Consider the following 57,671-nt stretch of genomic DNA (forward strand, 5'->3'; position numbering starts at 1 on the left):
TCACCGGGCACGCGGGCCGGGTGTACACCCTGGACTTCCACCCCGGCGGCCGGTTCCTGGTCAGCGGTGACACCGAGGGGGAGGTGCGGCTGTGGGACCTGGAGCGGGGCGGCTCGGCCGGGCTGCTCGGCGGCTGCCGCGGCGCCGTGTACCAGGTGCTGTTCGACCCCGACGGGTCGCTGCTCGCCGCCGGGGACAGCTCCGGGGTGGTCCGGCTGTGGCGGTTGGGCCCGGAGGCCGGACCGGCCCCCGACGGCCGGCCCGCCGCCGTCCCGCTGACCCGGCAGCCCACCGAGCACCGCGGCTCGGTGTGGGTGTGCAAGTTCCGCCCGCACGGCGACACGCCCGCCCCGGAGACCGGCTCCCTGCTGGTGACCGGCGGCAACGACGGCGTCGTACGGCTGTGGGACCCCGCAGCCGGCCAGGGCCGGCGCATCCTGCGGGGCCACGGGCGCCGCATCAACAGCCTCTCCTTCAGCGCCGACGGCTCGATGCTGGCGGCCGGCGGCAACGACGGCGTCGTCCGGTTGTGGCACTCCGTCTCCGGGCGGCGGCTGCGCGAGCTGACCGGGCAGAGCGACCGCCTGGTCTCGGCGGTGTTCAGCCCCGGCGGGCCCCTGCTGGCCACCGCGAGCAGCGACGGCAACATGTACGTGTGGAACGCCGTCACCGGCGAGTACCAGCGGGAGATGGACGTCGAGACCGAGCACGTCTGGGCGGAGGCGTTCAGCGCCGACGGCGAGGTGCTGGCCACCGCCAACGACGACGACACGGTCAGGCTGTGGTACCGGGCCACCGGCGCGCACGTCGCCACCCTCGCCGAGCACTACGGCCGGGTCCGCTCGATCGCCTTCCGCTCCGACGGCGCCGTCCTGGCCACCGGCTGCGACGACCGCAGGGTACGCATCTGGGACATGGCCGACGGCCGGCTCACCGAGGTCCTGGACGGGCACACCGACCGGGTCTACGCCGTGGCGTTCGCGCCCGACGGGTCCTGGCTGGCCAGCGCCTCCTGGGACGGGCGGGCGGTGATCTGGCGGGACGGCGCCGCCGCGCACCGGCTGACCGGCCACACCGGCCGGCTGTGGACGGCCGCGGCGCACCCGCGGCTGCCCCTGCTCGCGACCGCCGGCGACGACCGGACGGTCCGCCTGTGGGACCCGCGCACCGGCGAGGAGAAGGCCGTCCTGACCGGTCACACCGGCCGGGTGCTGGCGGTCGCCTTCAGCCCCGACGGCTCCCTGCTGGCCAGCGGCGGCGAGGACGGCACGGTCCGGTTGTGGAACGTGCCCGCCGACGCCCCGGCCGGCCTGCGCGCCACCCTGGTCGGCATGCCGGAGGGCTGGGCCGCGCTGGCACCGTCCGGCGGATACAAGTACGAGGGCGACGTCACCGGCGAGTTCTGGCACGCGATCGGCATGTGCCGCTTCGAGCCGGGTGAACTCGACGGCCACCTGCCGGGCGTGCGGAACGTGCCGCCGGACGATCCGCTGGAGTGAGGCGGAACCGGAGCGCCCCGGCCCGACACGGCGGCCGCTCCGGGGCGTCGGCCACCCCGTCCCGCCGGAGGGCCCGCACGGGCGGGACGGGGCGGCCGCGCTCAGACGCCGGCCGGGGCGAGCACGATGTCGAAGCGGACCTTCGTCCAGGTGCCGTCGACGACGCGCCCGTCAGGGGTCGGCGTACCGGCCGGCCGGCGCTCGAAGTCCTTGATCAGCGACTCCTTCACGCCGAAGACCGTGTCGGAGTCCAGGAGTTCGTCGCCCCGGACGAAGATGTGGGTCACGAGGGTCCTGCACCCCGGCGCCTCGACCATGAAGTGCAGGTGCGAGGCCCGCATCGGCGAACGGCCGGTCGCCTCCAGCATCCTGCCCACGGGCCCGTCGTGCGGGATCGGGTACGGCGTCGGCGTGATGCCCCAGAAGCGGTAGCTCCCGTCGGCCTCGGTGAACAGGTGCGCCCGGGCCGCGACCCGGCCGTCTCCGTACTGCACGTCGTAGAAGCCGTCCTCGTCCGCTTCCCAGACCTCGATCCTCGCCCCGGGGACCGGGTTGCCGTCGACGTCGGTGACGGACCCCTCGACCCAGCACGGTTCGCCGGCGGCGCCGAAGGACATGTCCCCGCCCGGCTCGATCTTCGGGGACCCTTCGACGAAGAAGGGGCCGAAGACGGTGGCCTCGGTGGCGTCGCCGTAGGCCTCGTTGTTGATCGTGATGGTCTGCATCGACGCTCCGAGGGTGTCGGAGAGCAGGATGAACTCCTGGCGCTTGTCGTCCGTGATGTGCCCGGCGGCGGTGAGGAACTCGATGGCCTTGCTCCACTCCTCCTCGGTGAGGCGGACCTCGCGCAGGAAGGCGTGGAGGTGCTTGACGAGCGCCTGCATCAGCTCCTTCAGGCGGGGGTCCCGGCAGGAGTCGAACGAGGCCTGTACGCGCGCGAGCAGGTCTTCCTCGCGTGCGGCCTGCTCCGGCGAGATGGCGTGGACGGGCGTGGGGGTCACGCGGGCTCACTTCCTTCCCAGGCCGCGCGCAGCAGCGCGGTGAGGTTCTCCTCGGTCACGGGAGCGGGGTTGCCGCCGGGAACGGCGGCGAGGATGGGCGCCACCGCGCGGGTGATGCCCTCCTCCGGCATGCCGTGGTCGCGCAGCGCGCGCGGGGCGTCGAGCGTCTTGCGCAGCGCCGCGAGGCCCTCACCCGCGGTCGGGCTCCCGAAGGCCCGGGCGATGCGCCGTTCGGCCTCGGGCGCGGAGGGGGCGTTGTGGGCCAGTACGTGCGGCAGCACCACCGCGTGGGTCTGGGCGTGCGGCAGGCCGAACATCCCGCCGAGCACGTGGCAGATCTTGTGGTGCATCCCCGAGCCGGCCGACGCGAAGGCGACGGCGGCCAGATGGGCGCCGTACAGCGTCCGCTCGCGTCCCTCCAGCCCGGTCGGGTCGGCGGCCACGGCGGGCAGTCCGCGGGCCAGTGCGCGGATGCCCTCGCCGGCCAGGGCCCGGTCGATCGGGTCGGCCCGCGGCCCCCACATGGAGTCGACGCAGTGCGCCAGCGCGTTCAGGCCGCTGGCCACGGACGTCTCCACCGGCAGGCCCAGCGTCAGGGAGGCGTCGTAGACGACCGAGCGCGGCAGGACCCGGGCGTCGACGCCGGTGGTCTTCACCTCCCCCTCGGTGAGGCCCCAGACGTTCGTGGCCTCCGAACCGGCGTAGGTGGTGGGGACCGCCACGATCGGCAGACCGGTGGTCAGCGCCACCGCCTTGGCCAGGCCGGTCGTCGAGCCGCCGCCGACACACACCAGCGCGTCCACGCGGCCCGCGGTCGCGGCCCGGCGGGCACGCTCGGCCACCTCGACCGGAACGTGCATGACGACCTCGTCGTGGCGCACCGCGACCGGCAGGTCCGCGCCGATGCGGTCGGCGAGGGACGCCCGCGCCGGCGCGGCGATGAGCATGACCCGCGTCGCGCCCAGGCCGGCCACCTCGGCCGCCACGGCGGCGGGTGCCCCGCCGGGGGCGAAGACGACGCGCTGCCCCAGCGTTTCGTGAGTGAACCGCACGGGTCAGTCCCTTCCGAGGATCGTGGTGAGGGCGCCGCGAAGTGCCGCCTCGGGGTCCTCGGCGAGACTCATCGAGCGCCACGCGACGTGCTTGTCGGGGCGGACCAGGATCGCGCCCGACTCCTCGACCTCACGCAGCCTGGCCCAGTCGTAGTAGAGGTCGGTGACGTCGCGGCCCGGGCCGATCACCACCGTCTCGAGCGGGACGCCGAGGTCCCGCGAGACCTTCTCGGCCGCTCCCGCCCACTCCTCGCCCGCGATGCCGGTGAGCAGGGTCCAGCGCGTGTACGGCGCCAGGTCCATCAGGGCCAGCTTGGTGACGTGGTCACCGACCCACGCGTGCGGGAGGTGGGCACCCGGTGACGTCGACATGACGTAGAAGAGGTCCTCGTCCCCGCCGGGCGCGGGCCGCGTGCCGTCGGAGACGATCGCGGTGGACTCGTAGAACTGCCCGAGCTCCACGCCATGGGCGTTGAACTCGTAGTTCTTGGTCTCCATCGCGGTGACGAGCGCGGCCCGCTTGGCCGCGCCCTCGGGTGTGTCGGCCTTGCGCTCCTCGATCGCGGCCCACATCCCCGCCTCGTCCCTCGCGTCGAGGACGCCGAGGGCCCGGAAGATGCCGGCGAACTCGCGGCTGGACCTGTTGGCCCGCTTGACGATCCGCTCGGCCACGGGAGCGCGCTCGGCCGAGTACGTCTCCAGCAGCGACGGGCCGGCCTGCCCGCGCAGCACGGCGGCGAGCTTCCACGCCAGGTTGTAGGAGTCCTGGACGCTGGTGTTCGAGCCCAGGCCGTTGCTCGGCGGGTGGCGGTGGACGGCGTCACCCGCGCAGAAGACACGGCCCTTCTGCAGGTGGGTCGCGTACATCTCGTTGTTGCCCCAGAGGCTGGTGCCGGTGATCTCCACTTCGAGGTCCGGCATGCCCAGCAACTGCCGCACGATGCGGACGGCCTCGGCCTCGTCGACCACCGGCGGCTCGCCGTCGATGTCGTAGCCCCACACGATGAGCCACTCGTTCCAGGGCCGCACCATCCGGACCAGGCCGGCGCCGATGCCGCCGACGTCGGCACCCGGCTGGATCACCCAGTACAGGACGGACGGCCGGTGCCCGACGTAGCTCTCGATGTCGGCCTTGAACGTGATGTTCATCGAGCCGGCGATGTCCATCGCGCCCTCGTAGGGCAGGCCGATGTCCGCGGCGACCTTCGACCGGGCGCCGTCGGCGCCGATGAGGTACTTCGCCCGGATGTCGTACTCCTGGCCGGTGAGCCGGTCGCGGACCCGCACCGTGACGCCCGTGTCGTCCTGCGTGTGCGACAGGTACTCGGTGGAGAAGCGGGTCCGGGTCCCGCGCGCGGTGGCGTTCTTGACGAGGATCGGCTCGAGGTAGTTCTGCGGGATGTCGACGGTGAGGCAGGGGGAGGCCAGCCGGTAGTCGGCCTCCCGGTCGGGCCCGGTGCCCCAGGTGCGGATGCGGCCGATCTCCTCCCCCGCTATGGAGGTGCAGAAGACGGTGTCGCCGATGAGGTGGTGGGGAGTGGCGTCGGCCAGCACCTGGTCCTCGATCCCCAGGTCGCGGAAGATCTCCATCGCCCTCTGGTTGGTGATGTGCGCGCGGGGCGTGTTCGCGGTCCAGCGGTACTTGGTGATCATGATGTTGTCGATCCCCAGGGTGGACAGGGACAGCGCCGCCGCGGCACCGGCCGGACCGGAGCCGACGATCAGGACGTCGGTCTCCACCTGCGATGACGTCGAAAGCGCGGTCCCACCGGGACCGTCGTCGAACTGGGGCACGTCGGATGCCTCACCTTCTGCTCACGGTGCTCTGCGAGCAGCGTGGCACCGGCGCCGTCCCACCCCGGCCGGATCGGTGGGGGGACGGCCGAAATCCGTACGGACCGATGGGCTCAGCGGTGTTTCGCGGCCGCACGGCGCAGTTCACCGGCGGCGATGCCGAAGCGCTCCCGGAAGGTCTGCGAGAAGTGCGCGGCCGACCGGAAGCCGCACATGGCCGCCACCGCGGCCGTGGACAAGGTGGGAGCGTGCGGGCCGGACAGCAGGGTGTGGGCGAGGTCGAGCCGCCGTCCGAGCACGTGGCGGGGGAAGGTCCTTCCCGTCTCGGCGAAGACGCGGGTGAGTTGGCGGACGCTGACGCCCACCGCCCGCGCGACCTCGGTGGCCGAGAGCCGGGGATCGCGGAGCCTGTCCTCGATGTGGGCGCAGGCCAGCGCCCGGTGCAGGACATGGGGCCGGACGGCGCCGCCGCTCACGAGGGCGGACAGGAGGTCCACGAGGGTCTGTTCGTCGGGCGGCGCAGGGTCCCGGCCGTCGAGGGCGCGGCCGACGAGACGGGTGATCGCGCGGCCGTACGGGTTGGCCTCGTTCCCGCGGACGATGAGCGGTTTCCCGGGGGCGGGGAGGCGGACCTCCTCCGGAAGGGCACGGCGGTCCGCGCGCAGGACCAGTTCGTCCAGGCCGTCGCCGAATCCGCGCGCGAAGTGCCCGTCCGCGTCGCAGACGAGGAGGTCGCCGGGGCGCAGGACCTGCCGTCGCCCCGCTTGCTCGAACAGCGCGTTCCCGCGGAGGGAGACGAAGACCGCCACGGCTGCTGTCGGCTGCCGTCCGACGAGGTCGGGGGAGCGCTCCACCGCGTGCGCCGTGGTCCGGACCCGGGCCAGACGGACCCGGTCGAGCTGGAGGTTGTCCTCCCGGGCCCGGAACTCCTCGTTTTCCCGCGTCCGGCACGTCAGCGCGATCAGGGCGTCCGCGTTGTGCTTCTCCCAGGCCGGCAGCCGCCGTTGCGGTGGGACCTGTGCCGTGGAGAACGCCCGCACCGGGCGGATCACCGTGGGGGGCGCGTGAGTTGCGTGCATGGGGACGAGCCGGGGTTCCGGGGGAAGCGGTCAGTCCTGTGCCGGTCGACGGCCATGTCCTCCCGGACGGTCATGGCCTGTCGGTCCCGGACCTCGCGCGGTGAAGGTCCGTTCGTGCGCTCACCGTAGGGTCGGGTTGTTTATGTGTCAACCACCGTGGGGGTACCGGCAGATGGGCGCGCTCCGCTTCGACGGACGCCGGGATCAGGGGCTCCGACCCGGAGGGACGAGGCCCGTCACGGGGAGCGCGGGGAGGGGGAAGCCGCGTCCGCGCCGGAGCGCTAACCGCGCTCGCGCAGCGCGCACAGGGTGTCGATGCGGTTCGTCGTGATCGAGTCGACGCCGGCGGCCAGGAGCCGGCGCATCGAGCGGCGGGTGTCGGGCGTCCACACCGACAGCAGGTGGCCGTCGCGGTGGACGCGCTCGGCCAGGGCGCGGTCCACCAGCGAGAAGCGGTAGTTGAGCCAGCGCGGCCGGACCGCCTCCAGCAGGGCCGGCCGCGGCGGCGCCAGCGTCGTCCACGTCAGGGCGATCTCAGCGGCCGGGTCGGCGGCGCGGACGGCGAGCATGACGCGGGCGCCGGCGCAGTAGTACACGCGGTCCTGCGCGCCGCACTCCCGTACGACGTCCACGATCCGGCGCACCGCCCGCGGACCCGGGGCGCCGGGCAGGTCCAGCATCACCCGGCTGCCGTCCGTCGCGGCCAGGGCCTGCGCCAGCGTCGGCACCCGGCCACCGGTCAGGTCGCGCACCTCGGCCGCCGTCAGGGAGAGCAGCGGACGGTCCTGCTCCCACAACCGCTTCAGCGTCTCGTCGTGCAGCAGCACGGGGACGCCGTCGCGGGTGAGCCGTACGTCGATCTCCACCGCGTCCGCGCCCAGGCGGAGCGCGGAGCGCAGCGAGTCGAGGGTGTTCTCACGGAAGCGGTAGGGGTCGCCGCGGTGGGCCACGGCCGTCACGGTGTGCATGCGGGCCATTGTGGCGGGACGCGGCGGGCCCCCCGCCCGGCGGGGTTCAGGAATCGAGCCACCGGGCGGTGTACGCGTCGATCTCCTCCTTGAGCGCGGCCTTGCCCGCCGCGTCGAGGAAGGACGCCTCGACGGCGTTCTTCGCCAGCTCGGCCAGGCCCCGCTCGTCGAGGTCCAGCAGCCGGGCGGCGACCGCGTACTCGTTGTTCAGGTCGGTGCCGAACATCGGCGGGTCGTCGGAGTTGACCGTCACCAGGACCCCGGCGCGCGTGAACTCCCTGATGGGGTGCTCCTCGAGGGTGCGGACCGCGCGGGTGGCGATGTTGGAGGTGGGGCACACCTCCAGCGGGATGCGGTGCTCGGCGAGGTGCGCCAGCAGCCGCGGGTCCCGCGCGGAACTGGTCCCGTGGCCGATGCGTTCGGCCCGCAGGTGGGTGAGGGCGTCCCACACCGTCTGGGGACCGGTGGTCTCGCCGGCGTGCGGCACCGAGTGCAGACCGGCGGCGATCGCCCGGTCGAAGTACGGCTCGAACCGCGGGCGCGGCACGCCGATCTCGGGGCCGCCGAGCCCGAAGGAGACCAGGCCCTCCGGGCGCAGCCGGTCGTCGGTGGCCAGCCGCGTCGTCACCTCGGCGGACTCCAGGCCGGCCTCGCCGGGGATGTCGAAGCACCAGCGCAGGACGGTCCCGAAGTCGGCCTCGGCCGCCTTGCGGGCGTCCTCGATGGCGTCCATGAAGGCGCGCTCGTCGATGCCGCGCCGGACGGAGGAGTACGGGGTGACGGTCAGCTCGGCGTAGCGGATCCGCTGCCGGGCCATGTCCCGGGCCACCTCGTACGTCAGCAGGCGGACGTCCTCCGGGGTGCGGATGAGGTCGACGACGGACAGGTACACCTGGATGAAGTGGGCGAAGTCCGTGAAGGTGAAGTAGTCGGCCAGCGCCTCGGGATCGGCGGGGACCCGGCTGTCGCGGTGGCGGGCGGCCAGCTCCGCGACGATCCGGGGGGAGGCGGATCCGACGTGGTGCACGTGCAGTTCGGCCTTGGGCAGCTGGGTGATGAAGGCGTGCAGGTCACGAGGGACGCGCGCGTCGACGAGACGGTCGGTCAAGGTTCCTCCCCGGAAGCGGCGTCCTCGGCCGGGCGGGCGGACCGCGGGACGCGGGTGATCGGCTGATCGGTGGGTCGGGGATCATCGTAGGCCGGTCCCGTGCCGCAGGGGGCGGGCCGTAGCATGGCGGGACGATCGACCCAGGGGGACGCGACATGACGGACGCAATGCAGCCGGGCGGGGATTCCGCGGGCGGTCACGACCCGTGGGCGCCCCCCGAGGGCAGGACGCCGCCGGCCAAGGGAGCCGGGCCCGCCGGCGCGGCGCCCGGGCAGCAGCCGCCGTCCGTGCACGACCAGGCCACGACGGCCTCGGTGCCGGCCCCCGGGTACGGCCCCCCCGGCCCCATCCCGCCCGTCGGGCCCCCCGCCCCCGGGGAGGCGGCCGCCTACGGCGGCGGAGCCTTCGCCGTGCCGCCTCCGCCCGTCGCGCCCACCGGCCCGGGCGTCCCCGGCGGTTACGGCTACCCGGCGCCGCCCCAGGGCTACGGCTGGCCCGGCGCGCCGATGCCCCCGCAGAACGGCATGGGCACCGCGGCGATGGTGCTGGGCATCCTCTCCTGCTGCCTGTTCTGCCTGTACGGCGTGGTCTCCGTGGTGCTCGGCATCCTCGCCGTGGTCTTCGGCGTCAAGGGACGACGCAGGGCCGAACGCGGCGAGGCCGCCAACCACGGCCAGGCGGTGGCCGGTCTGATCACGGGCGCCATCGGCATCGTCCTCGGCCTCGCCGTGATCGTCCTGATCGTCATCGGGATCACCTTCGCCATCAACGAGGAGCGGGAGTCCGACCCTTACTACGGCGCCGCCCGCCCGGGACCGGTCGCCGCGGCGACGGACCGCTGATCCCTTCCCGCCGTCTCTCCCCCCCGCCCCGTCCCGGCGGGGCCTCGCCGAGGGGAGGGCGACCGCGCCGCCCGGACGCCGGCGAGGGGAGGGCACCTCATGCCCGCGCCCGGCCCGGACCCGGTGGGTTCGGGCCGCCGCCGTCCCGTCCCCTCAGCCCGCCCGCAGCCGCGCCCGCGCCTCCATCAGCGCGAACCCGAGCAGGTTCAGCCCCCGCCACCTGCGCGGATCCGTCGCCGCCTCGTCGTGTGCCGCCAGCCCGATGCCCCACACCCGGTCCACCGGGCTCGCCTCCACCAGCACCCGCTCGCCGGTGTTCAGCAGGAACTCCCGCAGGCCGGCATGGGCGGCGAACTTGTGGACGCCGCCCTCGACGACGATCCCGAACCGCTCCCGCTCCCAGACGGACTCGTCGAAACCGCGCACCAGCCGCCCCTCCCTCTTGGCCTGGGCGGGATGCTCCGCCGCCAGCACCCGTGCCTCGGCCTCCGCGTCCGCGAAGAGCCGCGCCTTGCACGCCATCATCCAGTGCTCCGCGGTCGCGTACTCCACCCCGTCCACGGTGAACGGCGACGGCCACCACTGGCTCAGGCAGCCCGGACCGATCCGGCCGTCCGGCCGCGGCCGGTGTCCCCAGAAGCAGAGGTACTTGGTCCGCGCCCCCACGCGTATCCGGTCGATGAGGGCTTCCCGCGAGCGGACCGCTCCCGTGATCTCTTCCATGGGCGGGAGTCTGGCAGGTGCCGTCGGCACCCCGTCCGCCCCGGTGATCTGCGAATCACCACTTGATCGACAGATTCCGTCGCGTAACCAAAAGGAAACAACGGAATCACTTGTTGGAGTCCAAGTGCTCTGCCAGGATCGGCACTCACGCCGAGCCTGAGCCACACCGGCACCTCGCGGAGGCGTCCCCTCGGGACCGGTCCCGTCGGCATCCGGGCCCTCGGGGACGGCCCCACGGTGACGCGGCGGTGGTCCGCGAGGACCGGCACCGCACAATCTTCGGGGACCGACAGCCAGCTCACGGGCCGCCGACCGCGGCCGACCCACCCGAAAGGGCATCACGCGCATGGAGCAGTACGAGCCCGAGCGCCTCTCCGCGGCCCAGGTGGCCGCCGTACGGCGCGGCTTCCGCGCCGGCCGGGCCTCCCTGACCCGCCGTTCACTGCTGCGCGCCGGTGCCGGCGGCGTGCTCGCGGCGGGCGGCCTCGGGACGCTCAGCGCCTGCGGCATCCCCCCGGCGGGCAGGACGCGGGACGGCGCGCCGGCCGAGGACCACTCGGCGCGGGAGAAGGAGGTCGTCTTCTCCAACTGGACCGAGTACATGGACGTCGACGACGGCGGCACGCGGCACCCGACGCTGGAGGAGTTCACCAGGCGCACCGGCATCGAGGTCAGGTACACCGAGGACATCAACGACAACAACGAGTTCTTCGGCAAGATCAAGCCGCAGCTCGCCGCGGGCCAGGACACCGGCCGCGACCTCATCGTCCTCACCGACTGGCTGGCCGCCCGCCTGATCCGCCTGGGCTGGGTGCAGAAGCTGGACCCGGCCAACCTGCCGCACGCCTTCGCCAACCTCTCGCCCCAGTTCCGCGAGCCCGACTGGGACCCGGGCCGCGCCTACTCCTATCCCTGGCAGGGCATATCGACCGTCATCGCCTACAACGAGAAGGCGCTGGACGGCATCGAGGTGACCTCGGTCTCCGACCTGCTCGACAACGCCCGGCTCAAAGGGCGCGTGGGCCTGCTGGCGGAGATGCGCGACACCGTCGGCATGACCCTGCTCGACATGGGCAAGGACCCGGGCCGCTTCACCGACGACGACTACGACGCGGCCGTCGCCCGCCTGCAGCGCGCCGTCGACAAGGGGCAGATCCGCCGCTTCACCGGCAACGACTACACCGCCGACCTCAGCAAGGGCGACTTCGCCGCCTGCCTGGCCTGGGCCGGCGACGTGGTCCAGCTCCAGGCGGACAACCCGGACATCGGCTTCGTCGTCCCCGACAGCGGCCACATCACCTCCAGCGACAACCTGCTGGTCCCCGCCAAGGCCCGGCACAAGGCCAACGCCGAACGGCTCATCGACTACTACTACGAGCCCCGGGCGGCCGCCGAACTCGCCGCCCACATCAACTACGTCTGCCCGGTCGACGGTGTGAGGGAGGAGCTCGCGAGGATCGACGCGGACGCGGCGGACAACCCGCTGATCCTTCCCGACAAGGCCATGCAGGCCGGGGCCCGTGCCTTCCGCTCGCTCAGCTCGACGGAGGAGACGGCCTACGAGGCGAAGTTCGCGAAGCTCACCGGGGCGTGACGAGATGAAGACGACGGACACGGCCGGCGCCGTGCGGACCGGCGGCGACGTCCGCCTGACCGGCATCAGCAAGACCTACGGCTCCTTCACCGCCGTGCACCCGCTCGACCTGACCGTGCCGCGGGGTTCCTTCTTCGCCCTGCTCGGCGCCTCCGGCTGCGGCAAGACCACCACCCTGCGCATGATCGCCGGCCTGGAGGAGCCCACCACCGGCACCGTGTCGCTGGGCGACCGGGACATCACCCACCTGCCGCCCTACAAGCGGCCGGTGAACACCGTCTTCCAGTCCTACGCCCTCTTCCCGCACCTGGACGTCTTCGAGAACGTCGCCTTCGGTCTGCGCCGCCGCGGCGTCAAGGGCGTGCGGAAGCGGGTCGAGGAGATGCTCGACCTGGTGCAGCTGGGGGAGCAGGCCCGCAAGAAGCCCCACCGGCTCTCCGGCGGCCAGCAGCAGCGCGTCGCGGTCGCCCGCGCCCTGATCAACCACCCCGAGGTGCTGCTGCTCGACGAGCCGCTCGGCGCCCTCGACCTGAAGCTGCGCCGCCGGATGCAACTGGAGCTCAAACGCATCCAGACCGAGGTCGGCATCACCTTCGTGCACGTCACGCACGACCAGGAGGAGGCCATGACGATGGCCGACACGGTCGCCGTGATGAACGCGGGACGGGTGGAGCAGCTCGGCGCACCCGCCGACCTGTACGAGAACCCGCGCACCACGTTCGTCGCCAACTTCCTCGGCACCTCCAACTTCATCGAGGCCGAGGTCGACTCCCGCAGCGGCGACGACGTCGTCCTGAAGGCGTGCGGCGGCAGGCTGGTCCTGCCTGCGGCCCGGTGCGCCGCGCCCGTGACGGCCGGCGGCAAGGTGCTGGCCGGCGTCCGCCCGGAGAAGATATCGCTGACGCACGCCGACGACGCCGGCTCCCTGCCCGCGGGCCGCAACCGCCTCGCCGGGAAGATCGCCGAGGCGGGTTTCACCGGCGTCTCCACGCAGTACGTCGTCGACGGCCCCGCCTGCCCGCGCTTCTCCGTCTACGTCCAGAACGTCGACCGCGACGCCCGTCTGGTGCCCGGCGCCGACGTCGTCGTGCACTGGAGCCCGGCGCACACCTTCGGTCTGGACGCCGCCCAGGACGCCGGGGCCGGCGTGGAGGAGGCCGTCCGATGACCGTCACGCCCACCCAGGCGCCACCGCCGCCCGGCCCGGCCGCGCCGGAGCGGAGGCCCCCGCGCAGGCGGGGCCGCCGGACGCCGTACTGGCTGCTGCTGCCCGGCGTCCTGTGGCTGGTCGTCTTCTTCGCGCTGCCGATGGTCTACCAGGCGTCCACGTCCGTGCAGACGGGCTCGCTGGAGCAGGGCTACGAGGTCACCTGGCACTTCGCCGCCTACGGGGACGCCCTGTCCGCGTACTGGCCGCAGTTCCTGCGCTCGGTGACCTACGCCGCCACCGCGACCGCGCTGTGCCTGCTGCTCGGCTACCCGCTCGCCTACCTGATCGCGTTCCGCGCGGGCCGCTGGCGCAACCTGATCATGATCGCGGTGATCGCGCCGTTCTTCACCAGCTTCCTGATCCGCACCCTGGCCTGGAAGACGATCCTCGCCGACGGCGGCCCGGTCGTCGGCGCCCTGGACGCGCTGCACGTCCTGGACGTCACCGGCCGGCTCGGCTGGACGGCCGGCGACCGCGTGCTGGCCACACCGCTGGCGGTGGTGTGCGGTCTGACGTACAACTTCCTGCCGTTCATGGTCCTGCCGCTGTACACCTCCCTGGAGCGGATCGACCCCCGCCTGCACGAGGCCGCCGGCGACCTGTACGCCCGGCCCCTCACCACCTTCCGCAAGGTCACCCTCCCGCTGTCGATGCCCGGCGTCGTCTCCGGCACGCTGCTGACCTTCATCCCGGCCGCCGGCGACTACGTCAACGCCGACCTGCTCGGCTCCACCGACACCCGCATGATCGGCAACGTCATCCAGACCCAGTTCCTGCGGGTCCTCGACTATCCGACGGCCGCGGCGCTCTCCTTCATCCTGATGGCCGCGATCCTCGTCATGGTCACCGTCCACATCCGCAGGTCCGGCACGGAGGATCTGGTCTGAATGGCCTTCGTCAACTGGCTCAAGCGCAATCTGGTCGTCCTCGCCGGACTGCTGACGCTCGTCTACCTGCTGCTGCCGAACATCGTCGTCACGGTGTTCTCCTTCAACCGGCCGAAGGGCCGTTTCAACTACGAATGGCGGCAGTTCTCCACGGACGCCTGGAAGGACCCGTGCGGGGTCGCCGGCCTGTGCGGCTCGCTCTCCCTCAGCCTCCGGATCGCCTTCTGGGCGACGCTGGGCGCCACCGTGCTGGGCACGATGATCGCCTTCGCGCTGGTCCGCTACCGGTTCCGCGCGCGGGGCGCGGTCAGTTCGCTGCTCTTCCTGCCGATGGCGATGCCGGAGGTGGTGATGGCGGCCTCGCTGCTCACCCTCTTCCTCAACATGGGCGCCCGGCTCGGCTTCTGGACCGTCCTCGTCGCCCACATCATGTTCTGCCTGAGCTTCGTCGTCACGGCCGTCAAGGCGCGCGTGATGTCGATGGACCCGCGGCTGGAGCAGGCGGCGCAGGACCTGTACGCCGGCCCGTTCCAGACGTTCCTCCGGGTCACCCTGCCGATCGCCGCGCCCGGCATCGCGGCGGGCGCGCTGCTCGCCTTCGCGCTCTCCTTCGACGATTTCATCATCACCAATTTCAACGCGGGCTCGGCCGTCACCTTCCCCATGTTCGTGTGGGGCTCCGCCCAGCGCGGAACGCCCGTGCAGATCAACGTCGTCGGTACGGCCATGTTCGTCGTCGCCGTGCTGTCCGTCCTCGTCCCGATGCTCGTCGGCAGCCGCCGCGGCAAACACAAGGCGTAGAACCCCGTAGGGAGTTGACATCATGGCCCCGAGCGCCATGAACCGCTGGACGAAATCCCTCTCCGAGGCCCGGCCGGTCCCGTACTGGCTGGACGATCCCGGCAGGCCCCGCCCCGAACCCGCCCTCACCGGCACCGGGAGCTGCGACCTGCTGGTCGTCGGCGGCGGCTACAGCGGACTGTGGACCGCCCTCGTCGCCAAGGAACGCGATCCGCGGCGGGACGTGGTGCTGCTGGAGGGCCGCGAGGTGGGCTGGGCCGCCTCGGGCCGCAACGGCGGTTTCTGCGCCGCCTCCCTCACCCACGGCCTGCCCAACGGCCTGGCCCGCTGGCCGGAGGAGATCCACAGGCTCCAGGAGCTGGGCGCCCGCAACCTCGACGAGATCGAGCGCGCCGTCGCCCGCCACGTCCTCGACTGCGACTTCGAACGCACCGGCGAGATCGACGTGGCGACCGATCCCCACCAGGCCCGGGAACTGAGGGAGCTCCACGAGGAGCTCACCAGCCGGGGCCTGGCCGACGGCATCGAGTACCTGGACACCGACGCGGTGCGCGAGCAGGTGGACTCCCCGACCTTCCGGGCGGGCCTGTACGACCGCCGGGGCGTGGCCATGCTGCACCCCGCGAAGCTCGCCTGGGGCCTGAAGCGGGCCTGCCTGCGCCTCGGCGTCCGCATCCACGAGCACACCCCCGCCCTGACGCTGCGCCCGCACGGGGCCGGCATGGCCGTCCGCACCCCCTACGGCGCCGTCCGCGCCCGCCACGTCGCCCTCGGCACCAACGTCTTCCCCAGCCTGGTCAGGCGGGTGCGCGCCTACACCGTCCCGGTCTACGACTACGCCCTGATGACCGAGCCGCTCACCGTCGGCCGGCTCGCCGCGATCGGCTGGAGGAACCGCCAGGGCCTGAGCGACAGCGCCAACCGGTTCCACTACTTCCGCCTCTCCGCCGACAACCGGATCCTGTGGGGCGGCTACGACGCGGTCTACCCCTACGGCGGACGGGTGCGCGCCGAGTACGACGACCGTCCGCGGACCTACGCCAGGCTCGCCGGGCACTTCTTCACCTGCTTCCCGCAGCTGGAGGGCGTCCGCTTCACGCACGCCTGGGGCGGCGCCATCGACACCTGCTCCCGCTTCTCGGCGTTCTTCGGCACCGCCCACCGGGGGAGGGTCGCCTACGCGGCCGGGTACACGGGCCTGGGGGTGGGGGCCACCCGGTTCGGCGCCGAGGTGATGCTGGACCTGCTGGCGGGGGAGCGCACCGAGCGCACCGAGCTGGAGATGGTCCGCAGGAAGCCGCTGCCGTTCCCGCCGGAGCCCTTCGCCTGGACCGGCATCGCGCTGACCAAGTGGTCCCTGGCCCGCGCCGACGCGCGCGGCGGGCGGCGCAACCTGTGGCTGCGGACGATGGACCGGCTGGGGCTGGGCTTCGGCAGCTGAGCGGCGCGCCCGCGCGGCCGGGGCCGGGCCGGATGCCTCCCGGGCCGGTCCGCGGCGACGGTCACCCAGGGGATCGCGGTCGCCGGGACCGGTGCCGGCCGCCCCGGCCGGCGGCCACCCGCAGGCAGACGAGCAGCACCGTTCCCAGGCACCAGCTCGCCACCACGTCCAGCGGCCAGTGGTAGCCCCGGCGCACCAGCCCGAACGAGACGCCGAGGACGAGGACGGCGCCGGTCGCGACCAGCGTGCGACGCGCGGCGGCCGAGCGCAGCCGGGGGAGCAGGAGCAGAACGGCCCCGCCGTACGCGACGACGGCGGTGGCGGTGTGGCCGGACGGGAAGTAGCCGACGGCCGGCGGCACGACCGGCGTGCCCGGGCGGGCGGTCCACTCCTTCAGCGGGACGATCAGCAGCGGCACCAGCGCCATCGCCGCGGCGCCGGCGAGCGGCGGCAGCCACCAGCGGCCCGCCCCCGCGGCCCGGCCGCGCCACGCGGCGCGGACCAGCGCGGCGGCGAGGACGGGCAGGGCCACCCGGACGTCGCCGAGGTCGGCGAGCAGTTCGGAGAAGCCGTCCGGACGGACCAGCGCCCGGCTGAGGCGCTCGTCGGCGCGCACCAGCGGACCGTCGGCGACGACCTGCCAGGTGATCAGCGCGAAGAGGAGCGCGGGCAGCACGAGCAGGAGGAGAAGGGGGAGCGGGAGAAGAGGGGGAGCCGGCCGCCCGGGAACAGGGGGGGAGGTTCCGGGACGGCCGGCGTGACCGGAACGCCGCACGCCCCGGGGGGTCTGGGACGTGCGACCGTCCGATCGGTGAGGAGACCCGGAGTTGGAAGCTCCGGTTGTGTGCGCGAAGGCACGACCAGATCGAAGCTGGGGAGGCCCCGGCCTGGTGTCGCCCGCGGTCTCCCGCGGGCGGGGTGTGTCACTCATCTGCGGAGAACCTACGACAGGGCGGGGGCGCAGGACAGGGCGATCGTCGTCCTGCCATCCACCTCCCACACGTTCTTCACACGCCCTGCCGCCGACCGCGCCAGACGTGCGGTGCCCCCGCTCGGATGTGCGGGCGGGCGTGCGCGCGAAGGCGGGGTCAGATGCCCGCGAACGCCTGCTCGATGATGTCGAGGCCCTCGTTGAGCAGGTCCTCGCCGATGACCAGCGGCGGCAGGAAGCGCAGCACGTTGCCGTAGGTGCCGCAGGTCAGGACCAGCAGGCCCTCGGCGTGGCAGGCCTTGGCCAGCGCGCCGGCCGCCTCGGGGTCCGGCTCCTTGGTGGCGCGGTCCTTGACCAGCTCGATGGCGATCATCGCGCCTCGGCCACGGACGTCGCCGATGACCTCGAACTTCTCGGCCATGGCCGTCAGGCGGCCCTTCATGACCTCCTCGATCCGCTTCGCCCTGGCGTTGAGGTCGAGCTCCTTCATCGTCTCGATCGCGCCCAGCGCACCGGCGCAGGCGACCGGGTTGCCGCCGTAGGTGCCGCCCAGGCCGCCCGCGTGCGCGGCGTCCATGATCTCGGCGCGGCCGGTGACGGCGGCCAGCGGCAGACCGCCCGCGATGCCCTTGGCGGTGGTGATCAGGTCCGGGACGATGCCCTCGTCCTCACAGGCGAACCACTGACCGGTGCGGCAGAAGCCGGACTGGATCTCGTCGGCGACGAAGACGATGCCGTTGTCCGAGGCGAACTGGCGGATCGCGGGCAGGAAGCCCTTGGCCGGCTCGATGAAACCGCCCTCGCCGAGCACCGGCTCGATGATGATCGCGGCCACGTTCTCGGCGCCGACCTGCTTGGTGATCTGGTCGATCGCCTGGGCGGCGGCCTCGGGGCCGCAGTTGTCCGGGCCGGTCGGCCAGCGGTAGCCGTAGGCGACCGGGACGCGGTAGACCTCGGGCGCGAACGGGCCGAAGCCGTGCTTGTACGGCATGTTCTTCGCCGTCAGCGCCATGGTCAGGTTGGTGCGGCCGTGGTAGCCGTGGTCGAAGACGACGACCGCCTGGCGCTTGGTGTACGCGCGGGCGATCTTCACCGCGTTCTCGACGGCCTCGGCGCCGCTGTTGAACAGTGCCGACTTCTTGGCGTGGTCGCCCGGGGTCAGCTCGGCCAGCGCCTCGGCGACGGCGACGTAACCCTCGTACGGCGTGACCATGAAACAGGTGTGGGTGAAGTCGGCGAGCTGCGCGGACGCCCGGCGCACGACGGCCTCGGCGGAGGCGCCGACGGAGGTCACGGCGATGCCGGAGCCGAAGTCGATCAGGCGGTTGCCGTCGACGTCCTCGATGATGCCGCCGCCCGCGCGCGTGACGAAGACCGGCAGCGTGGAGCCCACGCCCTGCGCGACCGCGGCGGTACGGCGGGCCTGCAGCTCCTGCGACTTCGGTCCGGGGATGGCGGTGGCGACGCGGCGCTCCTGCGGAAGTGCGGTCATGCGGGGCTCCTGGGGGTGTTACGGACGCTTTCCTTCTGTTCTCGCAGGCTAGGACGGGGACAGGGGGGCGGGCATGCTCCATGTGGGCGTTGTCCGACGGCCCGGTTGTCCGCGGTGGACATAGCGGTGGCCGGTGCCGGACGGAGAGGCGTGCCGTGCCGGGTGGAGTGGTGTGCGCACGGGGTGGCCGGTGCCGGACGGAAGGGCGTGCCGCTGGTGCGTCCGGGCGGGTCCGGCCGCGTAAACGGTGAACTCCCCTGGCCGGGGGCGTTAGATTGACTCGCTGATGGGTCACGGAACGGTTGGTGGAACGGCCGGTCAGGGGGCAGGGGCGATGGACAGCGACGGGAACCGTGACGCGCGGGGCACGCACGCGCACCCTGTGCCGCGTCCGGCGGGTCCGCCCGGGACGCCCGGGCTGCCGGGGGCGTTCGAGGGGTCCGGAGCACCCGGGGTGCCCGAGATGCCCGCGGTGCCGCCGCGTCCGGCGCGCGCACCCGGGACACCCCCGCCGCCGGACGGCTCGGCCTTCCTGGCCTGGCTGCGCACGCCCCGGCCCGAGGCGCCGCCCGGCGTCTGGCGGTTCGGGCACCGGCCGCGGCCGGCCGAGGAGCCCGAGCAGGTCCCGGCCCGGCAGCTGCTGAGCGGGGCGCTCATCGCCCTCCTGGTGGGCTGGCTGATCTGGTCGCTGCTGTGGAACGGCTACCTCGGCAGCTGGTGGGTGCTGCCCCTGGAGCTCTTCACGCCGGACTCCTGGCGCCGGAACAACGACCGCGTCGGCAACGCCGTCCTCTGGTACGGCTACTACACGGTCATCGCCCTCGCCATCCTGCTGTTCACGGCCCGCCTGGGCCGGTGGTCCGAGGTCTGGCGCCGCTACGGCCCGCCCGCCTGGCGCGGGACGGCCCCGGGCGCCGAGCCGCCGCACGCCCCGGGCGAGGACCCCGCCGAGTGGCCCGCCCTGCGCGCCGCCGGGGCCGCGGACGCCGCCGAGCGGCTCGCCCGCGACGCCCGCGCCGGGTTCATGAGGGACGTCGACCACGCCCGGATCACCCGCGCCTGGCAGGGCGTGCGCACCGGCCGCCACAGCCTCGCCGCCTTCACCCGGGCCGTGCTGGAGGACGGTGCCGCCGCCTGCCCGCACCCCTCCGGCGCCCGCGACCTGCCCGCCCGGCAGGCCCCGCACGACCTGGTCACCGGGCAGGTCCGGCTCGGCACCACCGCCGACGACCCCCGCAACCCGTACGCCTACCGCGGCACCGGTCTCGCCCTCGGCCCCGAACTGCTCGGCACCTCCCTGCTCGCCGTCGGGCCGGCCGGCTCCGGCAAGACCGGCAGCCTGGTGAGGCCGCTCGCCGAGTCGCTGTGCCTGCACGCGCTCGCCGGGCGCGCCGCGGTCGTCGTGGTCGGCGCGGCGGGCGCGGGGCTCGGCCCGGCCGACGCCTACGACGTCGTCGTACGCATCGGGAACCCGGACTCCGTCCACGACCTGGACCTGTACGGCGGGAGCACCGACCCCGACGAGGCGGCGGCCGTCCTCGCCGAGGCCCTCGTCGGGGACCTCGCCGACCCGCACCCCGGCAGCGACAGCCGCCGCTCCACCACCGTCCTCGCCCAGCTCCTGGGGCCCTTCCGGGCGGTCCACGGCCGCTTCCCCTCCGTGCCGGAACTGCGGCAGCTGCTCGACGGGGCGCCCGCGCCGCTGGCCGCGCTGCGCCAGGCGCTCCAGGACGCCGGACAGGAGTCGCTGCTGCGGGAGCTGGACGCCCGCGAACGCCAGATGGCGCACCCGGGCGACGTGGCCGGGGTGCTGGCCGACCGGGTGGCGCTGCTGGACCGGCCCGCCTTCGCCCCCTTCTTCGACACCTCCGGCCGGTCCCGGCCGTTCTCGCTCAGGGCGCTGGACCACCCGGTGCGGGTCCGCATCGACCTGCCCGAACGCGGCCACGCCGACGCCTCCCGCATCCTGGCCCGCCTGGTGCTCGCCCAGTTCACGGCGAGCGTGGCGGTACGGGAGGACCGGTCGCTCTTCGCCTGCCTGGTACTGGACGACGCGAGCGGCGTGGTCACCCCGGAGGCGGTGCGCGGCATCCAGCGGCTGCGGTCGGCCCACGCCGGGGTCGTGCTGACCCTGCGCACCCTGGACGACGTACCGCGTGCGCTGCGCGGCCCGCTGCTCGGCGCCACCGGCTGCCGGATGGCGCTGTCCGGGCTCACCCCCTGGGACGGGCAGGACTTCGCCGAGGTGTGGGGCAAGGAGTGGACCGAGGCCCGCGACGTCACCGACCGACAGATCATCGCCGAGACCCCCGCGGGCAAGGCGGCGCACATGCTGCGCCGGGTGATCACCGGCAAGGCGCCGACCGCCCGGGCGGTCACCGTCCGCCAGGTCGAGCGGGAGCGCTGGTCGGCGTCGGAGCTGGCGCACGCCGTGCCGCCGGGTCACGCGGTGCTGTCGCTGACCACCGTCCGGGGCGAGCACGCGCCGCCGCTGCTGGTGGACCTGCGGGGGTGAGCCCCCGGTCGGGCACGCGGGACCGTACGGGCTGCATGGACCATACGGTGAGGCAGAATCGATCCAGGTCGTTCATACGTCGCGGCCAAAAGATCGCCGGGATGATCGCGGTGATCACACCTTCCTGACGCAGACCTGAAGGCCCCATGCCCCCCACCCTCGCCTCGCTCGTCCACCACTCCGCGCTCAAACTGACCGTGCGCGCGGGCGAGGACCGCCTCGACGTGCCCGTGCGCTGGGCGCACGCCAGCGAGCTCGCCGACCCCGTCCCCTACATGGAGGGCGGGGAGCTGCTGCTGATCACCGCGCTCAAGCTGGACGCGGAGGACCCGGAGGCGATGCGCCGGTACGTGCGGCGGCTGGTCGGGGCCGGGGTCGTCGGGCTCGGCTTCGCCGTCGGCGTCAACTACGACGAGATCCCCCAGGCCCTCGTCGACGCGGCCGAACAGGAGGGGCTGCCGCTGCTGGAGGTGCCGCGCCGCACCCCCTTCCTCGCCATCAGCAAGGCCGTGTCCGCCGCGATCGCCGCCGACCAGTACCGGGCGGTCACGGCGGGCTTCGCGGCCCAGCGCGAGCTGACCCGGCAGGCGCTGGCGGACGGGCCGGAGGGCCTGCTCGGCGCGCTCGCCGCCCAGGTCGACGGCTGGGCGGCGCTGTACGACGCCTCCGGCTCCGTCGTCGCCACCGCACCGGAGTGGGCCGGGCGCCGGGCCGCGCGGCTCACGGCGGAGGTGCAGCGGCTGCGGGAGCGGCCCGCGCCCGCCTCCTCGGTCGTGGGCTCCCCCGACAACGAGGACCGCGTCGAACTGCACTCCCTCGGCACCGGACGCAGGCCCCGCGCCGCGCTCGCCGTCGGCACCGCCGCCGCCCTCGGCACCGCCGAGCGGTACGCCGTCCACTCCGCGATCGCCCTGCTGACCCTGACGACGGAACGCTCCCGGTCGCTGCACGCGGCCGAGCAGCGCATCGGCGCCGCCGTCCTGCGCATGCTGCTCGCCGCCGAACCCGACCACGCGCGCGCGGTCGCCGGGGACCTGTACGGCGACCTGCTGGACGCCCCCTTCCGGATGATCGTCGCCGAGACGGCGCCGGGACCGGCCGCGCGGGCCCACGCGCCCCTGCCGCCGGCGAAGCCCGCCGCCGCGGCGCCCGCGGCCGACCAGGGCGGCGGCCCGCTCGGCGCCCTCGCCGAGGCCGTGGAGTCGGCGGCGGCCCGCGCGGGCGAGGCGGTGCTCGTGGTGCCGGAGGGGGAGCGGCTGGTGGTGCTGGCCGCCGACGGGGGAGCGGCGGTCGCCGCCTGCACGGAGCACGCGGCGGCGCTGCAGGGGGGACGGACGGCCGGCGCGCCGGAGCCGGCGGCGGGCGGCGAGGGCGGCGAACTGGTCGTCGGCCTGTCCGCGCCCTCCGGCCCCAGCGGCGCGTCCGCCGCCTACCGGCAGGCCGAGCAGGCACTGTCGGTGGCCCGGCGGCGCGGCAGGGTCTGCGTGGAGCACGAACAGCTCGCGGCCGGTTCGGTGCTGCCGCTGCTCGCCGACGACGCGGTGCGCGCCTTCGCCGACGGGCTGCTGCGCGCCCTGCGCGAACACGACGCGACCGGACGCGGCGACCTGGTCGCCTCCCTGCGCGCCTGGCTGTCCCGGCACGGCCAGTGGGACGCGGCGGCGGCCGACCTCGGCGTGCACCGGCACACCCTGCGGTACCGGATGCGGCGCGTGGAGGAGATCCTCGGCCGCTCCCTGGACGACCCGGACGTGCGGATGGAGCTGTGGCTGGCGCTGAAGGCGACGTCGCCCGAGCAGAGCTGAGCGCGGGACCGCACGGGACCGCGAGCGGGGCCGGGGGCACCCGCCCGGAAACCCGGGGCGTCCACCGGACGGAACCCGCCGGCGTGCGCCGAAGCGGCGTGTCTCCGTCCCCCACTGCTACGTTCCGGACAAACGTCCCTCCGCCGTCCCGCCCCTACCGTGGACCCAGCACCCCTGTACACCCCCAACGCGGAAGGGCCGGGACTCCACATGACTTCCCCCCACGCCTTCTGGCTCGCCGGCCGCCAGGCCACCGGCGAGGACACCTTCGACGTCACCTCCCCGTGGGACGGCCGCCTCGTCGGCGAGGTCGCCGTGCCGACCGACGCGCAGGTCGAGGAGGCCGTGGCCGCCGCCTACGCGGTGCGGGACGAGTTCGCCGCCACCCCCGCCCACGTGCGCGCCGCCGCTCTGGACCACGTCAGCCGGCGCCTGGCCGAGCGCACCGAGGAGATCGCCCGGCTGATCTCCGCCGAGAACGGCAAGCCGATCAAGTGGGCCCGCGGCGAGGTCGGCCGCGCGGTGTCCGTCTTCCGCTTCGCGGCCGAGGAGGCCCGCCGCCACAACGGCGGCGACGGCCAGCGCCTGGACACCGACGCCGGCGGCCAGGGCCGCCTCGCCCTGACCCGCCGCTTCCCCAAGGGCGTCGTCCTCGGCATCGCGCCGTTCAACTTCCCGCTGAACCTGTGCGCCCACAAGGTCGCCCCCGCGATCGCCGTCGGCGCGCCGATCATCCTCAAGCCGGCCCCGGCCACGCCGCTGTCCGGCCTGGTCCTGGGCGAGCTGCTCGCCGAGACCGAGCTGCCCGCCGGCTCCTGGAGCATCCTCACCGTCCCCAACGACCGCATGCCCGCCCTCGTCCAGGACGAGCGCCTGCCGGTCATCTCCTTCACCGGCTCCGACAAGGTCGGCTACGCGATCATGGACTCGGTGCCGCGCAAGCACTGCACGCTGGAGCTGGGCGGCAACGGCGCGGCCGTCGTGCTGGCCGACTGGGCGAGCGACGAGGACCTGGACTGGGCCGCGAACCGCATCGCGACCTTCTCCAACTACCAGGGCGGCCAGTCCTGCATCTCCGTGCAGCGCGTGATCGCCGACGCCTCCGTCTACGACCGCCTGCTGCCGCGCATCGTCGCCGCCGTCGAGGCCCAGGTCACCGGCGACCCGAACGACGACAAGACCGACGTCGGCCCGCTGGTCAGCGAGGACGCCGCCAAGCGCGTCGAGTCCTGGGTCACCGAGGCCGTCGGGGCCGGCGCCTCGCTGCTCACCGGCGGCGAGCGCGACGGCGCCACCTACGCCCCGACCGTCCTGGCCGACGTCCCGGCGGACGTGACCATCGCCTGCGAGGAGGTCTTCGGCCCGGTCCTGACCGTGCAGAAGGTGAACGGCGAGGCCGAGGCGTTCGAGGCGGTCAACTCCTCCAAGTTCGGCCTCCAGGCGGGCGTCTTCACCCACGACCTGCAGACCGCCTTCCGCGCCCACCGCGCCCTGGAGGTCGGCGGCGTGGTCATCGGCGACGTCCCCTCCTACCGCGCCGACCAGATGCCGTACGGCGGCGTCAAGCAGTCCGGCGTGGGCCGCGAGGGCGTCCGGTACGCGATGGACGACTACACCTACGAGCGGGTCCTGGTCCTGACCGGCCTGGCCCTCTGACGGCCGCACCCCTCAGGCCGACGGCCCGGGCCCGCTGTGCGGGGGCCCGGGCCGTCGGCGTCCTCACCCGGGCCGGCCCGGAGCCCGGTGGCTCCCGGCCGGTTCCGCGGTGGCGGTACGGCCACCTGCGACGCGGAGGAGGGCCGGCTTCCCGGCATCGTCGCTGCCGTGCGGGTGACCACGCGCAGGTCCGCGCCGGGGCAGAGCGGCCCCGGCCCGCCGCCCCATGGCCGCCCCGGCCCGAGCGCAGGCGGCGTACAGGAGGGGGAGGCCCCCTCCGGCGCATGGCGTGCCGGTCCCCGCGGCCCCTCAGCCGGAGAGGCCGGCGAACCCGACCCGCGCCACCCGCAGCCGGCCGCGCAGCGTGAGCCGCAGGTCGTGCACGCCCTCGGCGGCGAAGGCGGCACCGAGGGTGGTGTAGTCGTACGGACCCGGGGCGGGCGCACCGGACGTGGCAGGAGTGACGACGGGTGTGCCGGGCGTGGCAGACGCGTCGGATGCGCCGGGCGTGCTGGATGCGTCGGGCGTGGCGGAGATGCCAGACGCGGCAGGCGTGGCAGACGTCCCGGGCGGCAGCGACAGCGACAGCGTCGCGAGCACCGGGCCGCCGGCGAGGGACACCTCCACCGTGCCCTCGCCCGCCGCCTCCACGGTCACCCGCGTCACGCCGGTGCCGAAGTCGCAGTGGCGGTAGAGGAGTTCGCCGGTGCCGCCGTCCGTCGCGGGGGTCACCGCGTCGCCCGACACCTTCGTGCGGTCCACGAGCGCGATGCCGCTGTGCTCGTCGAAGGAGGCCGCCTCCAGGCCGTGGGCGGCGACGGGGCGCGGGGCGGCCGGTTCGCCGTCGAGGACGACCGTCTCCCGCAGTCGGACGTCCTCGCTGGAGGCCCCGGCCAGCAGCTCGTACGGGCCCCGCTCCCGCCGCCACCGGCCGTGCGCCGCGTCCCAGAACGCGAAGGACGACAGGGGGAGGGTGAAGGAGAGCTCCGCGGACTCGCCGGGGGCGAGGGTGACGCGGCGGTGCGCCACCAGCTCGCGGCGCGGGCGCGGCACCGACGGGTCCGCGGCCCGCGTGTAGAGCTGGGCGACCTCGTCGGCGGTGACGGCGCCGGTGTTGGTGACGGTGAAGGAGACGCGCACCTCCGCGTCGTCGGCGCGGGCGCGCAGGTCCGTGTAGGAGAACGTCGTGTACGACAGGCCGTGCCCGAAGGGGAACAGGGGGGTGCCGTCGAAGTAGAGGTAGGTCTGGCGGCCGCCGATGACGTCGTAGTCGAGCAGGTCCGGCAGGTCGGCGTCGTCGGCGTACCAGGTCTGCGGCAGGCGCCCGGCGGGGGAGACGTCCCCGGCCAGCACCCGGGCCAGGGCGGTGCCCGCGGCCTGGCCGCCGTGCGCCGTCCACAGCACCGCCGGGAGCGCGGCCGGGTCGACGGCGTAGGGGTAGGCCGACACCAGCACCAGCGCCGTACGGGGGTTGGCGGCGCGGGCGGCGCGCAGCAGGCGCTCCTGGTGGGCGGGCAGGCGCAGCGTCGTGCGGTCCTCGGTCTCCCGGCCGTTGATGTGCGGGTCGTTGCCCGCCACGACCACGACGACGTCCGCCCCGGCGGCGGCCCGCGTCACCGCCTCCTCGCCGCGCTCGGCGACGACCACCTGGAAGACCTCGGGGGCCTCGGGGTCCTGCGCCTCGGCAACCTTCACGCCGTCGGCGGTCACACAGACGTGCCGTCCCGTCCCGAGGTGCCTGAGGAGGTGACCGTCCCCGTGCGGCTCCAGGCGGAACGTCTCCTGCACCACCCAGCCGCCGGGCTGGTCGGCCGAGGCGCGTACGTAGCCGTCGTCGGCGACCGACAGGTAGCGGCCGTCGGGGGCGCGCAGGGTCAGGACGTCCTCGCCCCAGTCGACGAGGGCCAGTTCGGTGCCGGTGGCGTCGGTGGTGAGCGGGGGCAGGTCGGTGCGGCCGGAGAGCAGCGCCGGGTCGAGGGCGCCCTCGGCGCCGCGTGCCTCGCCGGGGGTGTCCTGGGCCGCCGGCACGCTCAGGAACGCCCCGGCGGAGGTCTTGAGCAGGATCCGGTCCACGCCCTCCGCGAAGACGACCCGCTCGGCGCCGAACCGCTCGCGCAGGCCGTCCAGCGGAGTGGAGCGGTGGATGAGGGTGCCGCTGTACCAGTCGAGCTTGCACTCGTCGGCGAGCAGGCCGACGACGGCGATCCGGGCGTCCGGGGCCAGCGGCAGCAGGCCGTCGTTCTTGAGCAGGACGACCGCCTGCTCGGCGGCCTCCCGGGCGAGCGCGCGGTGCTCCGGGGTGTCGAAGGCGCCGTCCTCCTCGTACGCCCCCGGGCCGTCGAACTCGCCGAGGCGGAAGCGGACCGACAGCTGGCGGCGCACGGCCGTGTCGATGTCCGCCTCGGTCAGCAGGCCCTGTTCGAGGGCCCCGCGGACGCGTGCGGTGATCTTCGAGGAGTCCGTGCCGTGGTCGGTGAAGCTGTCCACGCCGGCCCGCAGCGCGGCGGCGGTCGCCTCCTCGTGGGTGTCGAAGTAGTGCTCGGAGTCGACCAGGTTGGACGGTGCCCCCGCGTCCGAGCAGACCAGCAGCTCCTGGTCGGTCCAGGCGCGCAGGTGCTCGCGCAGGTACGGCGAGACGTGGTTGGGGCGGCCGTTGACCAGGTTGTACGCCGGCATCACCCCGGCCACCGCGCCCGCCTCGACCGTCTCGCGGAAGGCGCGCAGGTCGTATTCGTGCAGCACGCGCGGGCGGACGGAGGACGAGGAGGTGTCCCGGTCGGTCTCGTTGTTGTGGGCGAGCCAGTGCTTCAGGACGGGGGCGGTGCGCCAGTACACCGGGTGGTCGCCGCGCAGGCCGCGGGTGTAGGCGGTGGCGATGGCCGAGGTGAGCTTCGGGTCCTCGGAGTAGCCCTCCTCGTTGCGGCCCCACAGGGGGTGGCGCAGCAGGTTGACGGTGGGCGCCCAGACGTTGAGGCCGACGCGGTCGTCCCGGGCGCGCATCGCGCGGGCCTCCCGGGAGACCGCCTCGCCGACGCGCCGTACGAGGTCCTCGTTCCAGGTGGCGCCCAGGCCCACCGCCTGCGGGAAGACCGTCGCCGGACCCATCCACGCCACACCGTGCAGGGCCTCCTGGCCGGTGCGGAAGGCGGCGACGCCGAGCCGCTCCACGGCGGGCGTGAACTGGTGCAGGAACCCGATCTTCTCGTCGAGCGTGAGCCGCGCCATCAGGTCGTCGATGCGCTTGCCGAACGGCAGGTGCGGATCCCGGAAGGGCGGCACGGACGGCGTGGATGTGGACACGTGGGGTTCCCCTTGCGATGGACTTGCGACAGATCGGCACGGCGCTTTCGAAGCGCTTCGATGCTCATGAGGCGTCACGGCCGTGTCAAGACACCGCGAGGTAACAACATCCGTTTTTCCCCGCGTTGACGACCCCTCGGGACGGTCCTGGCGTTCGGCGAATCTTGCGAACTCCCCTTGTGCACCCCTTGGTGTTCACTTAACCTCGCTGCAACATCGAAGCGCTTCGACTATGAGAGTCCCCCAGCACCGCGCCTCTCCTCCGCGGACCGCTTCAGCTCAGCCAGTTCCACTCGAGACACCGCAGCCGACGGCTCCACCGCCGGGTGTCCTGGTGCGCCATGAAGGGTTGACGCAATGACGCCGAACGCCGTCTCCGGCCCCAGCCGGAGGAACTTCCTCGCCTCCTCCGCGGTCGCCGCCGCAGCGGTGGCGGGCGGGATGCCGCTGCTCGCCGCCTGCGGCGGATCCGACGGGGGCTCGCGGGAGGGCACCACGTCCGGCAAGGACGCCGAGAAGCTGCTGCCGGCGTACGTGGCCAGCAACGTGGTCACCCCCGACATCCCCAGCAGGAACGGTTCCGCGGTCGGCTTCACCGGCAAGCTGGACATGGCGGACCTGAAGACCTCGGTGCCCGAGAAGCTCGGCAAGGGCGGCAGGGTCACCGTCATGTCGCCGTTCTGGGGCTCCCCGCCCAAGGGCGGCAACGCCTACTACCGGGCGATGAACGACCTCATCGGCGTCGACGTGCGGTGGCAGAACCAGGACGGCAACACCTACGACCAGAAGCTCGGCGCGGTCCTCGCCTCCAGCAACGTCCCGGACGTGGTGGTCGTCCCCGGCTGGAACATGACGGGCAAGATACCCAGCGCCGTCATCAGCAAGTTCGCCGACCTCGGCCCCTACCTGTCCGGGGACGCGGTCAAGGACTACCCCAACCTCGCGGCGATCCCCACGGACGCCTGGCGGCGCTCCATCTTCGGCGGCAAGCTGCGGGGCCTGCCCATGCCGTCCTCGTACGTCACCGGCATCGTGCCCCTGTACCGCAAGGACGTCTTCGACAAGGAAGGGTACGAAGTCCCCAGGTCGGCCGACGAGTTCCTGGCGCTGGCCAAGGAGATCACCAACGCCAGGGCCAAGCGCTGGGCCTGCCTGGACATGAAGTGGACCGCCTTCAACGCCTTCGGCGTGCTCTCCGGCGAGGAGAAGTCGCTCGGCTGGAACGAGGTCGACGGCAAGCTGGTCTACCGCATCGAGACCGAGGAGTACCTCGAGGCGCTGGAGTGGACGCGCAAGCTGTTCGCCGCCGGCGTCGTCCACCCCGACGCCGAGCTGGGCAAGAGCAGCGCCACCGACGCCGGACCCAAGTTCGCCGCGGGCGAGTTCCTCATCTACAACCAGGACATCTCGCAGTGGTGGAGCCGCACCGCCGAACAGGCCACGCAGAACCCCGACTTCAAGGTCTGGGGCATGGACGTCTTCGGCCACGACGGCGGCGAGCCGAGGCTGTGGGCCAAGAACCCGGCCGGCATCTTCGCCTTCGTCAACGAGAAGGCCTCGAAGGACGTGATCCGCGACGTGCTGGCCGTCGCCAACGTCACCGCCGCGCCGTACGGCACCAAGGAATACATGATGACCAACTACGGCGTCGAGGGCACCCACTACACCGTCAAGGACGGCGTGCCCACCAAGACCGACCAGGGCAACATCGACGTGATGAACGCCTACGTGATGATCTCCAGCCCCGCGGCGACCATCGCCCACCCCGACTTCCCCGAGGTCGCCAAGGGCCAGGTCGAGTGGCAGCAGCGGATGGGCGCCTTCACCAGGAAGTCGTCCTTCTACGGCATGCAGATCACCGAGCCCGCCCGCTGGACCAACCTCTCCAACGACTTCGAGCAGCTCGAGGACGACATCGTCCGCGGCCGCAAGAAGATCGGCGACATGCAGCAGGCCGTCTCCGAATGGCGGAGCAAGGGCGGTGACAAGCTGCGCGACTGGTACAAGAAGCTGCTCGACGAGAACGGTTCGGCGGCGAACTGACCGGCACCGAGGCGAGGAGATACGGCCGTGTCCCACAGCACGGTGCCTCGGAGCGGGACCGAGGCCGAAGCGACGAAGAAGACCCCGAGCGCGCCCGGCGGCGCCCCGGGGGACCGGAAGCGGAAACCGCCCGCCGGGAAACTGAGCCTGAAACTCCGGTTCAAGCGCGACCGCGTGCTGCTGCTGATGACGCTGCCGGCCGTCCTGCTGATCCTGCTCTTCAACTACCTGCCGATCCTCGGCAACGTCGTCGCCTTCCAGGAGTACGACCCCTACATCAGCGACAACGGGATCGTCTCCATCCTGAACAGCCCGTGGGTGGGCCTGGAGAACTTCCAGCGCATCTTCGAGGACTCCGCCTTCTGGAACGCGGTGGAGAACACGCTGGTGCTGTTCTTCCTCCAGCTCGTGCTGTTCTTCCCCATCCCCATCCTGCTCGCGCTGCTCATCAACAGCGTGGTCAGGCCCCGGGTGCGGGCGGTCGCGCAGGCCGTCCTGTACCTGCCGCACTTCTTCTCCTGGGTGCTGGTCATCGCCGTCTTCCAGCAGCTCTTCGGCGGCGCCGGCATCCTCTCCCAGCTGCTGCGCCGGCACGGGTACGACGGGCTGGACCTCATGTCCGACCCGAACACCTTCCCGCTCCTGCTCACCGCGCAGAGCGTGTGGAAGGACGCCGGCTGGGGGATCATCGTCTTCCTCGCCGCGCTGGCCTCGGTCAGCCCCGACCTGTACGAGGCCGCCGCGATGGACGGCGCCGGACGCTGGCGCCGCATGTGGCACGTCACCCTGCCCGCGCTGCGCCCGGTGATCGCCCTGCTGCTGGTGCTGCGGGTCGGTGACGCCCTCACCGTCGGCTTCGAGCAGATCCTGCTCCAGCGCGACGCCGTCGGACCGGGGGCGGCGGAGGTGCTGGACACCTTCGTGTGGTGGAACGGCGTGCGCAACCAGGACTTCGGTTACGCGGCCGCCGCGGGACTCGTCAAGGGCGTCGTCAGTCTCGGCCTGGTCCTGGCCGCGAACAAGGTGGCCCACCTCATGGGCGAGCAGGGGGTGTACAAGAAGTGACCGCAGTCGTCGACAAGCCCGCGCGCACTCCGGGCCGCTGGGCGGCCCCGCCCCGGCCGGTGTGGGAGGAGAGGCCCGGCCCGGCCGGGGTCGCCGGCAAGGGACTGGTGCTGGCCCTGGCCTGCCTGGCGATCCTGTTCCCGCTGTGGATCGTCGTCGTCACCAGCCTGTCCTCGCGCAGGACCATCGACGAGGCCGGCGGACTGGTGATCGTCCCGAAGGACATCACCTTCATCGCCTACCAGGAACTGCTCGGCGGCGGCCAGGTCACCCGCGCCGCGGTCATCAGCGTCCTGGTCACCCTCGTCGGCACGCTGTTCTCGATGACGGTGTCGGTGCTGTGCGCCTACGGCCTGTCCCGCAGCGGCTCCCTCGGCCACCGCTGGCTGCTGATGCTGCTGCTGGCCACCATGTTCTTCAGCGCCGGCCTCATCCCCACCTACCTGCTGGTGCAGTCGCTGGGGCTGACCGACAGCTACCTCGCGCTGATCCTGCCGAGCGCGGTCAGCGTCTTCAACATCCTGGTGCTGCGCGGCTTCTTCACGGGCATCTCCCAGGAGCTGATCGACAGCGCCCGCATCGACGGCGCCGGGGACTTCCGCATCCTGTGGCAGATCGTGATGCCGCTCTCCCGGGCGGTGCTGGCGGTGATCACCCTGTTCTACGCCGTCGGGTACTGGAGCGCCTGGTTCAACGCCTCCCTCTACCTGAACGACCAGGACATGATGCCGCTGCAGAACGTCATGATCCAGCTCGTGCAGAAGCAGGAGGCGCCGGTCGGCCTCGGCCAGGCGATCAAGACCGGTGAGCTGTCCGGCCTGGCCGTGCAGATGGCCGTCATGGTCATGGCCCTGCTGCCCGTCGCCGTCCTGTCGCCCTTCGTCCAGCGCCACTTCAAGAAGGGCATGCTCACCGGCGCGGTCAAGGGCTGACGCGCCGGGCCGGGCACCCCCGCCCCGTCGCGGCCGGCCCGCACCCGCCGGCGGCCGGCCGCGACGGTCCCACCCTCCCCGCACCTCGGCCGCGTTCCCTTCCTCCCTTCTCCTCCCCGCCCTCTCCCGCCCCCGAGCCGCACAGAACGAGGTATGTCATGTACGCGTCCCGTCTGAGTCGCCGCGCCGTTCTCGCCGGGACCGCGGCGAGCGCCGCGCTCACCGCCGTCCCGCTCGCCCCCGGGCGCGCACAGGCCGCCGGCGGCGCGGCCCGGGCCGCCGCCTACCGCTGGCGCAACGTCGTCATCGGCGGCACCGGCTTCGTCACCGGCGTCCTCTTCCACCCGTCCGCCCGCGGCCTCGCCTACGCCCGCACCGACATCGGCGGCGCCTACCGCTGGGAGAGCCGCGCCGCCCGCTGGGTCCCGCTCCTGGACCACCTCGGCTGGGACGACTGGAACCTGCTCGGCGTCGAGGCGATGGCCGTCGACCCCGCCCACCCCGACCGCCTCTACCTGGCCCTGGGCACCTACGCCCAGCCCTGGGCCGGCAACGGTGCCATCCTGCGCTCGACGGACCGCGGCGCCACCTGGCGGCGCACCGACCTCACCGTCAAGCTGGGCGCCAACGAGGACGGCCGCGGCACCGGCGAGCGCCTGCTGGTCGACCCGCGCGACAGCGACACCCTGTGGCTGGGCACCCGGCACGACGGACTGCTCAAGTCCACCGACCGGGGCGCGAGCTGGGCCCCGGTGCCCGGCTTCCCGCCCGCCCCCACCGCCACCGGCCAGGGCGTCACCCTCCTCGTCGCCGCGGGCCGCGCCGTCTACGCCGGCTGGGGCGACGCCGGCGGCACCGCGCCGAACCTCTACCGCACCACCGACGGCACCACCTGGCACCCCGTCCCCGGACAGCCGGCCGGCGCCGCCGCCCGGGTCCCGGTCCGCGCCGCCTACGACGCCCACGCCCGCGAGCTGTACGTGACGTACGCCGACGCGCCCGGCCCCAACGGCCAGTCCACCGGCAGCGTGCACAAGCTGCGCACCACCGACGGGACGTGGACCGAGGTCACGCCGGTCCGGCCGGGCGGTACGACGGCCGACGGCTCGGCGGACACCTTCGGCTACGGCGGCGTCGCCGTCGACGCCCGCCGCCCCGGCACCGTCGTCGTCTCCACCAACAACCGCTGGGCCGCGGTCGACACCCTCTTCCGCACCACCGACGGCGGCCGGACCTGGACCTCCCTGAAGGACTCCGCCGTCCTCGACGTCTCCGAGACGCCGTACCTGAAGTGGGGCGGCGACGAGCCCAAGTTCGGCTGGTGGATCCAGGCCCTGGCCGTCGACCCGTACGACTCCCGGCACATCGCCTACGGCACCGGCGCCACCATCTACGGCACGCGGGACCTGACCCACTGGGCCCCGTGGATCCGCGGCCTGGAGGAGGCGTCCGTCACCCAGCTGATCTCACCCCCGGCCGGGGCCGCGCACCTGCTGAGCGGCTCGCGGGACATCGGCGTGATGTACCACGAGCGGCTCACCGCCTCCCCCTCGCGCGGCATGGCGGCCGACCCCGTCTTCGGCTCGGCCACGGGACTGGCGCAGGCCGCGCGCAGACCGGCGTACGTCGTCCGGACGGGCTGGGGCGACCACGGCAACGGCGCCTTCTCGCACGACGGCGGGCGGACCTGGGAACCCTTCGCGGCCCAGCCCCCCCTCGCCAAGGACGCGCCGGGGCCGATCGCCGCCAACGCCGACGGCAGCGTGCTGCTGTGGTCCTTCGCGCACTGGGACGGCACGAAGTACCCGGCCCACCGCTCGGCGGACAACGGAACCACCTGGACCGAGGTCCCCTCCTTCCCCCAGGGCGCCACACCGGTCGCCGACCCGGTCGACCCGGCGCGCTTCTACGCCTACGACACCGGCACGGGGACGCTGTACGCCAGCACCGACGGCGGCCGTTCCTTCACCGCCCGCGCCACCGGCCTGCCGGCCGGGGACAGCCAGTACGAACTGGTCGCGGCACCGGGCCGCTCCGGCGACCTGTGGCTGAGCACGAAGGAGAACGGGCTGTACCGCTCCACCGACGGCGGAGCCGCCTTCCGCAAGGTCACCAGCTGCCGTACCTCGCACACCCTCGGCTTCGGCAAGGCCGCCGACGGCGCGCACTACCCGGCGATCTACCAGGTCGGCTCCCTCGACGCCGTCCTCACCGCCGTCCACCGCTCCGACGACGAGGGCAGGACGTGGGTGCGGATCAACGACGACGCCCACCAATGGGGCTGGACCGGCGAGACCATCACCGGCGACCCCCGCGTCCACGGCCGCGTCTACCTCGCCACCAACGGGCGCGGCATCCAGTACGGGGAGCCGGTCTGATGCCGAACCGCACCCCGAACCTCGGCGACGCCACCCGCGGCCGCCTCCTCTTCGGCGGCGACTACAACCCCGAGCAGTGGCCCGAGGAGACCTGGCACGAGGACGTCCGGCTGATGAAGGACGCCGGCGTCAACTCCGTCACCCTCGGCGTCTTCTCCTGGTCGAAGCTGGAACCGCGGCCCGGCGAGCGGCACTTCGGCTGGCTGGACCGCCTGATGGACCTGATGCACGGCAACGGCATCGGCGTCGTCCTGGCCACCCCCACCGCCTCGCCCCCGCCGTGGCTCGGCCGCCTCCACCCGGACACCCTGCCCCGCGACGAGGACGGCCACGTCGAGTGGTGGGGCGGCCGGCAGCACTTCTCCCACTCCAGCGCCGCCTACCGCCGCCACGCCGCCGCGATCACCGAGGCCCTGGCCGCCCGCTACGCCGGCCACCCCGCCCTCACCATGTGGCACATCAACAACGAGTACTGCACCTACGACTACGGCGACGAGGCCGCCGCCCGCTTCCGCACCTGGCTCCGGGACCGGTACGGCACCCTCGACGCCCTCAACACCGCCTGGGGCACCGCCTTCTGGAGCCAGGGCTACGGCGACTGGGAGGAGGTCGTGCCGCCGCGCCGCACCCACTACCTGAAGAACCCCGCCCAGGTGCTGGACTTCCGGCGCTTCACCTCCGACATGCTCCTGGAGTGCTACACCGCCGAACGCGACATCGTCCGCCGCCACACCCCGCACCTGCCGGTCACCACCAACTTCATGCCGCTGTGGTTCGGCCAGGACGCCTGGCGCTGGGCCGAGGAGGAGGACGTCGTCTCCGTCGACCTCTACCCCGACCCGCGCGACCCCCTCGGCGCCCAGCACGGCGCCCTGGTGCAGGACATGACCCGTTCCCAGGCGCACGGCCCCTGGATGCTCATGGAGCAGGCGACCGGGCAGGTCGGCTGGCGCCGCGTCAACCCGCCCAAGCCGCGGGGCCTGAACCGCCTGTGGTCCCTCCAGGCCGTCGCCCGCGGCGCGGACGCCGTCTGCTACTTCCAGTGGCGGCAGTCCCGGCAGGGCGCGGAGAAGTTCCACTCCGCGATGGTCGGCCACGCGGGGGAACGGGGCCGCGCCTTCCAGGAGGTCCGGCGGATCGGCGCCGACCTGGCGGCGATCGCGCCCGCGGTGGAGGGCCGGCACGTCCGGGCGGACATCGCGGTCCTGCACGACTGGCACTCCTGGTGGGCCGGCGCCCAGGAGGCCCACCCGTCCGCCCGGGTCGACTACCCGGAGATCCTGCGCGCCTGGCACCGCGCCCTGTGGGAGGCGAACCTGCCCACCGACTTCGCCCACCCCGAGCACGACCTCACGCCGTACGAGGTGGTGGTCGTGCCCCAGCTGTACGCGCTCACCGACGCGGCGGTCGACAACCTCCTCGCCCACGTCCGCGGCGGCGGCGCCCTCGTCTGCGGATTCCTGACCGGCGTGGCCGACCAGGACGACCGGATCCGGCCCGGCGGCATGGACGCCCGGCTGCGCGCCCTGTTCGGCATCCGCACCCTGCACGAGTGGTGGCCGCTGGAGGAGACGGAGAGCGCCGACTGCGGCGACTGGCGCGGCACGCTGTGGTCGGAGGAGATCGAACCCGACGGCACCGCCGACGAGACCCTCGCCTACCGGGGCGGCGAACTCGACGGGCTGCCCGCCGTCCTGCGCAAGGGCCGGGCCTGGTACGTCTCCACCCTCCCCGAGCCGCAGGCGCTGCGCACCCTGCTCACCCGCGTCGCCGCCGAGGCGGGCGTGCGCCCGGTGCTCGACGGGCTGCCGGCCGGCGTGGAGGCCGTCCGCCGCGGCGAGGCCCTGTTCCTCCTCAACCACGGCCGCGCGCCGGTGACCGTCGAGGTGCCGGGCACCCACCGCGACCTGCTGACCGGCGAGACCGTCACCGGCCGGGTCGCCCTCGGCCGCCACGGCGTCGCGGTGCTCGCCTCATGACCGGCCGCCTCGTCCACGGAACGTGGGAACCGGCCCCGGCCGCCCGCTGGGAGGACGCCTTCCTCAGCGGCAACGGCCACCACGGCGCCCTGGTGTACGGCGACCCGGACGACGACCGGGTCGTCGTCACCCACCACAGCCTCGTCCGCCCGGTCGGCGACGACGAGCAGCGCCGCCCGCCCCGGCTGGCCGCCGCCCTGCCCGCGCTGCGGGAACGCCTGCTGTCCGGGGACCTCACGGCCGCCGAGTCCTTCACCGACGGCCGCCCGCTGCGCTGGGTGCGGCCCTTCCACCCCGCCTTCCAGACCCGGTTGCGCAAACCGCCCGGCACCGGCCACGGGTACCGCCGCCGCGTCGACTTCGCCACCGGCGAGACGGAGGCCGTCGCCGGCGCATGGCGCAGCCGCGTCTTCGTCTCCCGCGCCGACGACGTCGTCGTCCAGCACGTCACCGCCGGGCACCTCTCCCTCGACCTGTGCCTGGACCCGCACCTGCCCGGCGCCCCCGCCCGCCTGGGCATCGCCCACGGAGCCGTCCTCACCCCCGAGGGCGCCCTGCTGACCCTGCGCGCCCGCTACCCCGGCAGCGACCTCGCCTGCACCGGCGTCACCCTGGCCGCCGTCACGGGCGGCACGGTGACGATCACACCCCCCGGCGTGCGCGTCGAGGGCGCCCGGGAACTGCTCCTGCTGACCCGCGTCCACCGCCACACCGGCGACCGGGACACGGTGGCCGACGGCCGCGCCCTGCGCGACCTGCTGACCGCCCGGCCGTACGACGACCTCCTCGCCCGGCACCTCGCCCTGCACCGCACCGCCTACGAACGCGTCACCCTGGACCTCGCCGCCGACCCGGCCGAACGCGCCCTGCCGGGCTCCGAACTGCTGCGCCGCCCCCGCAGCGCGGCGCTGGCGGAACGGCTCTTCGCGGCCGGCCGCTACCACCTGCTGTCCTCCAGCGGCCTCAACCCGCCCCGCCTGACCGGCCTGTGGACCGGCGACTGGGACACCGCCTGGTCCGGTGCCTTCACCGCCGACGCCAACCTCAACCTCCAGACGGCCTCCGCCGCGGCGGCCGCCCTCCCGGAGGTCACCGAGGCCCACGCCCGCCTCGTCCACCGGCAGCTCCCCCACTGGCGCGACAACGCCCGCGAGATCTTCGGCACCCGCGGCGTGGTCGCCCCCGCCCACTCCGACGGCGAGAGCGGGCACTCCTACCACTTCAACCGCGAGTACCCCCTCCACCTGTGGACCGCCGGCGCCGACTGGCTGCTCAAGCCGCTCGTCGACCACGACGACGTCCACGGCACCCGCGACCCGCGCACCGCCGCCGCCCTGGCCGAGACCGCCCGCTTCTACGAGGACTTCCTCACCCCCTCCGACGTCGACGGCCACGTCGTCGCCGTCCCCTCCTACTCGCCGGAGAACCGGCCCGCGAACGGAAGCTGGGGCGCGATCAACGCCGCCATGGACCTCTCCGCCGCCCGCCACGCCCTCCTCACCGCGGCCGACTACCACCCGGGCACCCCGGACGCCGACCGCTGGCGCGCCCTCGCCGGCCGGATCCCGCCCCACCGGATCAACGAGGACGGCGCCCTGGCCGAGTGGGCCTGGCCCGGCCTGGAGGACTCCTACGACCACCGCCACCTCAGCCACCTCTACGGCGTCTGGCCGCTGGACGAGATCAACCCCTACGACACCCCCGGCCCGGCCGCCGCCGCCCACCGCGCCCTGCGCCTGCGCGGCGCCGAGAACGACTCCGCGCACGGGCACCTCCACCAGGCCCTGATCGCGGCCCGGCTCCGCGACGCCCCACACGCCGCCCGCGCCCTGGCCGCCGTCCTGGAGGGCGACTACTTCCACGCCTCCTTGATGAGCGCGCACTACCCGGGCCGCGACGTCTACAACGCCGACGCCGCGCACACCCTGCCCGCCGTGCTGATCGAGATGCTCGTGCAGTCGACGCCCGGCCGGCTGGTCCTCCTGCCCGCGCCGCCGGCGGCGTACCCGAGCGGTGCGCTGCGCGGGGTGCGGACCCGGTTCGGGGCCACCCTCGACCTCACCTGGACCCCGCACGGCACCACCGCGGTCCTGCGCCCCACCCGCAGCCGCCGCGTCGAACTCCGGACCCCCACCGGCGCCGAACCGCTCGACCTCGTCGCCGGAGAGGACCGCGTCCTCACACTGCGGACGCGGTGACCCCCGTCATTCCCCCCACCCATGGAAGGGACACCATGGCAGCACCCCGCACGTCGAGCCGCATCGTCAAGGCCCTGCTGGCCCTGGCCCTGGCGCTCGGCGCCACGGCCGGCCTCGCCGCCGCCCCCGCCCACGCCGCCGTCTGGAACTCCTGCGACCAGTGGGGCAACACGACCCTGAACGGCTACACCCTCTACAACAACATCTGGGGCTCCGGCGCCGGCAGCCAGTGCATCTGGGCCGACTCCGGCACCAGGTGGGGCGTCCGCGCCGACCACCCCGGCACGGGCGGCATCAAGTCCTACCCCAACGCCAAGAAGGTGATCAACAAGCCGATCACCTCGCTCACCTCGCTGACCAGCAGCTACAACGTCACCGTCCCGTCGTCCGGCGCGTACAACACGTCGTACGACATCTGGGACACCGACTACGACTACGAGATCATGCTCTGGGTCAACCACAACGGGGCCGTCGGCCCGCTCGGCACCGCCCAGGGCAGCGTCACCCTCGGCGGCCACACCTGGAACGTCTACAAGGGGAACAACGGCGCCAACGAGGTCTTCTCGTTCCTGCGCACCTCCGACTCCACCTCCGGCACGGTGAACATCCTGCCGGTCCTGAAGTGGATCAAGGACACCAAGGGCTGGATGGGCAACGAGACCATCGGCGACGTGCAGTTCGGCTACGAGATCACCTCGTCGCCCGGCGGGCTGGACTTCACCACCGACAACCTGACCGTCAGCGGCGGCTGATCCCGCCCGCCGCGGGGGCCGGTCCCGCCCGGGACCGGCCCCCGCGCGCTCACTCCACGACCGGCAGCTCGGCCCCGTCGCGCAGGAACAGCGGGATCCGCTCCAGCGGGGCGTCGACCGTCACCGCCGCCCCGCCCTCGTACGTCCGGCCCGTCCACGCGTCCGTCCAGCGCGCCCCCGCCGGGAGGTGGACCGTGCGCCGCGTCGCGCCCGCCGTCAGCACCGGGGCGACGAGCAGGTCGGGACCGAAGAGGTAGGCGTCGTCCACCGACCAGGCCGCCCGGTCGCCGGGGAACTCCAGGAACAGCGGCCGCATCACCGGCAGCCCCTCCTCGTGCGCCTCGCGCATCACCCGCAGCACGTACGGCTTCAGGCGCTCACGCAGCCGCAGGTAGGCGGTGAGGATCCCGTACGCCTCCTCGCCGTAGGACCACACCTCGTTCGGGCCGCCGGTCATCTCCGGGCCCAGCGGCATGCCCGGGTCGCGGAAGCCGTGCAGGCGCATCAGCGGGGAGAGCGCCCCGAACTGGAACCAGCGGATCATCACCTCGCGGTAGGCGGGGTCGTCCGGGTCGCCGCCGTGGAAGCCGCCGATGTCCGTGTTCCACCACGGGATGCCCGACAGGGCGGTGTTGAGGCCGGCCGCGATCTGGCGGCGCAGGGTCGCGAAGTCGGTGCCGATGTCGCCGGACCACAGGGCGGCGCCGTAGCGCTGGCTGCCCGCCCACGCCGAGCGGTTGAGGGTGATCACCTCCTCCTCGCCGGACGCGCGCAGGCCCTCGTAGAAGGTGCGGGAGTTCTCGGCGGGATAGAGGTTGCCGACCTCCAGGCCGGGGCCCGCCCAGTAGCGCAGGTTCTCCGGGAAGCCGGGCTTCAGCTCCGGCTCGCAGGCGTCCAGCCAGAAGGCCGAGATGCCGTACGGGTCCAGGTAGTTCTCCTTCACCTTCGACCACACGAACCGGCGGGCCTCGGGGTTGGTGGCGTCGTAGAAGGCCACCTGGACCGTCGAGGCGACCTCCTTGTCGGGCCAGTCGGCGTGGGCCATCGGGCCGTACTGGGTGCCGATGAAGTAACCGCGCTGCTCCATCACCGGGTGGTTCTCGCTCAGCGGGGAGACCGACGGCCACACGGAGACGACGAGCTTGATGCCGAGCTCGTCCAGCTCGCGCACCATCGCCGCCGGGTCCGGCCACTCCTTCGGGTCGAACTTCCACTCGCCCAGGTGCGTCCAGTGGAAGAAGTCGCAGACGATCGCGTCGATGGGCAGGCCCCGGCGCTTGTACTCCCGGGCGACGGCGAGGAGTTCGTCCTGCGTGCGGTAGCGCAGCTTGCACTGCCAGAAGCCGGCCGCCCACTCCGGCAGCATCGGGGTGCGCCCGGTCACCGCGCTGTAGCGGCGCTGGGCGCCGGCCGGGTCGCCCGCGGTGATCCAGTAGTCGATCTGGCGGGCGGAGTCGGCGACCCACCGGGTGCCGTTGTGCGCCAGCTCCACCCGGCCGATCGCCGGGTTGTTCCACAGCAGGGTGTAGCCGCGGCTGGAGGTCAGCACGGGGATGCCGACCTCGGCGTTGCGCTGCACCAAGTCGATCACCAGGCCCTTCTGGTCCAGGTGCCCGTGCTGGTGCTGGCCCAGGCCGTACAGCTTCTCGCCGTCGTAGGCGGCGAACCGCTGCTCCAGCCGGTGGTGCCCGTTGCCGACCGCCGTGTACAGGCGAGGGCCGGGCCACCAGAAGTGGGCGCGCTCCTCGGCCAGCAGTTCCGTGCCGTCGTCGGTGCGGGTGAAGCGGATCATGCCCTCGGCGTCGACGACGACGGTGAGCGCGCCGACCGTCAGCCGCCCGGCCCCGTCCTCGACCTCGACGGTGTACGCCGTCGGCGGGGCGTCCTCCAGCAGCGCCCCCGGCAGCCCCTGGAGGACCGGGCCGCCGAGCCGGGCCCGGACCCGGACCGCGTCCGGCCCCCAGGGCTCGATCCGTACGGTCTCCTGGCGGCCGCTCCACTCCAGCGCGCCGTCCCGCTCGCGGAACGTTCCGACGGTGGGGGAGGACTGGGCGAGGCTGACCTGGGTCTGGTTCTCGGCGGGCGACGTCACGTGGAGTGCTCCTGGAGGAAGGGCAGACGGGGAAGTGCCGCGGTGGGCAGGGAGAACACGCGGAGGAAGCGCTGGGCGGAACGGGGAGGCGGACGGGGGAGGGGTGCGGAAAGGGGCGAGGGGCGGGGGAGAGGCGCGGAAAGGGGCGGGGGGTCAGGAGGCGGTCGGCGCCGGTCCCGAGCTCGCCCGGACCGTCAGCTCGGGCGCGAGCAGCACGACCTCGTCGCCGCCGCGGCCGTCCAACTTGGCGACCAGGTGCTCCACGGCCCGCCGGCCCATCTCCTGCGCGGGGACGGCGACCGACGTCAGCCGCACCGAGGCCTGGACGGCGACCTGGTCGGGGCAGATCGCGACCACCGACACGTCCTCGGGCACCGCCCTGCCCTGCTGGCGCAGCAGGGCGAGCAGCGGTTCGACGGCCGACTCGTTCTGCACGACGAACCCGGTGGTGCCCGGACGCTCGTCGAAGACGCGGGCGAGGGTCACGGCCATCGCGTCGTACCCGCCCTCGCACGGGCGGTGCAGCAGCCGCAGCCCCAGCTCCCGCGCCCGGCCGCGCAGCCCCTCCAGGGTGCGCTCGGCGAAGCCGGTGTGCCGCTCGTAGACCGCGGGCGCCTCACCGATGACAGCGATGTCACGGTGGCCCAGCGCCGCCAGGTGTCCCAGGCACAGGGCACCGGCCGCCCGGAAGTCGAGGTCGACGCAGGTCAGGCCGGAGGGGTCGGCGGGCAGGCCGATCAGCGCGGACGGCAAGCCGGCGCCGCGCAGCAGCGGCAGCCGTTCGTCGTCGAGCTGGACGTCCATCAGGATCATCGCGTCGGCCAGCCCGCTGCCGGTGACGCGGTGCACCGCGTCCGGGCCCTCCTCGCCGGTGAGCAGCAGCACGTCGTACCCGTGCGTGCGCGCGGTGGTGGCCACCGCGACGGCGATCTCCATCATCACCGGTACGTAGATGTCCGTGCGTAGCGGAATCATCAGCGCGATGATGTTCGACCGGCTGCTGGCCAGGGCGCGGGCGCCGGCGTTCGGGTGGTAACCCAGGGTCCTGATGCTCTCCTCGACCCGCTGCCGGGTGGTCGAGGAGATGGACCGCTTGCCGCTGAGGACATAGCTCACCGTGCTCGCCGAGACTCCGGCGTGCTGGGCGACCTCGGCGAGGGTGACCATCCGCTCTCCAAGCTGTGTGAAGCGCTTCGACAATGCGCGGGGACCTACAGGGTGGGCTTGAGTGGTCCGACAGTAGCTCCGGCGGGTCGGTAAGTCCATAGGTCGTCGAAGCGCTTCGACGACCACGTTCTCCCACCTCCGCGCCCGTGCCGTCCCGCCGCGGGACCATCGGCCGAACGGCCGTACGAAGGCTGGTGGAACCGCCCTGGATCAGGTACATACGATCCAGTAGCACCGACTCGTACCGTACGTCCGCAAGTGCCGGACCGGCCGGACCGCCGGCCGGCGGACCCGCCCGGTCCTCGTGGACGCCCCCCGACGATCCCGATGCGCGGCGAGGTGAGCCTCATGTCCGCACCACCCACCCCCTCCTCCCGGCCCGTCGTCACCGAACGCGAGGCCCGCCGGGTGGCGGAGGCGGCCCGGGAACAGGACTGGCGCAAGCCCAGCTTCGCCAAGGAGCTGTTCCTCGGCCGCTTCCGCCTCGACCTCATCCACCCCCACCCGCTCCCGGCCGACGAGGACGTCCAGCGCGGCGAGGAGTTCCTCGCCAAGCTGCGCGACTTCTGCGAGACCAAGATCGACGGATCCCTCATCGAGCGTGACGCGCGGATCCCCGACGAGGTGATCGACGGGCTCAAGGAACTCGGCGCCCTCGGCATGAAGATCGACACCAAGTACGGCGGCCTCGGCCTGACCCAGGTCTACTACAACAAGGCCCTCGCCTTGGTCGGCTCCGTGAGCCCGGCGGTGGGCGCGCTGCTCTCCGCCCACCAGTCGATCGGCGTGCCGCAGCCGCTGAAGCAGTTCGGCACCCGGGAGCAGAAGGAGGAGTTCCTGCCGCGCTGCGCCCGCACGGACATCTCCGCCTTCCTGCTGACCGAGCCCGACGTCGGCTCCGACCCGGCCCGCCTGGCCACCACCGCCGTCCCGGACGGCGACGACTACGTCCTCGACGGCGTCAAGCTGTGGACCACCAACGGCGTCGTCGCCGACCTGCTCGTCGTCATGGCCCGCGTCCCGAAGTCCGAGGGGCACAAGGGCGGCATCACCGCCTTCGTCGTCGAGGCCGCCTCCGAGGGGATCACCGTCGAGAACCGCAACGCCTTCATGGGCCTGCGCGGCATCGAGAACGGCGTCACCCGCTTCCACCGGGTCCGCGTCCCCGCCGCGCACCGCATCGGCCCCGAGGGCGCCGGCCTGAAGATCGCCCTGACCACCCTCAACACCGGCCGCCTGTCGCTGCCCGCGATGTGCGTCGGTGCCGGCAAGTGGTGCCTGAAGATCGCCCGCGAGTGGTCGGCGGCCCGCGAGCAGTGGGGCAGGCCCGTCGGGCTGCACGAGGCGGTCGGCTCCAAGATCGCGTTCATCGCGGCGACGACCTTCGCCCTGGAGGCCGTCCTCGACCTGTCCTCCCAGATGGCCGACGAGGACCGCAACGACATCCGCATCGAGGCCGCCCTCGCCAAGCTGTACGGCTCGGAGATGGCCTGGCTGATGGCCGACCACCTGGTCCAGATCCGCGGCGGACGCGGCTTCGAGACGGCGGCCTCGCTCGCCGCCCGCGGCGAGCGCGCGGTCCCCGCCGAGCAGATCCTGCGCGACCTGCGCATCAACCGGATCTTCGAGGGCTCCACCGAGATCATGCACCTGCTCATCGCCCGCGAGGCGGTCGACGCCCACCTGTCGGTCGCGGGCGACCTCATCGACCCCGACAAGTCCCTGTCCGACAAGGCGAGGGCGGGCGCACAGGCCGGCGCCTTCTACGCCAGGTGGCTGCCGAGACTGGTCGCGGGCGCCGGTCAGCTGCCGACGTCGTACGGCGAGTTCAAGCACGAGGTCGACCTCTCGGTCCACCTGCGCTACGTCGAGCGCACCGCCCGCAAGCTGGCCCGCTCCACCTTCTACGCCATGTCCCGCTGGCAGGGCCGGATGGAGACCAAGCAGGGCTTCCTCGGCCGGATCGTCGACATCGGGGCGGAGCTGTTCGCGATGAGCGCCGCCTGCGTCCGCGCCGAGCTGCTGCGCGGCCGCGGCGACCACGGCCGCGAGGCGTACCAGCTCGCCGACGCCTTCTGCCGCCAGGCCCGCATCCGCGTCGAGGAGCTCTTCGGCCGGCTGTGGACCAACACCGACGACCTCGACCGCACGGTCGTCAAGGGCGTCCTGTCGGGCACGTACGCCTGGCTGGAGGAAGGCGTCCTCGACCCGTCCGGCGACGGCCCCTGGATCGCCGACGCCGCGCCGGGCCCGAGCCGGCGGCAGAACGTGCACCGCCCCATCGGGTGAGAGGCCCCGGGCGCCTCCGGTCACGCCCGGGTGCCCCCGGCCGCTCCCGCCCGTCCCCGGGCGTCCCCGGGCGTCCTCCGGGTGGACGGCGCGTCCCTCGCCCGGGGGACGCGCCGTCCCGCGCGGGGGACGCGCCGTCCTGCCGGACGGCGGCAGCGGCCACAATGGGGGGATGAGCGACAGCCCTGCCCCCCTCGCCGACCCGCACCTCGTCCACGACCCGGTGGCGGGAGACGGCCCGAAGGACGTGGTGATCCTCGGCTCCACCGGGTCGATAGGCACCCAGGCCATCGACCTCGTGCTGCGCAATCCCGACCGCTTCCGGGTCACCGGCCTGTCCGCGAACGGCGCCCGGGTCGCCCTCCTGGCCGAGCAGGCGCACCGGCTGCGGGCGCGGACCGTGGCGGTAGCCCGCGAGGACGCCGTACCGGCGCTGCGGGAGGCCCTGCGGGCGCGGTACGGCACGGGGGAGCCGCTCCCCGAGATCCTCGCCGGCCCGGACGCGGCCACCCACCTCGCCGCCTCCGAGTGCCACACCGTCCTCAACGGCATCACCGGCTCCATCGGCCTCGCCCCGACCCTGGCCGCCCTGGAGGCGGGCCGCACCCTGGCGCTCGCCAACAAGGAGTCGCTCATCGTGGGCGGCCCGCTGGTCAAGGCCCTCGCCAAACCCGGGCAGATCATCCCGGTCGACTCCGAGCACGCCGCCCTCTTCCAGGCCCTGGCCGCCGGCACCCGGGCCGATGTGCGCAAGCTGGTCGTCACCGCCTCCGGCGGCCCGTTCCGCGGCCGGACCCGGGCAGAGCTCGCACGCGTCACCGTCGAGGACGCCCTGGCCCACCCCACCTGGGCGATGGGCCCGGTCATCACGATCAACTCCGCGACCCTCGTCAACAAGGGGCTGGAGGTCATCGAGGCGCACCTGCTGTACGACGTCCCCTTCGACCGCATCGAGGTCGTCGTGCACCCGCAGTCCTACGTCCACTCGATGGTGGAGTTCACGGACGGCTCGACCCTGGCCCAGGCGACGCCCCCCGACATGCGCGGCCCCATCGCCGTCGGTCTCGGCTGGCCCGAACGCGTCCCCGACGCGGCACCCGCCTTCGACTGGAGCAAGGCCTCCACCTGGGAGTTCTTCCCCCTCGACGACGAGGCGTTCCCCGCGGTGAACCTCGCCCGGCACGTCGGCGAGCTCGCGGGCACCGCCCCCGCGGTGTTCAATGCCGCCAACGAGGAGTGCGTCGAGGCCTTCCGGACCGGCACGCTGCCGTACCTGGGGATCATGGAGACCGTCACCCGGGTCGTGGAGGAACACGGCACGCCGCGCACGGGAACCCCGCTCACCGTCGCGGACGTCCTCGAAGCGGAGGCCTGGGCGCGTGCCCGCGCCCGGGAACTGGCGGCACAGACGGCGGAGGCCCGTGCATGACGACCCTGATGTTCATCCTCGGCATAGTCGTCTTCGCCATCGGCCTGCTCTTCTCGATCGCCTGGCACGAGCTGGGGCACCTGTCCACGGCGAAGATGTTCGGCATCCGCGTGCCGCAGTACATGGTCGGCTTCGGCCCGACCATCTTCTCGCGCAAGAAGGGCGAGACCGAGTACGGCGTCAAGGCCATCCCGTTCGGCGGCTACATCCGCATGATCGGCATGTTCCCGCCCGGCCCCGACGGCCGGCTGGAGGCCCGCTCCACCTCCCCCTGGCGGGGCATGATCGAGGACGCCCGCTCGGCGGCGTTCGAGGAACTCGAGCCGGGTGACGAGACCCGCCTGTTCTACACGCGCGCCCCGTGGAAGCGGGTCATCGTGATGTTCGCGGGCCCGTTCATGAACCTGATCCTGGCGGTGGCGCTGTTCCTCACCGTCCTGATGGGCTTCGGCATCTCCCAGCAGACCACCACCGTCGCCTCGGTCTCCCAGTGCGTCATCGCCCAGACCGAGAACCGCGACGACTGCAAGAAGACCGACCCGGCCTCCCCGGCCGCCGCCGCGGGCCTGAGGGCCCGCGACGAGATCGTCTCCTTCGACGGCGTCCGCACCGACACCTGGGACGAGCTGTCCGACCTCATCCGCGCCAACCCGGGCAAGGACGTGCCGATCGTCGTCGAACGCGACGGCCGCCAGGTGACCCTGCACGCCCGGATCGCCACCAACAAGGTCGCCAAGAAGGACTCCGACGGACAGATCGTGGAGGGGGAGTACGTCACCGCGGGCTTCCTCGGCTTCAGCTCGGCCACCGGTGTGGTCAAGCAGGACTTCGGCGAGTCCGTGACCTGGATGGGCGACCGGATCGGGGAGGCCGTCGACTCCCTGGCCGCCCTCCCCGGCAAGATCCCCGCCCTGTGGGACGCGGCCTTCGGCGACGGCCCCCGCGAGCCGGACTCCCCGATGGGCGTCGTCGGCGCCGCCCGCGTCGGCGGCGAGATCGCCACCCTCGACATCCCGCCGACCCAGCAGCTGGCCATGTTCGTCATGCTGGTCGCCGGCTTCAACCTCTCCCTGTTCCTGTTCAACATGCTCCCGCTGCTGCCGCTCGACGGCGGCCACATCGCGGGCGCCCTGTGGGAGTCCCTGCGCCGCCACACGGCGAAGCTGCTGCGGCGTCCGGACCCGGGCCCCTTCGACGTGGCCAAGCTCATGCCGGTGGCCTACGTGGTGGCCGGGATCTTCATCTGCTTCACGATCCTGGTGCTCATCGCGGACGTGGTGAACCCGGTGAGGATCTCCTAGACACCACGCGTTCACGACGTCCCGGCAGGCTCTCCTGCCGGGACGTCCGCCGAAGGTGGGGGTTTGGCGGGCGCGGTGTGCCCGGCCCGGAGCACGTGTCGTAATCTCGAAGCCTGGAGCCCGCCCGCTGACGGGACCGGAGCTTGATCCACGACTTGGGGTTGCACAGCAGATGACTGCGATTTCTCTCGGCATGCCGTCCGTTCCGACCAAGCTCGCCGAGCGCCGGAAGAGCCGGCAGATCCAGGTCGGATCCGTGGCGGTGGGCGGGGACGCGCCCGTCTCGGTGCAGTCCATGACGACGACCCGCACCTCCGACATCGGCGCCACGCTCCAGCAGATCGCGGAGCTGACCGCCTCGGGCTGCCAGATCGTCCGGGTCGCCTGCCCCACGCAGGACGACGCCGACGCGCTGGCGGTCATCGCGAGGAAGTCGCAGATCCCGGTCATCGCGGACATCCACTTCCAGCCCAAGTACGTCTTCGCCGCCATCGAGGCGGGATGCGCGGCGGTGCGGGTGAACCCGGGCAACATCAAGAAGTTCGACGACCAGGTCAAGGAGATCGCCAAGGCGGCCAGGGACCACGGCACCCCCATCCGCATCGGCGTGAACGCGGGCTCCCTGGACAAGCGGCTGCTGCAGAAGTACGGCAAGGCCACCCCCGAGGCGCTGGTGGAGTCCGCGCTGTGGGAGGCCTCCCTCTTCGAGGAGCACGACTTCCGCGACATCAAGATCTCCGTCAAGCACAACGACCCGGTCGTGATGATCGAGGCCTACCGCCAGCTCGCCGCCCAGTGCGACTACCCCCTGCACCTGGGGGTGACCGAGGCCGGTCCGGCCTTCCAGGGCACCATCAAGTCGGCCGTCGCCTTCGGCGCGCTGCTCTCCCAGGGCATCGGCGACACCATCCGCGTCTCGCTGTCGGCCCCGCCGGTGGAGGAGGTCAAGGTCGGCCTGCAGATCCTGCAGTCCCTGGGCCTGCGCCAGCGCGGCCTGGAGATCGTCTCCTGCCCCTCCTGCGGCCGCGCCCAGGTCGACGTCTACAAGCTGGCCGAGGAGGTCACCGCCGGTCTGACGGGGATGGAGGTGCCGCTGCGGGTGGCGGTGATGGGCTGTGTCGTCAACGGGCCCGGCGAGGCCCGCGAGGCCGACCTCGGCGTCGCCTCCGGCAACGGCAAGGGGCAGATCTTCGTCAAGGGCGAGGTCGTCAAGACCGTCCCCGAGTCCAAGATCGTGGAAACCCTGATCGAAGAGGCCATGAAGATCGCCGAGCAGATGGAGAAGGACGGCGTCGCCTCCGGCGAACCGTCGGTGTCCGTCGCCGGCTGACCCCCGCCCCTCCCCGCGCCGCCCACGGGGCAGGACCTGGGGGCGGCGCCCCCGTTTCACGGCAGGTACAGTGCGGGGACCAGCGACCTTGGAGGTGAGGCCCCGCACCGTGTTGACGCAGACCACCTCCCGCGTGCTCGGACCGGGCGACCTGGACGCCGCGCTCGCCGTCCTCGACCGCGAGCCGGTCGCGAACGCCTTCGTGACGTCCCGCGTGCAGGTCGCCGGCCTCGACCCGTGGCGCCTCGGCGGCGAGATGTGGGGCTGGTACGAGGACGGCACGCTGACGTCCCTGTGCTACGCGGGCGCCAACCTCGTCCCCCTGTGCGCCACTCCGCGCGCGGTCCGCGCCTTCGCCGACCGCGCCCGCCGCGCCGGCCGCCGCTGCTCCTCCATCGTCGGTCCCGCCGGGCCCACCGCCCAGCTGTGGCGGCTGCTCGAACCCGACTGGGGCCCGGCCCGCGAGGTCCGCGCCCGCCAGCCCCTCATGATCACCGACCGCATGCCCGCCGGTGTCGCCCCCGACCCCCGGGTCCGCCGCGTCCGCAAGGACGAGATGGACACGATCCTGCCGGCGTGCGTGGCCATGTTCACCGAGGAGGTCGGCGTCTCCCCGCTCGCCGGCGACGGCGGCCTGCTCTACCAGGCCCGCGTCGCCGAACTGGTCGGCTCCGGCCGCTCCTTCGCCCGCTTCGACGCCGACGGCCGCGTCGTCTTCAAAGCCGAGATCGGCGCCGTGACCGACCGGGCCTGCCAGATCCAGGGCGTGTGGGTGGCACCCGAGTACCGGGGCCAGGGCCTTGCCGCCCCCGGCATGGCCGCCGTCCTGCGCTACGCGCTCACCGAGATCGCCCCGGTCGCGAGCCTGTACGTGAACGACTTCAACACCCCCGCCCGCCGCACCTACCGGAAGGTGGGCTTCCAGGAGGCCGGCGCGTTCATGAGCGTGCTGTTCTGACCAGCCGGGGCTCCGCCCCCATACGGTCCGGCACACGCGGGTAGGCTCCCCGCCATGGACCTCGTGATCGGCCCCCTGGACCTCTCCGCCCGCGTCGACGAAGCCCTCGCGGTCCAGGCCGTCGCCTTCGGTCTGGGCGCCGACGAGGTCGCCGTGCGCCGCCAGATCGTCCTGCGCCACATGACCTGCCCCGGGGCCCGGGCCCTCGGCGCGACCACCGCGTCGGGCGACCTCGTCGGCTTCGTCTACGGCATGCCCAACGACCGCTCCCACTGGTGGTCCACCGTCGTCGAGCCCTATCTGCGCGCCCGGGACCACGAGGACTGGCTCGACGACTCCTTCGTCATCACCGAGCTGCACGTCCACCCCCGCCACCAGAACCACGGCATCGGCCGCGCCCTGATCACCACGATCACCGACGGCGCCGCCGAGCCCCGCTCCATCCTGTCGGCCATCGACACCGAGAGCCCGGCCCGCGCCCTGTACCGCTCCCTGGGCTACCGCGACCTCGCCCGCCAGGTGATCTTCCCCAGCGCCCCCAAGCCGTACGCCGTGATGGGCGCCCCCCTGCCCCTGCGCAGGCCGTAAGGGCTTCCTGCGGATCCCCGCGGCGTCGCCGGGCCCCCACGCCGGGAGCACGCACCGCACGCCGCTCCCCTTCCCCGGAGATCCCTCGGAAGCCCCCGGCCCCCGGCCGATTTCCGCCCCGCCGGACCGCCCGGCTAACCTCGTTTGCCATATCACCCTCTCCCGCACTCCCGGCTTCGCCGGGGCGGGGGGACCTTCAGCAGCAGGAGATACGAGAACCATGGCGAACGCACCGGTCCAGCGCATGTCCCAGTTGTTGGCGAAGACGTTGCGCGACGACCCGGCGGACGCCGAGGTCCTCAGCCACAAGCTGCTCGTCCGCGCCGGCTACGTCCGCCGCACCGCCGCCGGCATCTGGACCTGGCTCCCGCTGGGCAAGAAGGTCCTCGCCAACGTCGAGCGGATCGTCCGCGAGGAGATGGACGCCATCGGCGCCCAGGAGGTGCTGCTCCCGGCCCTGCTGCCGCGCGAGCCGTACGAGGCGACCGGCCGCTGGGACGAGTACGGCCCCGAGCTGTTCCGCCTGAAGGACCGCAAGGGCGGCGACTATCTCCTCGGCCCCACCCACGAGGAGATCTTCACCCTCCTCGTGAAGGACCAGGCGTCCTCCTACAAGGACCTGCCGGTCATCCTGTACCAGATCCAGACCAAGTTCCGCGACGAGGCCCGGCCGCGCGCGGGCATCCTGCGCGGCCGCGAGTTCCTGATGAAGGACTCCTACTCCTTCGACGTCGCCGACGAGGGCCTCGCCGAGTCCTACGCCCTGCACCGCCAGGCCTACCAGCGCATCTTCGAGCGCCTCGGCCTCGACTACCGCATCTGCGCCGCCACCGCCGGCGCCATGGGCGGCTCCAAGTCGGAGGAGTTCCTCGCCCCGGCCGACGCCGGCGAGGACACCTTCGCGGACTGCCCGAACTGCGACTTCGCCGCCAACACCGAGGCGGTCAGCTACGAGTTGAAGCCGGTCGACGCCTCCGGCGTACCCGCCGCCGAGGACATCCCCACCCCCGGCACCCCCACCATCGAGACCCTCGCCGCCTCCCTCGGCGTCCCGGCCTCCGCCACCCTGAAGAACCTCCTCGTCAAGGTCGACGGCGAGATCGTCGCCATCGGCGTCCCCGGCGACCGCGAGGTCGACCTGGACAAGGTCGAGGCCCACTTCGCCCCGGCGACCGTCGAGATGGTCACCGAGGCGGACTTCGCGGCCCGCCCCGACCTGGTCCGCGGCTACGTCGGCCCGCAGGGCCTGAAGAAGGTCCGCTACCTCGCCGATCCGCGCGTGGCCCCCGGCACCGCCTGGATCACCGGCGCCAACAAGGCCGACACGCACGCCAGGAACGTCGTCGCGGGCCGCGACTTCGAGGTCGACGAGTACGTCGACGTCGTGGTCGTCCAGGAGGGCGACCCCTGCCCGAAGTGCGGCACCGGCCTGAAGCTGGACCGCGCCATCGAGATCGGCCACATCTTCCAGCTCGGCCGCAAGTACGCCGACGCCCTCAAGCTCGACGTCCTCGGCCAGAACGGCAAGCCGGCCCGCGTCACCATGGGTTCCTACGGCATCGGCGTCTCCCGCGCCGTCGCCGCCCTCGTCGAGCAGCACGCCGACGACAAGGGCCTGGTCTGGCCCAAGGAGGTCGCCCCGGCCGACGTCCACGTCGTCGCCGCGGGCAAGGCCCTCCAGACCGAGCTGGCCCTCGACGTCTCCGGCAAGCTGGCCGCCGCCGGCGTCCGCGTCCTGGTGGACGACCGGGCCGGCGTCTCGCCCGGCGTGAAGTTCACCGACGCCGAGCTGATCGGCGTGCCGACGATCCTGGTCGCCGGACGGCGCGCCGGCGAGGGCGTCGTCGAACTCAAGGACCGCCGCACCGGCGAGCGCGAGGAACTGACGGTCGAGGAGGCCGTCGCCCGCCTGACGGCCTGACCCGCCGACCCCGCACGCCTCGGGGCGCCCACCGGCCGGCGGGCGCCCCGAGGCGTGTCCGGGCGGCTACAGCCAGCCCGCGAACTCCAGCAACAGCTCCGCGTCCTTCTCCCGGCCGACCCGGCGGGCCCGTACGCCCGATTCCACCGCCCGGAACAGCGTCCAGCCGCGCAGCCGCTCCTGGTCGACCTCCAGCGACTCGGCGAGCCGCTTCACCCGCCGCCGGGTGGTCGTCGCCCCCGACGGCTGCGCGATCAGGTCCTCCACCCGGTCCCGCACCAGCCGCGCCAGGTCGAAGGCGCTCTCGCCGACCACCGGGTCCGGCCCCACGGCCAGCCACGGCATCCGGTCCCCGGCCAGCACCTTGCTCTGCCGGAACGTGCCGTGCAGCAGCAGCCGTTCGGGCGGCGCGGCCAGCAGCTCCTCGCGCACCGCGAGCGCCGCCTCCACCAGCGGCGCCACCTCCGGATCGGCCGCGGCGCCCGCCCGCATGGCCCGGGCCTGCCGCCCGGTCCGCTCCGCCACCGTCTCGAACGGGTGTCCGGCGGGTGGCTCGACCCACAGCCGCCGCAGCGTTCCCGCCGCCTCCAGCAGCGCCTTCGCCTCCGGCAGCGACCGCACCGACACGTCCGGGCGCAGCCGCTCCAGCAGCAGGACGCCCTCGGCCGCGTCCGCGTCGTCGAGCAGCCGTACGGCGCCCCGGCCATCCCAGTGCGCGAGCGCGACCCGCTCACTTCCCGGCCGCGCCCGCGGCGGGGCCAGCTTCAGCACGGCCGGTGTCCCGTCCGGCCGCCGCACCAGCACGACCAGGCTGCTGCGCCCGCCGGGCACCTGCACCCGCTCGACGGTCAACCCGCGCAGCGCGACCGCGTGCCGCGCCAGCGAGGGCAGCCGCTCCAGCCAGTCGTCACCGTCCGGTGCCGTCTCGCCGAGTGCCCTGACCAGGCGCCGCGGCGGTTCGAAAGCCATGCGCGAGTCGTTCCCTTCCCGTACTGCGTGCCGTCCTGTGGGCCTCGTCCCGTACGCGCCCTCCCGTACGTGTCCTCCCCGTACGTGCTCACGCCGTCGGTGCCGTCGAGGCCGACGGGCCGGCGGCGGCCCGCTCGGCCAGACCAGGGAAGGCTACGCTCCCGCCGCGCCAGCGCACCGCCCGGACCGCGGCTTCCCGCAGCGCGTCCGCCGCCGCGGCCCGCCGTTCGCCCGGGGCCGCGCGCACCAGGTCGGAGTAGACCCCGGCCACCCTGTCCTCCAGTTCGGCCGCCAGCCGCACCGCCGCGTCGGCGTCCGGCACCGGGAAGGGCAGCGCGTAGCCCGCCGCCGCGGCGACCGGCTCGCCGCCCCGGTCGCGGACCTGGCGCACCAGCGCGTCCCGGCGCGCGCGGTGCGCGTCGTAGGCCGCGCGTGCCTGGGCGCGCCGCTCCTCGCCGATCCGGCCGCCGACGACCCCGTAGCCGTACACCGCCGCGTGCTCGGCCGCCAGCGCCGCCTGAAGGGCGTCCAGCTCCCGGTCCCTCGCCTCGCTCACCCGTCACCCTCCGTCAGCAGATACACGTGTGCCGCCCCGGCCGCCGCCACCGAGGCCAGCAGCCGCGCCAGTTCGCCCGGCACGTCCGCCAGCGCCCCGGCCCGCCGGTCGGCCAGCGCCCGCTCGGCCGCGGCGAGTTCGGCCAGGGCCTCCTTCTCGTCCCCCGGCACGGCGGCCGACGGGGAAGGGGAGGGCGACACCCGGGCGGGGGACGCCTGCGGTCCGGCCGCCGGGGTGCCGCCGAACGCCTGCGCGTGCCGCACGACCTCCTCCCGCAGCGGCCGCAACCGTCCGGCCAGTCCCGGATGCGCGGCGATCACCGCGTCGTAGCGCGCGGCAAGTCGCTCGCTGTCACGGGCCGCCCGCGCGCGGGCCCGTGCGGCTTCCGCCGGGCTGCCGTCCGTGCTGCCGGAGCCCGGCCCGGACGAGCAGCCCGCGAGCAGGGCGGCCCCGGCGGCCGAGGCGAGCAGGCTCCTTCTGCGCGGCCCCCGGCGGGTGCGCGGCGATGAGGTGAACGGCGGCACGGCAGACGTCCTCGGGAACTCGTACGAAACGAATGCGACAGAAACGACGACAGAAACGACGGCAGGGACGGTGACAGGGATGACGGCGGAGGTGTGGCCGGAGTGCAACAGGATGCAACAGGATGCGACAGAAATACGACAACGAAGGGGACTTGAAGGGGAGAAAAATGAGAGAGGGTGAACGGAAGTGACTCGAAGCGATCCGGAACGCGGGGCGGCGGACCCATGATCACGTTACCCGGAGGCCCGCCCGGCACCACTCGGCGGCACCGGGTCGCCGCCGCCGCGCTGCCCGGGTGGACGGCAACACCCTTCCGGACCGGATACCCTTTGACCTGACACGCGACCATCCCACAACAGCACACGCGGCCGAGGAGTCACCCGGATGAGCACCACCCAGAGCGAGAGGCTGCGAGAACTGCTGGAACCGCTCGTCACCTCCCAGGGGCTGGATCTCGAGGAGATCGCGGTGGACTCGGTCGGACGCAAGCGGGTGCTGCGCGTCGTCGTCGACTCCGACACCGGTGCCGACCTGGACCGGATCGCCGATGTGAGCCGCGCGCTCTCGGCGAAGCTCGACGAGAGCGACGCGATGGGCGAGGGCGAGTACACCCTCGAAGTGGGAACCCCGGGCGCGGAGCGCCTCCTCACGGAACACCGGCACTACGTGCGCGCCACCGGCCGGCTGGCGAAGTTCCAGCTGGCGGAGGGCGGCGAGCTGGTGGCCAGAATCCTGACCGTCGACGACGACGGTGTCGACGTCGAGGTCCCCGGGGTCAAGGGGCGCAAGCCCACCGCACGCAGACTCGCCTTCGGCGACATCGCCAGGGCGCGCGTGCAGGTCGAGTTCAACCGCAAGGACGACACGTCCCACAAGAAGGAAGAGGAGGCGTAGCCGTGGACATCGACATGAGCGCCCTGCGGGGCTTGGTACGGGAGAAAGAGATCTCCTTCGACCTGCTGGTCGAAGCGATCGAGTCCGCCCTCCTCATCGCCTACCACCGCACCGAGGGAAGCCGCCGGCACGCGCGCGTGGAGCTCGACCGGGAGACCGGACATGTGACCGTGTGGGCGAAGGAGGACCCCGACGACCTCGAAGAGGGCCGGGAACCCCGCGAGTTCGACGACACCCCGTCCGGCTTCGGCCGTATCGCCGCCACCACCGCCAAGCAGGTCATCCTGCAGCGGCTGCGCGACGCCGAGGACGACGCGACGCTCGGCGAGTACGCCGGCCGCGAGGGCGACATCGTCACCGGCGTGGTCCAGCAGGGCCGCGACCCGAAGAACGTGCTGGTCGACATCGGCAAGCTGGAGGCCATCCTGCCCGTGCAGGAACAGGTCCCCGGCGAGACCTACCCGCACGGCATGCGCCTGCGGTCGTACGTCGTCCGGGTCGCCAAGGGCGTGCGCGGACCGTCCGTGACCCTGTCCCGCACCCACCCCAACCTGGTGAAGAAGCTCTTCGCCCTGGAGGTGCCGGAGATCGCCGACGGATCCGTCGAGATCGCCGCGATCGCCCGTGAGGCAGGTCACCGCACCAAGATCGCCGTCCGCTCCACCCGGTCGGGCCTGAACGCCAAGGGCGCCTGCATCGGCCCCATGGGCGGCCGTGTGCGCAACGTCATGGCCGAGCTGAACGGTGAGAAGATCGACATCGTCGACTGGTCGGAGGACCCGGCCGAGATGGTGGCGCACGCGCTCTCGCCCGCCCGTGTCTCCAAGGTGGAGATCGTGGACATGGCGTCCCGGTCCGCGCGGGTGACCGTGCCCGACTACCAGCTGTCGCTGGCGATCGGCAAGGAAGGGCAGAACGCCCGGCTCGCGGCCCGGCTGACCGGCTGGCGCATCGACATCCGCCCGGACACCGAGCAGTCGGCGGAATAGCCCGCGACCGGCCGGGAAAGAGATCGTTGGGCCGACCGGGGAATGGATCCGGGCCGTGGAACGCTGACATTACGACAGCTTCCGGTGCGCCACGTGTTCGATTCTCCCCTCGTAGGGGTGATGTCGGCCCGGGGAGGTAGACTGAGGAGTGTCTGGCCGGACGCATGCCCGCGCATGCCCTGAGCGCACCTGTGTGGGGTGCCGGGAGCGAGCGGTCAAGAACGAACTACTGCGGATCGTGGCGGTCGAGGGCGCGTGCGTCCCCGATCCGCGCGGTACGCTGCCAGGCCGGGGTGCGTACGTACACCCCGCCACGGCCTGTCTCGATCAGGCGGTACGCCGCCGGGCGTTCCCGCGGGCACTGCGCGTCCCGGGACCGCTCGACGTAAAGGCGTTGCGCCACCACGTCGAGCAGGCACAGGGTTGCTGAGGGCAACCTGGTAAGGAAGACGTACCGCACGGAACCCCGTGCGGTCTGGTACCTCGCGAGTCGAAAGCAGGTCGAGATTGCGATGAGCACTCGATGAGTACGCGATGAGTACGCCCATGAACTAGCGACGGTCCGGACGCAACCCGGACCTCAAAGGAGCGAAGTGGCTAAGGTCCGGGTATACGAACTCGCCAAGGAGTTCGGTGTGGAGAGCAAGGTCGTCATGGCCAAGCTCCAGGAACTCGGTGAATTCGTCCGTTCGGCGTCTTCGACGATCGAAGCGCCTGTCGTACGCAAACTGACTGACGCATTCCAGCAGGGCGGCAACGGCAAGTCCGCCGCCCGGCCGGCGGCCCCCAAGAAGGCCGCCCCCAAGCCCGCCGCGCCGGCCCCGGCGCAGGCGGCACGTCCGGCTCCGGCCGCCCCGCGGCCGGCCGCCCCCAAGCCTCCGGCCGCCCAGCAGCCCGCGGCTCCGTCGGCGCCCGCGCCGGCCTCCCCCGGTCCGCGCCCGACGCCGGGCCCCAAGCCCGCGCCGCGTCCGGCCCCCGCGGCTCCGGAGTTCACCGCTCCGCCGTCCGCTCCGGCCCCGGCTCCGGCCGGTCCGAAGCCCGGTGGTGCCCGTCCCGGCGCGCCCAAGCCCGGCAACCGTCCGGGCTCCGGCCAGGGCCAGCAGGGCGGCCAGGGCCGTCCCGCCGGTCAGGGCGGCGGACGCCCCGGCGCCCCGGCGCCGCGTCCGGGCGGCCGTCCGGCCGGCCCGCGTCCGGGCAACAACCCCTTCACCTCCGGTGGCAACGCCGGCATGGCGCGCCCCCAGGCGCCCCGTCCGCAGGGCCCCCGTCCGGCCGCGCCCGGCGCCCCCGGCCCGCGTCCGCAGGGTCCCGGCGGTGCCCAGGGCGGCGGTCCCCGTCCCCAGGCTCCGGGCGGTCCGCGTCCGACCCCGGGCTCGATGCCGCGTCCGCAGGGCGGCCCCCGTCCCGGCGGCGGCCCCGGCGGCCCGCGTCCGAACCCCGGCATGATGCCGCAGCGTCCCGCTGCCGGCCCGCGCCCCGGCGGCGGTCCCGGCGGCGGCCGCGGCCCGGCCGGAGCCGGCCGTCCCGGCGGCGGCGCGCGTCCGGGCGGCGGCGGCTTCGCCGGCCGTCCCGGTGGCGGCGGCGGTGCCGGTCGTCCCGGCGGTGGCGGCGGCTTCGC

Annotated in this window: 43 protein-coding genes (2 of these 43 cut by a window edge); 28 read left to right on the plus strand and 15 right to left on the minus strand. The window is 73.5% G+C overall.

What is annotated here, in order from left to right:
• A protein-coding gene (locus ACSU6Z_RS21595) for a TIR domain-containing protein (protein WP_437047917.1) crosses the window boundary here: on the plus strand, positions 1-1,499 show its 3' end. 4,432 nt of this gene lie to the left of the window's left edge; only the last 1,499 of its 5,931 coding nucleotides appear in the window; its start codon lies beyond the left edge, outside the window; its stop codon occupies positions 1,497-1,499.
• 101 nt (positions 1,500-1,600) lie between these two features.
• On the opposite strand, the gene ACSU6Z_RS21600 is transcribed toward ACSU6Z_RS21595, so the two are convergent.
• The 6 genes from ACSU6Z_RS21600 to ACSU6Z_RS21625 form a co-directional block, all read right to left on the minus strand.
• Positions 1,601-2,500, minus strand: coding sequence for an intradiol ring-cleavage dioxygenase (locus tag ACSU6Z_RS21600; RefSeq protein WP_437047918.1), 900 nt, complete (start codon positions 2,498-2,500; stop codon positions 1,601-1,603).
• Positions 2,497-3,552: a maleylacetate reductase gene (locus ACSU6Z_RS21605; protein WP_437047920.1), complete on the minus strand. Its 1,056-nt coding sequence runs from the start codon at positions 3,550-3,552 to the stop codon at positions 2,497-2,499. Before ACSU6Z_RS21605 ends, ACSU6Z_RS21600 begins: the two co-directional genes overlap by 4 nt.
• A 3-nt stretch (positions 3,553-3,555) precedes the next feature.
• Positions 3,556-5,346: an FAD-dependent oxidoreductase gene (locus ACSU6Z_RS21610; protein ID WP_437047921.1), complete on the minus strand. Its 1,791-nt coding sequence runs from the start codon at positions 5,344-5,346 to the stop codon at positions 3,556-3,558.
• A 113-nt stretch (positions 5,347-5,459) separates the two neighbouring features.
• Positions 5,460-6,425 carry a helix-turn-helix domain-containing protein gene (locus ACSU6Z_RS21615; RefSeq protein WP_437047923.1) on the minus strand — a complete coding sequence of 322 codons (966 nt, stop codon included), beginning with the start codon at positions 6,423-6,425 and terminating at the stop codon, positions 5,460-5,462.
• Between the two features lie 281 nt (positions 6,426-6,706).
• Positions 6,707-7,393 (minus strand): glycerophosphodiester phosphodiesterase, encoded by a 687-nt coding sequence (locus ACSU6Z_RS21620; RefSeq protein WP_437047924.1) that lies wholly within the window; start codon positions 7,391-7,393, stop codon positions 6,707-6,709.
• Positions 7,394-7,439: 46 nt separating this feature from the next.
• Positions 7,440-8,501: an adenosine deaminase gene (locus ACSU6Z_RS21625; protein WP_437047925.1), complete on the minus strand. Its 1,062-nt coding sequence runs from the start codon at positions 8,499-8,501 to the stop codon at positions 7,440-7,442.
• Between the two features lie 155 nt (positions 8,502-8,656).
• On the opposite strand from ACSU6Z_RS21625, the gene ACSU6Z_RS21630 reads away from it, so the two are divergent.
• Positions 8,657-9,343 (plus strand): DUF4190 domain-containing protein, encoded by a 687-nt coding sequence (locus ACSU6Z_RS21630; protein ID WP_437047927.1) that lies wholly within the window; start codon positions 8,657-8,659, stop codon positions 9,341-9,343.
• Positions 9,344-9,496: 153 nt separating this feature from the next.
• Here ACSU6Z_RS21630 and ACSU6Z_RS21635 read toward each other — a convergent pair whose 3' ends face one another.
• Positions 9,497-10,066, minus strand: coding sequence for an NADAR family protein (locus ACSU6Z_RS21635; protein WP_437047929.1), 570 nt, complete (start codon positions 10,064-10,066; stop codon positions 9,497-9,499).
• 346 nt (positions 10,067-10,412) lie between these two features.
• Here ACSU6Z_RS21635 and ACSU6Z_RS21640 point away from each other — a divergent pair, with 346 nt between their 5' ends.
• From ACSU6Z_RS21640 to ACSU6Z_RS21660, 5 genes are read left to right on the plus strand one after another with little or no spacing between them, the layout of a single operon-like run.
• Positions 10,413-11,660, plus strand: coding sequence for a polyamine ABC transporter substrate-binding protein (locus ACSU6Z_RS21640; RefSeq protein WP_437047931.1), 1,248 nt, complete (start codon positions 10,413-10,415; stop codon positions 11,658-11,660).
• Positions 11,661-11,664: 4 nt separating this feature from the next.
• Positions 11,665-12,828: an ABC transporter ATP-binding protein gene (locus ACSU6Z_RS21645; RefSeq protein WP_437047933.1), complete on the plus strand. Its 1,164-nt coding sequence runs from the start codon at positions 11,665-11,667 to the stop codon at positions 12,826-12,828.
• A complete protein-coding gene (locus ACSU6Z_RS21650) occupies positions 12,825-13,757 on the plus strand; it encodes an ABC transporter permease (protein WP_437047935.1) in 933 nt (310 codons plus the stop codon). Before ACSU6Z_RS21645 ends, ACSU6Z_RS21650 begins: the two co-directional genes overlap by 4 nt.
• Positions 13,758-14,558, plus strand: a complete 801-nt coding sequence (locus tag ACSU6Z_RS21655; RefSeq protein ID WP_437047937.1) for an ABC transporter permease — start codon at positions 13,758-13,760, stop codon at positions 14,556-14,558.
• Between the two features lie 22 nt (positions 14,559-14,580).
• Positions 14,581-15,999: an NAD(P)/FAD-dependent oxidoreductase gene (locus tag ACSU6Z_RS21660; RefSeq protein ID WP_437047939.1), complete on the plus strand. Its 1,419-nt coding sequence runs from the start codon at positions 14,581-14,583 to the stop codon at positions 15,997-15,999.
• 61 nt (positions 16,000-16,060) lie between these two features.
• On the opposite strand, the gene ACSU6Z_RS21665 is transcribed toward ACSU6Z_RS21660, so the two are convergent.
• Entirely contained in the window at positions 16,061-16,675 is a 615-nt protein-coding gene (locus ACSU6Z_RS21665; RefSeq protein WP_437047941.1) for a phosphatase PAP2 family protein, read from the minus strand.
• A 412-nt stretch (positions 16,676-17,087) separates the two neighbouring features.
• On the minus strand, positions 17,088-18,422 hold the full coding sequence (gene gabT, locus ACSU6Z_RS21670) for a 4-aminobutyrate--2-oxoglutarate transaminase (RefSeq protein ID WP_437047943.1): 1,335 nt from the start codon (positions 18,420-18,422) through the stop codon (positions 17,088-17,090).
• A 334-nt stretch (positions 18,423-18,756) separates the two neighbouring features.
• On the opposite strand from gabT, the gene ACSU6Z_RS21675 reads away from it, so the two are divergent.
• The 3 genes from ACSU6Z_RS21675 to ACSU6Z_RS21685 all read left to right on the plus strand — a co-directional run bounded on the left by ACSU6Z_RS21675 (position 18,757) and on the right by ACSU6Z_RS21685 (position 24,398).
• On the plus strand, positions 18,757-20,937 hold the full coding sequence (locus ACSU6Z_RS21675) for an ATP-binding protein (protein ID WP_437047944.1): 2,181 nt from the start codon (positions 18,757-18,759) through the stop codon (positions 20,935-20,937).
• Positions 20,938-21,083: 146 nt separating this feature from the next.
• On the plus strand, positions 21,084-22,742 hold the full coding sequence (locus ACSU6Z_RS21680) for a PucR family transcriptional regulator (protein ID WP_437047945.1): 1,659 nt from the start codon (positions 21,084-21,086) through the stop codon (positions 22,740-22,742).
• Positions 22,743-22,952: 210 nt separating this feature from the next.
• Entirely contained in the window at positions 22,953-24,398 is a 1,446-nt protein-coding gene (locus ACSU6Z_RS21685; RefSeq protein ID WP_437047947.1) for an aldehyde dehydrogenase family protein, read from the plus strand.
• 309 nt (positions 24,399-24,707) lie between these two features.
• Here the strand turns inward: ACSU6Z_RS21685 and ACSU6Z_RS21690 are convergent, their stop codons facing one another.
• Positions 24,708-27,698: a glycoside hydrolase family 3 C-terminal domain-containing protein gene (locus ACSU6Z_RS21690; RefSeq protein WP_437047949.1), complete on the minus strand. Its 2,991-nt coding sequence runs from the start codon at positions 27,696-27,698 to the stop codon at positions 24,708-24,710.
• A gap of 357 nt (positions 27,699-28,055) precedes the next feature.
• Here ACSU6Z_RS21690 and ACSU6Z_RS21695 point away from each other — a divergent pair, with 357 nt between their 5' ends.
• From ACSU6Z_RS21695 to ACSU6Z_RS21725, 7 genes are all read left to right on the plus strand, one after another.
• Positions 28,056-29,741, plus strand: a complete 1,686-nt coding sequence (locus ACSU6Z_RS21695; protein WP_437047950.1) for an extracellular solute-binding protein — start codon at positions 28,056-28,058, stop codon at positions 29,739-29,741.
• A 27-nt stretch (positions 29,742-29,768) separates the two neighbouring features.
• On the plus strand, positions 29,769-30,806 hold the full coding sequence (locus tag ACSU6Z_RS21700) for an ABC transporter permease (protein WP_437047951.1): 1,038 nt from the start codon (positions 29,769-29,771) through the stop codon (positions 30,804-30,806).
• Positions 30,803-31,738: a carbohydrate ABC transporter permease gene (locus tag ACSU6Z_RS21705; protein WP_437047952.1), complete on the plus strand. Its 936-nt coding sequence runs from the start codon at positions 30,803-30,805 to the stop codon at positions 31,736-31,738. Before ACSU6Z_RS21700 ends, ACSU6Z_RS21705 begins: the two co-directional genes overlap by 4 nt.
• A gap of 158 nt (positions 31,739-31,896) precedes the next feature.
• Positions 31,897-34,116: a 1,4-beta-glucanase gene (locus ACSU6Z_RS21710; protein ID WP_437047954.1), complete on the plus strand. Its 2,220-nt coding sequence runs from the start codon at positions 31,897-31,899 to the stop codon at positions 34,114-34,116.
• Positions 34,116-36,095 carry a beta-galactosidase gene (locus tag ACSU6Z_RS21715; protein ID WP_437047956.1) on the plus strand — a complete coding sequence of 660 codons (1,980 nt, stop codon included), beginning with the start codon at positions 34,116-34,118 and terminating at the stop codon, positions 36,093-36,095. The genes ACSU6Z_RS21710 and ACSU6Z_RS21715 overlap by 1 nt, the downstream gene beginning before the upstream one ends.
• Entirely contained in the window at positions 36,092-38,293 is a 2,202-nt protein-coding gene (locus tag ACSU6Z_RS21720) for a glycosyl hydrolase family 95 catalytic domain-containing protein (RefSeq protein ID WP_437047958.1), read from the plus strand. Before ACSU6Z_RS21715 ends, ACSU6Z_RS21720 begins: the two co-directional genes overlap by 4 nt.
• A gap of 35 nt (positions 38,294-38,328) precedes the next feature.
• The gene (locus ACSU6Z_RS21725; RefSeq protein ID WP_437047960.1) at positions 38,329-39,045 is read left to right on the plus strand and encodes a glycoside hydrolase family 12 protein; all 717 of its coding nucleotides are present in this window, start codon (positions 38,329-38,331) and stop codon (positions 39,043-39,045) included.
• A 49-nt stretch (positions 39,046-39,094) separates the two neighbouring features.
• Here ACSU6Z_RS21725 and ACSU6Z_RS21730 read toward each other — a convergent pair whose 3' ends face one another.
• Positions 39,095-41,137 (minus strand): glycoside hydrolase family 31 protein, encoded by a 2,043-nt coding sequence (locus tag ACSU6Z_RS21730; protein WP_437047962.1) that lies wholly within the window; start codon positions 41,135-41,137, stop codon positions 39,095-39,097.
• A 153-nt stretch (positions 41,138-41,290) separates the two neighbouring features.
• The gene (locus ACSU6Z_RS21735; RefSeq protein WP_437047964.1) at positions 41,291-42,304 is read right to left on the minus strand and encodes a LacI family DNA-binding transcriptional regulator; all 1,014 of its coding nucleotides are present in this window, start codon (positions 42,302-42,304) and stop codon (positions 41,291-41,293) included.
• A gap of 348 nt (positions 42,305-42,652) precedes the next feature.
• On the opposite strand from ACSU6Z_RS21735, the gene ACSU6Z_RS21740 reads away from it, so the two are divergent.
• The 7 genes from ACSU6Z_RS21740 (at position 42,653) to ACSU6Z_RS21770 (ending at position 52,120) form a co-directional block, all read left to right on the plus strand.
• Positions 42,653-44,593, plus strand: a complete 1,941-nt coding sequence (locus tag ACSU6Z_RS21740) for an acyl-CoA dehydrogenase family protein (RefSeq protein ID WP_437047966.1) — start codon at positions 42,653-42,655, stop codon at positions 44,591-44,593.
• A gap of 172 nt (positions 44,594-44,765) precedes the next feature.
• Positions 44,766-46,022, plus strand: coding sequence for a 1-deoxy-D-xylulose-5-phosphate reductoisomerase (gene dxr, locus ACSU6Z_RS21745; RefSeq protein WP_437047968.1), 1,257 nt, complete (start codon positions 44,766-44,768; stop codon positions 46,020-46,022).
• Positions 46,023-46,030: 8 nt separating this feature from the next.
• Positions 46,031-47,323 (plus strand): M50 family metallopeptidase, encoded by a 1,293-nt coding sequence (locus ACSU6Z_RS21750; protein WP_437050416.1) that lies wholly within the window; start codon positions 46,031-46,033, stop codon positions 47,321-47,323.
• A 172-nt stretch (positions 47,324-47,495) separates the two neighbouring features.
• A complete protein-coding gene (ispG, locus tag ACSU6Z_RS21755; protein ID WP_437047969.1) occupies positions 47,496-48,653 on the plus strand; it encodes a flavodoxin-dependent (E)-4-hydroxy-3-methylbut-2-enyl-diphosphate synthase in 1,158 nt (385 codons plus the stop codon).
• 109 nt (positions 48,654-48,762) lie between these two features.
• On the plus strand, positions 48,763-49,611 hold the full coding sequence (locus tag ACSU6Z_RS21760) for a GNAT family N-acetyltransferase (protein ID WP_437047971.1): 849 nt from the start codon (positions 48,763-48,765) through the stop codon (positions 49,609-49,611).
• Between the two features lie 54 nt (positions 49,612-49,665).
• Positions 49,666-50,199 carry a GNAT family N-acetyltransferase gene (locus ACSU6Z_RS21765; protein ID WP_437047973.1) on the plus strand — a complete coding sequence of 178 codons (534 nt, stop codon included), beginning with the start codon at positions 49,666-49,668 and terminating at the stop codon, positions 50,197-50,199.
• 220 nt (positions 50,200-50,419) lie between these two features.
• Positions 50,420-52,120, plus strand: coding sequence for a proline--tRNA ligase (locus ACSU6Z_RS21770; RefSeq protein WP_437047975.1), 1,701 nt, complete (start codon positions 50,420-50,422; stop codon positions 52,118-52,120).
• 66 nt (positions 52,121-52,186) lie between these two features.
• Here the strand turns inward: ACSU6Z_RS21770 and ACSU6Z_RS21775 are convergent, their stop codons facing one another.
• The 3 genes from ACSU6Z_RS21775 to ACSU6Z_RS21785 form a co-directional block, all read right to left on the minus strand.
• A complete protein-coding gene (locus ACSU6Z_RS21775) occupies positions 52,187-53,089 on the minus strand; it encodes an aminoglycoside phosphotransferase family protein (protein WP_437047977.1) in 903 nt (300 codons plus the stop codon).
• Positions 53,090-53,177: 88 nt separating this feature from the next.
• Entirely contained in the window at positions 53,178-53,645 is a 468-nt protein-coding gene (locus tag ACSU6Z_RS21780; RefSeq protein WP_437047979.1) for a ferritin-like domain-containing protein, read from the minus strand.
• Positions 53,642-54,169, minus strand: a complete 528-nt coding sequence (locus ACSU6Z_RS21785) for a hypothetical protein (protein WP_437047980.1) — start codon at positions 54,167-54,169, stop codon at positions 53,642-53,644. Before ACSU6Z_RS21785 ends, ACSU6Z_RS21780 begins: the two co-directional genes overlap by 4 nt.
• Before the next feature lie 385 nt (positions 54,170-54,554).
• Between ACSU6Z_RS21785 and rimP the strand changes: the two genes are divergently transcribed.
• The 4 genes from rimP to infB all read left to right on the plus strand — a co-directional run.
• Positions 54,555-55,064 carry a ribosome maturation factor RimP gene (rimP, locus tag ACSU6Z_RS21790; protein WP_437047982.1) on the plus strand — a complete coding sequence of 170 codons (510 nt, stop codon included), beginning with the start codon at positions 54,555-54,557 and terminating at the stop codon, positions 55,062-55,064.
• A gap of 2 nt (positions 55,065-55,066) precedes the next feature.
• Positions 55,067-56,053 (plus strand): transcription termination factor NusA, encoded by a 987-nt coding sequence (gene nusA, locus ACSU6Z_RS21795; RefSeq protein WP_437047983.1) that lies wholly within the window; start codon positions 55,067-55,069, stop codon positions 56,051-56,053.
• A gap of 148 nt (positions 56,054-56,201) precedes the next feature.
• Complete coding sequence (locus ACSU6Z_RS21800) at positions 56,202-56,483, plus strand: YlxR family protein (RefSeq protein WP_437015732.1); 282 nt, start codon at positions 56,202-56,204, stop codon at positions 56,481-56,483.
• 163 nt (positions 56,484-56,646) lie between these two features.
• Positions 56,647-57,671, plus strand: the 5' end (the start) of a protein-coding gene (gene infB / locus ACSU6Z_RS21805) for a translation initiation factor IF-2 (protein ID WP_437047985.1). It continues 2,017 nt past the right edge of the window; only the first 1,025 of its 3,042 coding nucleotides appear in the window; its start codon is at positions 56,647-56,649; the stop codon falls past the right edge of the window.

Source organism: Streptomyces sp. enrichment culture, assembly GCF_964273145.1.
Classification (GTDB): Bacteria; Actinomycetota; Actinomycetes; order Streptomycetales; family Streptomycetaceae; genus Streptomyces.

Bases quoted from the DNA above. Each gene is read 5' to 3' on its own strand.
- ACSU6Z_RS21735 (WP_437047964.1), bottom strand. From the start codon at position 42,304: ATGGTCACCCTCGCCGAGGTCGCCCAGCACGCCGGAGTCTCGGCGAGC.
- ACSU6Z_RS21655 (WP_437047937.1), top strand. From the start codon at position 13,758: ATGGCCTTCGTCAACTGGCTCAAGCGCAATCTGGTCGTCCTCGCCGGA.
- ACSU6Z_RS21660 (WP_437047939.1), top strand. From the start codon at position 14,581: ATGGCCCCGAGCGCCATGAACCGCTGGACGAAATCCCTCTCCGAGGCC.
- ACSU6Z_RS21680 (WP_437047945.1), top strand. From the start codon at position 21,084: ATGCCCCCCACCCTCGCCTCGCTCGTCCACCACTCCGCGCTCAAACTG.
- ACSU6Z_RS21770 (WP_437047975.1), top strand. From the start codon at position 50,420: ATGGCGAACGCACCGGTCCAGCGCATGTCCCAGTTGTTGGCGAAGACG.
- ACSU6Z_RS21640 (WP_437047931.1), top strand. From the start codon at position 10,413: ATGGAGCAGTACGAGCCCGAGCGCCTCTCCGCGGCCCAGGTGGCCGCC.
- ACSU6Z_RS21725 (WP_437047960.1), top strand. From the start codon at position 38,329: ATGGCAGCACCCCGCACGTCGAGCCGCATCGTCAAGGCCCTGCTGGCC.
- ACSU6Z_RS21720 (WP_437047958.1), top strand. From the start codon at position 36,092: ATGACCGGCCGCCTCGTCCACGGAACGTGGGAACCGGCCCCGGCCGCC.
- ispG (WP_437047969.1), top strand. From the start codon at position 47,496: ATGACTGCGATTTCTCTCGGCATGCCGTCCGTTCCGACCAAGCTCGCC.
- ACSU6Z_RS21685 (WP_437047947.1), top strand. From the start codon at position 22,953: ATGACTTCCCCCCACGCCTTCTGGCTCGCCGGCCGCCAGGCCACCGGC.
- ACSU6Z_RS21750 (WP_437050416.1), top strand. From the start codon at position 46,031: ATGTTCATCCTCGGCATAGTCGTCTTCGCCATCGGCCTGCTCTTCTCG.
- ACSU6Z_RS21715 (WP_437047956.1), top strand. From the start codon at position 34,116: ATGCCGAACCGCACCCCGAACCTCGGCGACGCCACCCGCGGCCGCCTC.
- ACSU6Z_RS21635 (WP_437047929.1), bottom strand. From the start codon at position 10,066: ATGGAAGAGATCACGGGAGCGGTCCGCTCGCGGGAAGCCCTCATCGAC.
- ACSU6Z_RS21620 (WP_437047924.1), bottom strand. From the start codon at position 7,393: ATGCACACCGTGACGGCCGTGGCCCACCGCGGCGACCCCTACCGCTTC.
- ACSU6Z_RS21775 (WP_437047977.1), bottom strand. From the start codon at position 53,089: ATGGCTTTCGAACCGCCGCGGCGCCTGGTCAGGGCACTCGGCGAGACG.
- ACSU6Z_RS21615 (WP_437047923.1), bottom strand. From the start codon at position 6,425: ATGCACGCAACTCACGCGCCCCCCACGGTGATCCGCCCGGTGCGGGCG.
- ACSU6Z_RS21650 (WP_437047935.1), top strand. From the start codon at position 12,825: ATGACCGTCACGCCCACCCAGGCGCCACCGCCGCCCGGCCCGGCCGCG.
- gabT (WP_437047943.1), bottom strand. From the start codon at position 18,422: ATGACCGCACTTCCGCAGGAGCGCCGCGTCGCCACCGCCATCCCCGGA.
- ACSU6Z_RS21765 (WP_437047973.1), top strand. From the start codon at position 49,666: ATGGACCTCGTGATCGGCCCCCTGGACCTCTCCGCCCGCGTCGACGAA.
- ACSU6Z_RS21645 (WP_437047933.1), top strand. From the start codon at position 11,665: ATGAAGACGACGGACACGGCCGGCGCCGTGCGGACCGGCGGCGACGTC.
- ACSU6Z_RS21740 (WP_437047966.1), top strand. From the start codon at position 42,653: ATGTCCGCACCACCCACCCCCTCCTCCCGGCCCGTCGTCACCGAACGC.
- rimP (WP_437047982.1), top strand. From the start codon at position 54,555: ATGAGCACCACCCAGAGCGAGAGGCTGCGAGAACTGCTGGAACCGCTC.
- ACSU6Z_RS21630 (WP_437047927.1), top strand. From the start codon at position 8,657: ATGACGGACGCAATGCAGCCGGGCGGGGATTCCGCGGGCGGTCACGAC.
- ACSU6Z_RS21710 (WP_437047954.1), top strand. From the start codon at position 31,897: ATGTACGCGTCCCGTCTGAGTCGCCGCGCCGTTCTCGCCGGGACCGCG.
- ACSU6Z_RS21675 (WP_437047944.1), top strand. From the start codon at position 18,757: ATGGACAGCGACGGGAACCGTGACGCGCGGGGCACGCACGCGCACCCT.
- dxr (WP_437047968.1), top strand. From the start codon at position 44,766: ATGAGCGACAGCCCTGCCCCCCTCGCCGACCCGCACCTCGTCCACGAC.
- ACSU6Z_RS21695 (WP_437047950.1), top strand. From the start codon at position 28,056: ATGACGCCGAACGCCGTCTCCGGCCCCAGCCGGAGGAACTTCCTCGCC.